General features: G+C 62.4%; 58 protein-coding genes (1 of these 58 running past the window's edge). 34 read left to right on the top strand and 24 right to left on the bottom strand.

Annotated elements, in window-relative coordinates; genetic code table 11:
• From VH599_09420 to VH599_09410, 3 genes are all read left to right on the top strand, one after another.
• On the top strand, nt 1-249 hold the 3' portion of the coding sequence (locus VH599_09420; protein HEY7348519.1) for a hypothetical protein. It extends 162 nt beyond the left edge of the window; only the last 249 of its 411 coding nucleotides appear in the window; its start codon lies beyond the left edge, outside the window; the stop codon is at nt 247-249.
• 379 nt (nt 250-628) lie between these two features.
• Entirely contained in the window at nt 629-2005 is a 1377-nt protein-coding gene (locus VH599_09415; protein HEY7348518.1) for a protein kinase, read from the top strand.
• A gap of 21 nt (nt 2006-2026) precedes the next feature.
• Nucleotides 2027-3730, top strand: coding sequence for a serine/threonine-protein kinase (locus VH599_09410; protein ID HEY7348517.1), 1704 nt, complete (start codon nt 2027-2029; stop codon nt 3728-3730).
• Between the two features lie 14 nt (nt 3731-3744).
• On the opposite strand, the gene VH599_09405 is transcribed toward VH599_09410, so the two are convergent.
• Both VH599_09405 and VH599_09400 read right to left on the bottom strand, forming a co-directional pair.
• Complete coding sequence (locus VH599_09405; GenBank protein HEY7348516.1) at nt 3745-3978, bottom strand: hypothetical protein; 234 nt, start codon at nt 3976-3978, stop codon at nt 3745-3747.
• A 496-nt stretch (nt 3979-4474) separates the two neighbouring features.
• Nucleotides 4475-4864, bottom strand: a complete 390-nt coding sequence (locus tag VH599_09400) for a MerR family transcriptional regulator (GenBank protein HEY7348515.1) — start codon at nt 4862-4864, stop codon at nt 4475-4477.
• Nucleotides 4865-5167: 303 nt separating this feature from the next.
• Between VH599_09400 and VH599_09395 the strand changes: the two genes are divergently transcribed.
• Complete coding sequence (locus VH599_09395; protein ID HEY7348514.1) at nt 5168-5509, top strand: hypothetical protein; 342 nt, start codon at nt 5168-5170, stop codon at nt 5507-5509.
• An 85-nt stretch (nt 5510-5594) separates the two neighbouring features.
• On the opposite strand, the gene VH599_09390 is transcribed toward VH599_09395, so the two are convergent.
• Complete coding sequence (locus VH599_09390; GenBank protein HEY7348513.1) at nt 5595-5990, bottom strand: hypothetical protein; 396 nt, start codon at nt 5988-5990, stop codon at nt 5595-5597.
• Between the two features lie 442 nt (nt 5991-6432).
• Here VH599_09390 and VH599_09385 point away from each other — a divergent pair, with 442 nt between their 5' ends.
• The 4 genes from VH599_09385 to VH599_09370 all read left to right on the top strand — a co-directional run bounded on the left by VH599_09385 (nt 6433) and on the right by VH599_09370 (nt 10635).
• Complete coding sequence (locus tag VH599_09385; GenBank protein HEY7348512.1) at nt 6433-7746, top strand: hypothetical protein; 1314 nt, start codon at nt 6433-6435, stop codon at nt 7744-7746.
• Nucleotides 7743-9095, top strand: a complete 1353-nt coding sequence (locus tag VH599_09380) for a hypothetical protein (GenBank protein ID HEY7348511.1) — start codon at nt 7743-7745, stop codon at nt 9093-9095. Before VH599_09385 ends, VH599_09380 begins: the two co-directional genes overlap by 4 nt.
• A 308-nt stretch (nt 9096-9403) precedes the next feature.
• Nucleotides 9404-10084, top strand: a complete 681-nt coding sequence (locus VH599_09375; protein ID HEY7348510.1) for a hypothetical protein — start codon at nt 9404-9406, stop codon at nt 10082-10084.
• A gap of 2 nt (nt 10085-10086) precedes the next feature.
• On the top strand, nt 10087-10635 hold the full coding sequence (locus tag VH599_09370) for a hypothetical protein (GenBank protein ID HEY7348509.1): 549 nt from the start codon (nt 10087-10089) through the stop codon (nt 10633-10635).
• On the opposite strand, the gene VH599_09365 is transcribed toward VH599_09370, so the two are convergent.
• Nucleotides 10592-11233: a histidine phosphatase family protein gene (locus tag VH599_09365; protein ID HEY7348508.1), complete on the bottom strand. Its 642-nt coding sequence runs from the start codon at nt 11231-11233 to the stop codon at nt 10592-10594. The genes VH599_09370 and VH599_09365 overlap by 44 nt on opposite strands.
• A 369-nt stretch (nt 11234-11602) precedes the next feature.
• Here VH599_09365 and VH599_09360 point away from each other — a divergent pair, with 369 nt between their 5' ends.
• The 6 genes from VH599_09360 to VH599_09335 all read left to right on the top strand — a co-directional run bounded on the left by VH599_09360 (nt 11603) and on the right by VH599_09335 (nt 18004).
• Nucleotides 11603-12559, top strand: a complete 957-nt coding sequence (locus tag VH599_09360) for a hypothetical protein (protein ID HEY7348507.1) — start codon at nt 11603-11605, stop codon at nt 12557-12559.
• A gap of 274 nt (nt 12560-12833) precedes the next feature.
• On the top strand, nt 12834-14732 hold the full coding sequence (locus tag VH599_09355; protein ID HEY7348506.1) for a S8 family serine peptidase: 1899 nt from the start codon (nt 12834-12836) through the stop codon (nt 14730-14732).
• A 32-nt stretch (nt 14733-14764) separates the two neighbouring features.
• Nucleotides 14765-15346, top strand: a complete 582-nt coding sequence (locus VH599_09350; protein ID HEY7348505.1) for a YdeI/OmpD-associated family protein — start codon at nt 14765-14767, stop codon at nt 15344-15346.
• Nucleotides 15347-15736: 390 nt separating this feature from the next.
• Complete coding sequence (locus VH599_09345; protein HEY7348504.1) at nt 15737-17308, top strand: acyl--CoA ligase family protein; 1572 nt, start codon at nt 15737-15739, stop codon at nt 17306-17308.
• A 64-nt stretch (nt 17309-17372) separates the two neighbouring features.
• Nucleotides 17373-17648: a YgiT-type zinc finger protein gene (locus VH599_09340; GenBank protein HEY7348503.1), complete on the top strand. Its 276-nt coding sequence runs from the start codon at nt 17373-17375 to the stop codon at nt 17646-17648.
• A 14-nt stretch (nt 17649-17662) separates the two neighbouring features.
• The gene (locus VH599_09335) at nt 17663-18004 is read left to right on the top strand and encodes a helix-turn-helix transcriptional regulator (GenBank protein HEY7348502.1); all 342 of its coding nucleotides are present in this window, start codon (nt 17663-17665) and stop codon (nt 18002-18004) included.
• 79 nt (nt 18005-18083) lie between these two features.
• On the opposite strand, the gene VH599_09330 is transcribed toward VH599_09335, so the two are convergent.
• Both VH599_09330 and VH599_09325 read right to left on the bottom strand, forming a co-directional pair.
• Nucleotides 18084-18506 (bottom strand): GNAT family N-acetyltransferase, encoded by a 423-nt coding sequence (locus tag VH599_09330; protein HEY7348501.1) that lies wholly within the window; start codon nt 18504-18506, stop codon nt 18084-18086.
• A gap of 270 nt (nt 18507-18776) precedes the next feature.
• On the bottom strand, nt 18777-20099 hold the full coding sequence (locus VH599_09325; protein HEY7348500.1) for a glycosyltransferase family 87 protein: 1323 nt from the start codon (nt 20097-20099) through the stop codon (nt 18777-18779).
• Between the two features lie 142 nt (nt 20100-20241).
• On the opposite strand from VH599_09325, the gene VH599_09320 reads away from it, so the two are divergent.
• Nucleotides 20242-21156 (top strand): hypothetical protein, encoded by a 915-nt coding sequence (locus VH599_09320; protein ID HEY7348499.1) that lies wholly within the window; start codon nt 20242-20244, stop codon nt 21154-21156.
• A 106-nt stretch (nt 21157-21262) separates the two neighbouring features.
• On the opposite strand, the gene VH599_09315 is transcribed toward VH599_09320, so the two are convergent.
• Both VH599_09315 and VH599_09310 read right to left on the bottom strand, forming a co-directional pair.
• Nucleotides 21263-21547, bottom strand: a complete 285-nt coding sequence (locus VH599_09315; protein HEY7348498.1) for a hypothetical protein — start codon at nt 21545-21547, stop codon at nt 21263-21265.
• Between the two features lie 19 nt (nt 21548-21566).
• The gene (locus VH599_09310; protein HEY7348497.1) at nt 21567-22871 is read right to left on the bottom strand and encodes a hypothetical protein; all 1305 of its coding nucleotides are present in this window, start codon (nt 22869-22871) and stop codon (nt 21567-21569) included.
• Between the two features lie 543 nt (nt 22872-23414).
• Here VH599_09310 and VH599_09305 point away from each other — a divergent pair.
• Nucleotides 23415-23705 (top strand): antibiotic biosynthesis monooxygenase, encoded by a 291-nt coding sequence (locus VH599_09305; protein HEY7348496.1) that lies wholly within the window; start codon nt 23415-23417, stop codon nt 23703-23705.
• Nucleotides 23706-23853: 148 nt separating this feature from the next.
• Here the strand turns inward: VH599_09305 and VH599_09300 are convergent, their stop codons facing one another.
• A complete protein-coding gene (locus VH599_09300; GenBank protein ID HEY7348495.1) occupies nt 23854-24234 on the bottom strand; it encodes a hypothetical protein in 381 nt (126 codons plus the stop codon).
• Between the two features lie 140 nt (nt 24235-24374).
• Entirely contained in the window at nt 24375-25616 is a 1242-nt protein-coding gene (locus VH599_09295) for a serine/threonine-protein kinase (protein ID HEY7348494.1), read from the bottom strand.
• 248 nt (nt 25617-25864) lie between these two features.
• On the opposite strand from VH599_09295, the gene VH599_09290 reads away from it, so the two are divergent.
• Both VH599_09290 and VH599_09285 read left to right on the top strand, forming a co-directional pair.
• Nucleotides 25865-26317 carry a hypothetical protein gene (locus VH599_09290; GenBank protein HEY7348493.1) on the top strand — a complete coding sequence of 151 codons (453 nt, stop codon included), beginning with the start codon at nt 25865-25867 and terminating at the stop codon, nt 26315-26317.
• Entirely contained in the window at nt 26317-27306 is a 990-nt protein-coding gene (locus VH599_09285) for an EamA family transporter (GenBank protein ID HEY7348492.1), read from the top strand. The genes VH599_09290 and VH599_09285 overlap by 1 nt, the downstream gene beginning before the upstream one ends.
• Before the next feature lie 126 nt (nt 27307-27432).
• Here VH599_09285 and VH599_09280 read toward each other — a convergent pair whose 3' ends face one another.
• The 3 genes from VH599_09280 to VH599_09270 form a co-directional block, all read right to left on the bottom strand.
• Nucleotides 27433-28308: a hypothetical protein gene (locus VH599_09280; GenBank protein ID HEY7348491.1), complete on the bottom strand. Its 876-nt coding sequence runs from the start codon at nt 28306-28308 to the stop codon at nt 27433-27435.
• A 48-nt stretch (nt 28309-28356) separates the two neighbouring features.
• Nucleotides 28357-28677, bottom strand: coding sequence for a hypothetical protein (locus tag VH599_09275; protein ID HEY7348490.1), 321 nt, complete (start codon nt 28675-28677; stop codon nt 28357-28359).
• A gap of 225 nt (nt 28678-28902) precedes the next feature.
• Nucleotides 28903-29052 carry a hypothetical protein gene (locus VH599_09270; GenBank protein HEY7348489.1) on the bottom strand — a complete coding sequence of 50 codons (150 nt, stop codon included), beginning with the start codon at nt 29050-29052 and terminating at the stop codon, nt 28903-28905.
• 266 nt (nt 29053-29318) lie between these two features.
• On the opposite strand from VH599_09270, the gene VH599_09265 reads away from it, so the two are divergent.
• Genes VH599_09265 through VH599_09250 form a run of 4 tightly spaced genes read left to right on the top strand, consistent with a single transcriptional unit; the run spans nt 29319 to nt 32286 of the window.
• The gene (locus tag VH599_09265; GenBank protein ID HEY7348488.1) at nt 29319-30098 is read left to right on the top strand and encodes a hypothetical protein; all 780 of its coding nucleotides are present in this window, start codon (nt 29319-29321) and stop codon (nt 30096-30098) included.
• A 26-nt stretch (nt 30099-30124) separates the two neighbouring features.
• Nucleotides 30125-31654, top strand: coding sequence for a hypothetical protein (locus VH599_09260; GenBank protein HEY7348487.1), 1530 nt, complete (start codon nt 30125-30127; stop codon nt 31652-31654).
• Nucleotides 31655-31697: 43 nt separating this feature from the next.
• Nucleotides 31698-32060, top strand: a complete 363-nt coding sequence (locus VH599_09255) for a hypothetical protein (protein HEY7348486.1) — start codon at nt 31698-31700, stop codon at nt 32058-32060.
• 40 nt (nt 32061-32100) lie between these two features.
• On the top strand, nt 32101-32286 hold the full coding sequence (locus tag VH599_09250) for a hypothetical protein (GenBank protein HEY7348485.1): 186 nt from the start codon (nt 32101-32103) through the stop codon (nt 32284-32286).
• Here VH599_09250 and VH599_09245 read toward each other — a convergent pair.
• The 3 genes from VH599_09245 to VH599_09235 form a co-directional block, all read right to left on the bottom strand.
• Entirely contained in the window at nt 32249-33430 is a 1182-nt protein-coding gene (locus VH599_09245) for a zinc ribbon domain-containing protein (GenBank protein HEY7348484.1), read from the bottom strand. The genes VH599_09250 and VH599_09245 overlap by 38 nt on opposite strands.
• Before the next feature lie 66 nt (nt 33431-33496).
• Nucleotides 33497-34924, bottom strand: a complete 1428-nt coding sequence (locus tag VH599_09240) for a tetratricopeptide repeat protein (GenBank protein ID HEY7348483.1) — start codon at nt 34922-34924, stop codon at nt 33497-33499.
• Nucleotides 34925-35295: 371 nt separating this feature from the next.
• Complete coding sequence (locus VH599_09235) at nt 35296-35565, bottom strand: hypothetical protein (GenBank protein ID HEY7348482.1); 270 nt, start codon at nt 35563-35565, stop codon at nt 35296-35298.
• Nucleotides 35566-35760: 195 nt separating this feature from the next.
• Here VH599_09235 and VH599_09230 point away from each other — a divergent pair, with 195 nt between their 5' ends.
• Both VH599_09230 and VH599_09225 read left to right on the top strand, forming a co-directional pair.
• On the top strand, nt 35761-36246 hold the full coding sequence (locus VH599_09230) for a RidA family protein (protein HEY7348481.1): 486 nt from the start codon (nt 35761-35763) through the stop codon (nt 36244-36246).
• Between the two features lie 12 nt (nt 36247-36258).
• Nucleotides 36259-37218, top strand: a complete 960-nt coding sequence (locus VH599_09225; protein HEY7348480.1) for a PhzF family phenazine biosynthesis protein — start codon at nt 36259-36261, stop codon at nt 37216-37218.
• A gap of 202 nt (nt 37219-37420) precedes the next feature.
• Here VH599_09225 and VH599_09220 read toward each other — a convergent pair whose 3' ends face one another.
• Nucleotides 37421-38809: a hypothetical protein gene (locus VH599_09220; protein ID HEY7348479.1), complete on the bottom strand. Its 1389-nt coding sequence runs from the start codon at nt 38807-38809 to the stop codon at nt 37421-37423.
• Between the two features lie 310 nt (nt 38810-39119).
• On the opposite strand from VH599_09220, the gene VH599_09215 reads away from it, so the two are divergent.
• The 6 genes from VH599_09215 to VH599_09190 all read left to right on the top strand — a co-directional run bounded on the left by VH599_09215 (nt 39120) and on the right by VH599_09190 (nt 44237).
• Nucleotides 39120-40073 carry a GNAT family N-acetyltransferase gene (locus tag VH599_09215; protein HEY7348478.1) on the top strand — a complete coding sequence of 318 codons (954 nt, stop codon included), beginning with the start codon at nt 39120-39122 and terminating at the stop codon, nt 40071-40073.
• Between the two features lie 90 nt (nt 40074-40163).
• The gene (locus VH599_09210; GenBank protein ID HEY7348477.1) at nt 40164-41204 is read left to right on the top strand and encodes a patatin-like phospholipase family protein; all 1041 of its coding nucleotides are present in this window, start codon (nt 40164-40166) and stop codon (nt 41202-41204) included.
• A 508-nt stretch (nt 41205-41712) separates the two neighbouring features.
• Nucleotides 41713-41946: a helix-turn-helix transcriptional regulator gene (locus tag VH599_09205; GenBank protein ID HEY7348476.1), complete on the top strand. Its 234-nt coding sequence runs from the start codon at nt 41713-41715 to the stop codon at nt 41944-41946.
• A gap of 127 nt (nt 41947-42073) precedes the next feature.
• Nucleotides 42074-42442 carry a hypothetical protein gene (locus VH599_09200; GenBank protein ID HEY7348475.1) on the top strand — a complete coding sequence of 123 codons (369 nt, stop codon included), beginning with the start codon at nt 42074-42076 and terminating at the stop codon, nt 42440-42442.
• 136 nt (nt 42443-42578) lie between these two features.
• Nucleotides 42579-43736 (top strand): LacI family DNA-binding transcriptional regulator, encoded by a 1158-nt coding sequence (locus VH599_09195; GenBank protein HEY7348474.1) that lies wholly within the window; start codon nt 42579-42581, stop codon nt 43734-43736.
• A 174-nt stretch (nt 43737-43910) separates the two neighbouring features.
• Complete coding sequence (locus VH599_09190; GenBank protein ID HEY7348473.1) at nt 43911-44237, top strand: hypothetical protein; 327 nt, start codon at nt 43911-43913, stop codon at nt 44235-44237.
• Here VH599_09190 and VH599_09185 read toward each other — a convergent pair.
• From VH599_09185 to VH599_09165, 5 genes are all read right to left on the bottom strand, one after another.
• Complete coding sequence (locus VH599_09185) at nt 44234-44416, bottom strand: hypothetical protein (GenBank protein ID HEY7348472.1); 183 nt, start codon at nt 44414-44416, stop codon at nt 44234-44236. The two genes, VH599_09190 and VH599_09185, sit on opposite strands and share 4 nt — an antisense overlap.
• Entirely contained in the window at nt 44385-45173 is a 789-nt protein-coding gene (locus VH599_09180; GenBank protein HEY7348471.1) for a phage antirepressor N-terminal domain-containing protein, read from the bottom strand. The genes VH599_09185 and VH599_09180 overlap by 32 nt, the downstream gene beginning before the upstream one ends.
• A 343-nt stretch (nt 45174-45516) precedes the next feature.
• The gene (locus VH599_09175) at nt 45517-46932 is read right to left on the bottom strand and encodes a hypothetical protein (GenBank protein HEY7348470.1); all 1416 of its coding nucleotides are present in this window, start codon (nt 46930-46932) and stop codon (nt 45517-45519) included.
• A gap of 44 nt (nt 46933-46976) precedes the next feature.
• Nucleotides 46977-47189 (bottom strand): hypothetical protein, encoded by a 213-nt coding sequence (locus tag VH599_09170; protein ID HEY7348469.1) that lies wholly within the window; start codon nt 47187-47189, stop codon nt 46977-46979.
• A 54-nt stretch (nt 47190-47243) separates the two neighbouring features.
• Complete coding sequence (locus VH599_09165) at nt 47244-49148, bottom strand: DUF3352 domain-containing protein (GenBank protein HEY7348468.1); 1905 nt, start codon at nt 49146-49148, stop codon at nt 47244-47246.
• A gap of 189 nt (nt 49149-49337) precedes the next feature.
• Between VH599_09165 and VH599_09160 the strand changes: the two genes are divergently transcribed.
• Nucleotides 49338-52091: an amylo-alpha-1,6-glucosidase gene (locus VH599_09160; protein ID HEY7348467.1), complete on the top strand. Its 2754-nt coding sequence runs from the start codon at nt 49338-49340 to the stop codon at nt 52089-52091.
• A 13-nt stretch (nt 52092-52104) separates the two neighbouring features.
• Here VH599_09160 and VH599_09155 read toward each other — a convergent pair whose 3' ends face one another.
• On the bottom strand, nt 52105-52233 hold the full coding sequence (locus tag VH599_09155) for a hypothetical protein (protein ID HEY7348466.1): 129 nt from the start codon (nt 52231-52233) through the stop codon (nt 52105-52107).
• A gap of 537 nt (nt 52234-52770) precedes the next feature.
• On the opposite strand from VH599_09155, the gene VH599_09150 reads away from it, so the two are divergent.
• From VH599_09150 to VH599_09140, 3 genes are all read left to right on the top strand, one after another.
• Nucleotides 52771-53526, top strand: a complete 756-nt coding sequence (locus VH599_09150) for a hypothetical protein (GenBank protein ID HEY7348465.1) — start codon at nt 52771-52773, stop codon at nt 53524-53526.
• 178 nt (nt 53527-53704) lie between these two features.
• Nucleotides 53705-54100, top strand: a complete 396-nt coding sequence (locus VH599_09145) for a hypothetical protein (protein HEY7348464.1) — start codon at nt 53705-53707, stop codon at nt 54098-54100.
• Between the two features lie 100 nt (nt 54101-54200).
• Entirely contained in the window at nt 54201-54596 is a 396-nt protein-coding gene (locus VH599_09140) for a hypothetical protein (GenBank protein HEY7348463.1), read from the top strand.
• A 102-nt stretch (nt 54597-54698) separates the two neighbouring features.
• Here VH599_09140 and VH599_09135 read toward each other — a convergent pair whose 3' ends face one another.
• Nucleotides 54699-55385 carry a hypothetical protein gene (locus VH599_09135; GenBank protein HEY7348462.1) on the bottom strand — a complete coding sequence of 229 codons (687 nt, stop codon included), beginning with the start codon at nt 55383-55385 and terminating at the stop codon, nt 54699-54701.
• Nucleotides 55386-55511: the final 126 nt, after the last annotated feature.

The following is a 55511-nucleotide window of genomic DNA, read 5'->3' as shown; positions in this document are numbered from 1 at the left end:
GGCCGCTATTATGGCAACCCCAACGAATGCGCCGGAGATACCTGGTGTCAGCCCTCCGACAAAAGCTGCGCCACAAAGCAGCAGCTCGTGGAACTGCGCCTCTGGCCCCTCAAACAAGTAGGCGTCATCCCAACACTCTTTGGCCCACCCCACCCCATCTTCGCCCCACCCGATAGCGGCCAGACCTTCCTCCTCGTCCTCGATGACGCCAACTGCTATCTCATCTACGGCCTCATGGACGGCCCATAACAGCCACCCATCTGTACCGCCCCTGCCGCCTTTGAGCCACCTGTACCGCCGCCATCCTGGCGGCCACCGCTGCGCCAGCGCGCACGCTGCCCTTGCGCGCCTATTGGGCGGGAAGCCCACCTGTACCGCCGCCTTCCAGGCGGCCAGCGATCCGCCAGCGCGAGCGTTTGCCCTCCAGGCCAGCGTATCAGCAGGCCAACGTTGAGCCGCCTTCACCTCGCCTGCCAACATCTCATGTTTGGTGAACCCCAATCGTCCACCACACTTGACGTATCCTTGCTAAACAGGTACACTGGGAAGGATGTGTGCGCACTTGACGGAGGGATAGGAAAACGGTACAGTTAACTGGAAAAGCGCAGCGATCCCAAAGGAGGGCCGGATGGAACGGCAGTACATTGGCCGCTACCGCATCACCGAAGAGTTGGGCGTCGGCGGTATGGGAACCGTCGTTCGGGCAGTTGATGAGGTTCGCCATCGGGATGTAGCCATCAAGCTCCCCAATGAACCCGACCCTCAGGTTATCAGCCGCTTGCAGCGCGAATGTGATGTCCTCGCCCAACTGGAGCATCACCACATCGTCCAGGTCTATGGTTCCGGCAGCGACCCCGACCTGCCCTTTTATATCGTCATGGAATACGTGGATGGGTCCACCGTCGAAGAACTCCTGCGCCAGCAAGGCGGGCGACTACAGCCGCGCCAGGCCCTCAAAATCGCCCTCGGCGTCGCTGAAGCCCTGGCCTACGCCCACAAGCCCCCCTTGCGCGTCGTTCACCGCGACATCAAACCCGGCAACGTCCTCATCCGCAAAAGTGATGGCGTCGTCAAAGTCACCGACTTCGGCATCGCCGCCGTCCTCTCCGAACGCGCCGGGTCCACCGCCGTCGGCACAATGGCCTACGTCGCCCCCGAGCAGGCGATGGGTCAGGGCGCTGACGAACGCAGCGACCTCTACTCCCTGGGCGCCCTCCTCTACGAAATGCTCACCGGCCAGCGCCCGCCTCGGCTTGCCGTCAACCGCGCCAGCCCGCCCAGCGCCTGGCCGGGCAGAGAACCGCTGCCGCCCGATCTGGCCGCCAGCGTAGACCGGCTCACCCTCGGCCTGCTGGAAGGCAACCCCAACCTGCGCCGACCACAGCGCGCCGCCGATGTCATCGGAGAACTGCGCAGCATGCTGGAGGGGCCATCCGCGCACCCCGCCAGCGCCTCGCTTTCCAACGTCTCGCCATTTGCCCCCACCGAGCGCGCCAGCAGACCGCCATCCTCTGCCTATCCTCCCGCGCCCGATGGCCCGCGCCGCAGCATACCGCCGGTCTCCAGCTATGGGGCGTATCCACCACCACCCATGCCCGCCCCCCGCGTACCGCCGCCTATGCCAGCCAGGCCACCCATGCCCATATCTATGCCGCCGCAGCCACAGGTCATTCCCGTGGTCCCCGTCGTTCCGGTAGGGCCGGTCATTCCCGTCGTCCCGGTGGTGCAAGTTGTGCCAGTCGTTCCGGTAATCGTCAAGCCGCCTTCCAGCGGCAAAGCCACCGCCTCGCTGGTGCTGGGCATTTTTGCCTTCGCCCTCGCGCTCATCGAGTTGGGCGGCCTCCTGGGCATCCTGGCCGTCATCTTCGGCCACCTCGCCCTTGGCGACATTCGGCGCAGCGGCGGGCGGCTCGGCGGACATAGTTCGGCCATCGCCGGTCTGATCATGGGCTATTTTGGCATCGGACTGGCGCTGCTCGTCTTTTTCTCACTCTACCAGCGTTAGCGTGGTCAGTTGGAAGGTGTCATGATACCATCATTCGCGCAGCCATCCTTGATTGGTCAGCGTTATAAAGTCATCCAACGCCTGGGCGGCGGCGCAATGGGCGCCGTCTTCCTCGCCACAGATAACCAGCGCAGCGACGAGCGCGTAGCCATCAAAGTACCAGCCGCCAGCCGCCACTGGCGCGCTGAATACGAGCGGCGCGTCCTCAAAGAGATTGGCATCCTCAGCGCCCTGCAACACCCGAATATCATCGCCATCCAGGACTGGGGGCAAGACCCACAGCTTGGCCCCTACATCGTCATGGAATATATCGAAGGCGGCTCCATCCTCCAACTCATGGCAAAATATCCCGGCCAGCGCCTTGGCCCCCTTGAGAGCCTGCGCATGGCCGCCACCGTCGCCGACGCCCTCGCCTACGCCCACTCGCGCCAGCCGCCCATCATCCACCGCGACATCAAACCCGACAACGTCTTGATACGCTCCTCCGATGGGCAGATCAAAGTCACCGACTTTGGCCTCGCCGCCGTCCTCACCGGCAGGCGCGCCATGACCCAATGGGGCACTCCCGACTATATCGCCCCCGAACAGGCCCTTGGCAAAGGAGCCGACGGGCGCAGCGACATGTACGGCCTGGCCGCCACGCTCTATCACATGCTCACCGGCCTGCGGCCCCCCTCCCTCGGCCTGCCCCTCCCCGCGCGGCCCAGCGCCGCCCTCACGCCCGGCATCCTCGATGCCGTCCAGGCGCGGCGCATTGACTTTCTCATCATCACCCTCATGGCCTACGACCCCAATGACCGGCGGCCATCACCTGATCGCAAACCCTGGCGCGCCACCGAAGTAGCCGAAGAACTCCGCGCCATCGCTGAACACCGCCCCGCGCAGGTCTACCCTGGCCTCGAAGACTCGGCCATCTTCCCCAGCCTCATGACCAGCATGATCCCGCCAGTGGGAGCCGCGCCCGCCCAGCGCGCCCAGCAGCAGCGTGTACCACCGCCGCCACCGCCGCCACAACAGATCGCCCAGCCCCCGCTGGCCCAGGCGCAGCGCGCGCCTGGGCCAGAGCTTATCCAGCCCATACCGCAGATGCCAGCGCCCCTTCCCGCGCCTGCCCAGCCGCCGCTTCAGGCGGAGCAGTTCTTCCCACCGCCCCCACCGCAAGCGCCCCCACCGCCAGAACAGGCGCGCCATCCATCGGCCATCATCCCCCCGCTGCCCAGGCCAACGGCTGGATTCCAGAATCCGCCGGCGCCCGCAGTTCAGGTACAGCCTCCTCAAATCCCACCCCAACCGCCAAACCGCGTCGCGCCGACAGCAACGAGCAGGCGCTCGCTGGGCATCTCAGCGCCAGAAATAGAATTGATCGCTGGCCTGCTCGTGGGCATAGCAAGCGCCGCCGTGCTTTTCTTCACCTACGCGCAGCTTCCCCAGGTAAACATCCAGGACGTAATCTTCAAGGCGCTCGTCTTTGGCCTCATCCTGTGGGGGGCTGGCCTGCTCGTCGGCGCTGCCTCGCCGCGCGGGCGCAGCGGGCGGCTGCCCTGGCTCGCCCTGCTCGTCGCCACCTTGACCGTCGCCATCGGCTTCCCCTTGGCCCAGGCCGTGCGCGCGGGAGAAGGATTATTCCACAACCTCAGCATCTTCGTCCTCGTGCTGACCGCCTCCCCCTTCTTATTCCTGGGGGCTGTCGGTACATGGTTGATAATGAAACTGATGGGGCGCTGAGGGTACCAATGCCCCTAGTGGATCAGTGGGGGATGTGAAGGGGTCGGCGGCGGCGCATCCGGCTCGCTCGCCATCAGCAAACGTATAGCCATCTCTGCGGCTTGATCGCGCGAACACCCCTGCTCGCGCAGCCAGGCTCGATAACGCTCCGCCTGCCATGCCAGCCGGGCGCGAGCGCACCATGTTTCTTCCCAAACGCCTGAAAACCCAATCGGCTCTTCACTGCCTCTATGATACAGACCTCTCACGGCTCTTTGCCTTTCCAGCCATCGCTCATATTACGCCCTGATCAGGCGCGCATGCAAGTAAGGAAGGGCTGCACTACTCCTTCCTCCATTTTCCGCAGGTTCTGTGCCAGATGGTCCTGGTTCACAGAACGGCTGTGGTCTGCTTCACTGACAAACATACCACCGGCGTATTACCATCACTCTATCAACCCGAAGAGAAATGGCCTCAACTTTAACAGAAGGTTCACCAGACCGTAACAAAGGGGCCATATAGTCTGCGTAGAAGAAGTTTTCCCTCTTCCCTCTTTTCCCTCCTCGGTCGGCAGGTGGCTGGCATCCCACCCGCCGACCGCTCCCCCCCTGACCGTTTTTTGCGCCAGAACCTTCGCGGCGTCCTCTTGTGTAAAGAGCCGCCTTCACCCGTACCGCCGCCGTCCCTGGCGGCGAGCGGGGCTGAGCGGGGCGCGTGTACCGCCGCCGTCCCTGGCGGCAAGCGGGGTGGGGCTGAGCGGGGCGGCTACCGGCTTCCAATCAGCCGCCCACATTCCTCCAGGCTCAGACACCGGCACTGGAGCAAGCACTCTTCCAGCAACCGCCTCATGTTCTGCGCCCTGGCAATGAGCGCCTCCACCTCGGCAAGCTTCTCGGTTGCCAGCGCCTGCCAGCGCGCCGAAGCAGGAACCTCTGGCGCAAAATCAGAGAACAGACCCTTGATCTCCGCCACCGTAAAGCCCGCCTCCTGAGCCAACTGAATGACCGCCAGCCGCTCCAGCACGCTGACATCATACCGTCGGCGTCCGCTCGCGCGCGCGGGCGCGGGCAAGACTCCGACGCTCTCATAGTAGCGGATCGCTGAAGGCCGCACGCCCGCGCGCCGCGCCACCTCACTAATCGTCAGTTCTTCCATCAGATCGCCTATTCCCCCTTGACTTAAAGCACACTTTAACAATTACACTAGACTATAGCGAACGCATGGAGCGTTTGCAAACGCCTGAAAAAGTTCCACTACACAGGAAGTGTTGGCAGACGAGGCGTGGTACTTGTAGCGCCGCCATCTTGGCGGCCAACGCTGCGCCAGGGCGCGCGTTCGCCCTCCAGGCCACCGGACCAGCAGGCCAACGTTGAGCCGCCGAGACGGCGGCGCTACAAGTGGCCCCCGATAGGTGGTGGAACCGTCTGAAAGAGCGATGATCAAGAAAGGGTTCTCAGGATGATTGAACAAACACCCGCCGTAGAAGACACCCCGATTGCCTGCAACTTAACCGGGGATGAACATGTCAAGCGAGGAGAAGAGGTCCGCGCCCTCTTCCACGAGGTCGAGCAGGTGCGCGAATTGGACGACGGCTATGCCTTTCGTTTCCCCGGCGGCGACACCTGGGCCAGCAGGCTGCTGGAGTTTACCCTCACCGAGCGCCGCTGCTGCCCGTTCTTCACCTTCGAGTTAGTCTTCGAGCCGAACGAAGGCCCCATCTGGGTCCACCTGCGCGGCTCAGCCGCCATCAAAGAATCCCTCGTAGGCGGGTTTGTCGCGGCAGCGACAGCGCGCGCCTGAATAGCAGATAGGCGCGCGAGCATAAAAACATGACCGGGTGAAATACCCGGTCATGTGTATCGCTCAGTTGCAGCCTTTGCCCGGCTTAAAACTCGTCGGCCAGAAAGCGCGTCCAGATCAACACCACCCCCAGCCCACCGGCCAGCGTAAAGAACGCCACCGCGCCCGCCTGGCTCTCGATATTCGGATCCTTGAACGGGAAAAAGAACGCCAGCGCCAGCCAGACCAGCGTATACGACACACCCAGCGAAAGCTTGGTAGTCTCCGACGACGCGCGCCAGAACAGTTGGAACATCAGCCAGATCACCGCAAAAGCGATAATCCAGATCCACCTCAGATTAAACGAAAGCGCGTAATTGACCGGATCAGGGGGAATATGCCAGGAGATCGAAGGGATCGCCACAAACCCAAGAATCCAGGCCAGCGTCACCGCCACACTCACCACCGGCTTGCCCGCCGTAATATGATGGCTTTTCATCATAGAAATAACTCCTGAATAGCAGCAGTGCCAAGAGACAGAATATATCCTGCGTTGCTATTGTAGCGAAACACTCCACCAAAATCAAGTCCCCCTCTTCGCCCACCGCTCGTACCGTCGTCTCAGCGGCCACTTGTAGCGCCGCCATCCTGGCGGCCAGCCGCCGCGCCAGCGCGCACCCTCCCCTTCCAGGCAAACCTCACTTGTAGCGCCGCCATCTTGGCGGCCAACGCCGCGCCAGCGCGAGCGTTCGCCCTCCAGGTCAACGTACCAGCACGCCAGCGTTGAGCCGCCTGGAGGGACGCGCTACAAGTCACACGCCTCGCTTGCCAACACCTCATGTGTGGTGGAACCCCGTAACGCCCTTCGTAACGCTTTCGTCACGGAGGCATGGTATTCTGGAATCTGAAGATACCCTGTGCCTGGTCCAGAAAGGAGCCAAACGATGCGCCAATCGGCTGCCTCGCCAGCGTCTGCCGAGACGCGCTTGCAGGGGCATTGGCTCCTCCTCGCTCGGATAACGTTCGGTGCTGCTGCGCTGTTGTCCATCTGGCTGTTCACGCTCGGCCTCGTGCTGAGCTTTGACCACCTGAACAGTCTCTCAGACGCCCCCAACGGCTGGAGCGCAGCCGCCTTTCAGACGGCCCTGGCTCAGCTTGGCCTCTCGGTCAGCTTCTATCATCTCTACCTGATTGTGGTAAATCTCATCTTTGCCCTCTGCTTCTTTCTCGTTGCTGCCCTGCTGCTCTGGCGCAAATCCAACGAATGGATGGCCCTCTTTGTCGCGCTGGTGCTGATCATCTTCGGCGCAATCTGGCCGACCAATCTCGACGGCCTGGCCGCCCTCTACCCTGCCTGGTCCTGGCTCTTCACCATTGCCAACCAACTCTCCCTCACCTTCCTGGCCGCCTTTTTCTTTCTCTTTCCCGATGGCCGCTTTGTCCCCCGCTGGATGCGCTGGCTGGTGATCGGGTGGATCGGGTCAGGCTTGCTTCAGTTGTTCGTACCCGGCTTGCCTGATGCGCTGGGGGTGCTGTTGTTTTTCGGTTCTCTGGCCTTAGTGCTGCTTGCCCAGATTTACCGCTATCGCCGTCACGCCAGCCCCGTCCAGCGGCAGCAGATCAAATGGGTCGTCTTCGGTTTCGGCGTCACGCTCAGCGCCACGTTGGGATATTTGGCGCTTGAGGCGCTCTTCCCAGTGCTTGATCAGCCTGGACCCATAGGCGTACTCTATAACATGGCGGGTTTTGCGCTGGGAAATTCCCTGTTTTTACAGATACCCCTGTGTGTCGGCATCGCGCTCTTGCGCCACCGACTCTGGGATATTGACAGCATCATCAACAAAACGCTGGTCTATGGCCTGCTGACCGCCCTGCTGGCCGCCCTCTACGCGGGCCTCATCATCGGCCTGACCAGTCTGGTAGGGGCGATCAGCGAGCAAACTTCTCAGCCAATAGTGCTGGTCATCTCCACGCTGGCAATCGCCGCGCTCGTCTTGCCCCTGCGGCGGCGCATCCAAAGCCTGATTGACCGCCGCTTCTATCGCAAGAAGTACGACGCCGAAAAGACCCTGGCCGCCTTCAGCGCCAGCCTGCGCAGCGAGGTCAATCTGGAGCAGGTGCAGCAGCAATTGCTCGCGGTGGTACAGGAAACCATGCAGCCAGCCCATATCTCGCTCTGGCTGCGCCCGCCCGACCACGCGCCCAGGCGACGCATGGATGAGACCGTTCTGAACCGAAGTGAGGGCAAGCGATCATGAGCATACCATCCGTTCCTTCTACCATCACCAATCAGGCGAGCCTGCCTCCCTCCGGCGCCGCCGAGACCCGCCTGGCTGGCCGCTGGCTCCTCCTCGCGCGGATAGCCTGCGGGGCAGGCGCGCTGCTGGCGTTCGTCCCTTTCACGCTCGGCCTCCTGCTGCGCTTGGCCCACCTGAACAACCTCACCACGTTCGACGTGTCTGAAGGCAGAACCCCAGCCGCCTTCCAGGCCGCCCTGGCTCAGCTTGGCCTCTCAGTCGCCTTCTATCAAATGTACCGTACCATCCTTGATCTCCTCTTTGTCCTCTGCTGCTTTCTCGTCGCGGCCCTGCTGCTCTGGCGCAAATCCAACGACTGGATGGCCCTCCTGGTGGCCCTGTTTCTCATGGCCTTCGGAGCCGTCTGGCCGACCAATCTCGACGGCCTGGCCCTCCTCTACCCCTCCTGGTCCTGGCTCTTCGCGCTTACGAACCAGTTTGCCTGGTGCTTGCTGCCGGCTTTTTTCTTCCTCTTCCCTGATGGGCGCTTCGCTCCCCGCTGGATGCGCTGGTGGTGGATCGTGTTGGTCGCGCCATCCGTGTTCTCGGCGTTCGTTCCGCCCTTGCGTCATAATACACCGGCTCTGCTGCTGGGGTTCGTCAGCTTTCTGGTCTCCGCGCTGTTTGCCCAGACCTACCGCTACCGACGCCGCGCCAGCCCCCTCCAGCGCCAGCAAATCAAATGGATCGTCTTCGGCTACGGCGTCACGCTCAGCGCCAATCTGGCATTTTTGCCGCTTCCGGCGCTTGGACAGTCTGGAACCGCCGGTGTACTCTATGACCTGGCGGGTTATGCGCTGGGGAACATCCTGTTTCTGCCCATCCCCGTCTGTGTGGGCATCGCCCTGCTGCGCTACCGCCTCTGGGACATTGACAGCATCATCAACAAAACGCTGGTCTATGGCCTCCTGACCGCCCTGCTGGCGGCCCTCTACGCCGGTCTCATCATCGGCCTGGAGCATCTGTTGGGCCTCTTCGGCGGGACCGCCGCGCAAAACCCGGTGGCGCTGGTCCTCTCCACCCTGGCGATTGCTGCCCTCTCCCTGCCCCTGCGCCGACGCATTCAGGCCATCATTGACCGCCGCTTCTATCGCAAGAAGTACGACGCCGAAAAGACCCTGGCCGCCTTCAGCGCCAGCCTGCGCAACGAAGTCAATCTGGAGCAGGTGCAGCAGCAGTTGCTCGCCGTCGTCACCGAAACCATGCAGCCCGCGCACGTCTCCCTCTGGCTGCGCCCGCCTGAGAGGCGAGCGGGTGGGCCGCCAGAGGCACTCTATCACGAGGCAGGGAAGGAGCGGTTCTATCAGTAACACATCGGTTGCAGCGACCCGCCCATTGGGCAGGCTCGTCAGTTTTGACGGTACTCTCGGCTGGAAATTGCGATGAATAGTCCCCAGAGGAACAACGAAATGCACGTTCCCGTTTCGTTGTTCCTCTAAAGATCGCCTCACACGACCTCCGCACGAGCAGGGGCGGGGTTGGAGCGCCGTCCTTCCAGGCGGCAGGGGTGGGGCTGTAGCGCCGTCCTTCCAGGCGGCAGGGGTGGGGCCAACCGTCCGTTGTGTGAGGCATTCTAAAGATCGAGCACGTGAGCAGTGAAAGAATGAGGTCTTATGCTATGCAGCAACTATGCGCCAATTGCGGCGCTCCGATTCAACCAGGGAGCGTCTCCTGCTTCCGCTGTGGAGCGCCTGTCGCTAGCGGCGGATCAGGCGCGTCTGATCCTACGCTCCGGGCAGGCACGCCACCAGGCGCCAACTACGGTCAACAACCGTATGGCCCACCACCGACCAACCCCTATGGCATGGCGCCAACGCAGCCAGGCTACGGCCCACCCCCACCGCTGGCCCCGGTCGGGGTTGCCCGGAAGAAACGCAGGCTACCACCGGGCGTAATCATCGTGGTGGTGGTGCTCGTCCTCACTGCCATTGGCGGCGTCCTGTCTGTTCGGTCGCTCTTTTTCCATCAACAAGTCAGGACCGGCGCACACATCACCACGGTCCAAACCGGAACCGGCTTTGACGATCAGTCCGGCAAAGTCACCGGAGAAACCGAGACGTTCAACCGTGGCGCTACCGTCTGGGTCGTCTATACCGTGACCAATGCAGACCCCGACGCGCTGGTAACGCTCAAGCTGTATAACAATGGCCGCTACGAACTCCAAACCCACTCGGCGCTCATCCACCAGCGAACCAACTTTTACGGCAACAGCTTTGAGATCAATAACACCGGCGAGCATCAGGTCGAACTCTATTACAACGACGACCTGGAAGCCAGCATCACCTTTAACGTCACCTAGACATGACGCATGATGGCCCCTTACGCCTGGGAGACGCTCGCGGCCTGCTGCCTCTGCTCACGAGTATCAGCCCGCGCACGTCTCCCGCTGGCTGCGCCCGCCAGAACAACACCCCTGGACTCACGGATACGCCAGCGGCCCACCCATCCGTACCGCCGCCACTTGTACCGCCGCCATCCCTGGCGGCCACTTGTAGCGCCGCCTTCCAGGCGGCCACTTGTACCGCCGCCTTCCAGGCGGCTCAACGCTGCGCCACCGCGCACGCGCCCCTTCCAGGCGAACGCCACTTGTACCGCCGCCTTCCAGGCGGCCCACCGCCGCGCCGCCCCCGCGCGCCCGCCCCTCGTCGCAACCGCCTCGCCTTCCTGGGGCGGGGAGCCTGTGTAGACAGGCTTGGCGGCGTAGCCTCCAGGCGCGGTTTTAACCGCCAGCCGCCTCCAGGCGCGGCCTTCAGCCGCCTGCCTCCTGGCAGCCCCCAGGACAACTCAAAAATCATGAACCGCCCGCTCAATCGCCTCCCACCGGCTCCACCAGATGAACCCGATCATTAAAGCGTTCCAGCAGCCACTCGCTCAGAAAACCAGGAAAAGGTACCTCCTTCTGCCAGTGGCTAATAGAAGTATGCCCCGCCAGCACATTGAACCGCAGCAGCGGCGCGCCACTCGCCCCCAGAAAAAACGAAAAGGCCGCCTCGATCACATTGCCGTGGCACACCACCACAATCGTCTTCCCTGCATGTTCCCGCACAATCCGATTCAGCGCAGCATCCGCCCGAATCGAAAACTCCAGCCAGTTCTCACACCCAGGAACCCAGCGAAAAAAAGGCATCTGACCCTCCGGGATCGCCTGCGCCCGCTCCTCAAGCTCCCCAGGACTCAGGCTCCCATCCTCGTTACGCCACTCCTCAACCTCCTCATCCAACACCACCGGCAGACCCAGCGCGGGCGCGAGAATCTCCGCCGTCTGCCGGGCGCGTGGCAGCGTACTCGCAATCAACACATCCGCCTGAATCTCACCGGTCCTTGCCAGACGGTCCCGCAGCCGTTCTGCCTGCGTCACACCCAGCGGCGTCAGCCCCAGGTCAAGATACCGGCCATCCTTCAGCCCAAACATAAAATCCCCATGTCGAATCAAATACAGATGCGTCACAACAGACGCTCCTCTCACTCCCTGCACAGAAAACACCCTGGCATATCCCATCGCCAAACAACCTTCCCAAAATCACCCCGCTGAGTGTATCACATGCCCCACTTGTAGCGCCGCCATCTTGGCGGCCACCGCTGCCCCCGCGCGCCCGCCCCTCGTCGCAATCGCCTCGCCTTCCTGGGGCGGGGGAGCCTGCGTCGGCAGGCTTGGTGGCGTCCGCAGACGCCTCTAGCCGCGATTTCAATCGCCAGGGCGGCAAGCGCCCGCCGCAGGCCCGGTTTTAACCGCCAGCCTGCTTGACGCCAGAGACTATACTGAGCTATAGAGCTTCATCTCCACCTGAAATGGCCCTTAGATGAGAGGACGCGGGCTATGCAACCGAGAACCTGTCCCAACTGCGGGCGTCTGCTACCAGCGCAGGCCACATCCTGCATGAACTGTGGCTTCAGGTTCCAACCTACCGGCCAGCGACCACCCGCCCGCCCCTCCTCATCCTTCCCGCCCGCTGGCCCCACCAACCCATTTACCGCGCGCACCAGACCGCCCGCCTCATCCACACCGCGCGCCCGTCCTCCCCTTCAGCCGCCAGATGGGCCAGCGCCCCGCCCGCGCCAGCATACCCCGGCGCAGCCAGGCAAACCCGCGCCCCGTCAGCGCCCAGGCGCGTCGTCCCAATCGGGCAGACCACGCGTGGCGCCCACGCCCGCGCCCACACCAAAAAAACTCAACCCGCGCCTGATCCTGATCCTGGCGGCGCTGGTGGGCGTCATCCTGGGTGGCGTCATTGGCATCTTCGCCTTCGTCCACAAAGGACCAACCACCGCCGCCAACAGCCCGAACCTCAGCCCCGCAGGCAAAATCATTGGCCGCGTCAGCTTCAACTCATCAGGCGGCCTGCAAGGCACAACCACCATCACCCTGCCCGAGAACACCGCAGCGCCCGCAAGCTCCATCCAAAAGGGCGCGAGCGCCAACGTCCTTCAGGTCGTCGTCAACAACGGCACCCTGAACTTCGGGCTAACCCTCTCGCCCTATCCTGGCCCTGGCTCCTACACCCTCCAGCCGTTCCAGACCAATCCAGCCCCTGGCAGCTTCAACGGAACCATAAGAATCAGCAACCAGCAAAACTCCTGGTCCCTACATCCACCAGCGCAGTGCGCCGTCACCATCGCCAGCGACACCCCCCTCAACCTCCAGGCGCAGAAAAAGCCGCTCCACGAAGTCAAAGGCAGCTTCGACTGTCCAAAACTGGTCGGCTCCGGGACCATCGCGCCCATCAAAGTCACGCAAGGCCAGTTCGACGTATACGTCGAGATGCTCGGCTCCTGACCCTCAGAGCGCCTCACACACCCTCCGCACGAGCAGGGGTGGGGCTGTAGCGCCGCCTTCCAGGCGGCAGGGGCGGGGTTGTAGCGCCGCCTTCCAGGCGGCAGGGGTGGGGTTGTAGCGCCGTCCTTCCAGGCGGCAGGGGTTGGGGCCACCCGTCGGTTGTGTGAGGCATTCTTAAAACACCTGCCGCTGAAACGATACGCCCGGGCTTCCCATGCGTTTAATAAATAGCAGGCAATAATTCAAGGGTCGTGTAAGGAGGCATGGTTGGTCTATGAACGATCAGCAGCCGCCAGCGGGAAGCCGGAACAGTCGCTCGGCGCAGGACAGCGAAGCCATCACCAGAGAACTCACCTCCCTCAAACAGGCATCGGATCACCTCTCAGCCATCGAGCGCGACCTCGAAAACCGGCGCGTTCAACTCCAAACCCAGATCACTCGGTATACCGAGCAAGCGCCGCTCGCCCGCCAGGCCAATCGCCATGACCTGGCGAACGAAGCCCTGGCAAGAGTCGCGCAATTGCAACCAGAGCTAACCAGGGTTCAGGAGCAATTGGCGCGCATCGTCGCGCGCCAAAAAGAGATCACCAGCCGACAGCTTGACCTCTTGAGGCAGACGAGCGCCCCCGGCAGCGTTCGCCCGGCCTCCAGCAGTTCGTCTCCTTACCCCGCGCGCCGGAAGCCCAGGAAGCGCCGCCGTATCCTGACCCTCAGCGCCGCTGCGACCCTGCTCCTGCTCACCGCGCTGGCGCTGGGGCAGACCCTGCGTTCCACCCCGGCGCAGCAGCCGACAACCACAGCCCTTGCGCAGGCCAGCCCAACGCCAACGGCAACCCCCTTCATCTCTCCTACACCCACCCCACAGACCTACCCCTTCCGACCAGACGGCACCGGGCCAACCACCCAGCAATGCCTGATCGCGCTCGGCCACCCCTGTTATAGCCCGGAGCAAATCCAACGGGCATTCAACCTGCCCGCCCTCTATAAGCAGGGCTACAATGGCGCGGGCCAGACCATCGTCATCCTTGGCGTCGGGAAAACAAGCTCCCTGCAAGCCGATCTGCATCACTTCGATAAAGTCTGGGGCTTGCCCGACCCGCCCAGCTTCAAGATTATCCAGCAGGCCGGTCCCCCGGCTCCCTATACCTGCCCTGATAAAGAAGATGACTTGCAGCTTGAGAACACCCTCGACGTCGAATGGGCGCATGCCATCGCCCCAGGCGCCAACATCGTGCTGCTTCTTGGCTCCAACAAGTCGCCGAGCGGCTCGCGGGAAGATAATTGCCTTTTTTGGAGAATGGCAGATACGCTCAACTACGCGCTGTACAACCAGTTAGGGCAGATCATCACTATCAGCTATGGCGGCAGCGAACTCGGCGCAGTCGGCGCCTCCGCCTCAGAGAAATCCTCAGATCGGCAGTTCTACCTGTTCCAGGACGCGATTCTGAAAGACGCCGTGACGGCTGGCATCACCGTCCTGGCATCCAGCGGCGACAACGGCGTCACCAACCCTGATGGCTCCAACAATCCCAACGCCGTCTGGCGAAAGCCGAACGTCTCCTGGCCCGCCTCCGATCCCTACGTACTGGCCGTCGGCGGCACCACCCTCCAGGTGCGCGATGCAAGCGGAACCTACAGCAGCGAGCGCGTCTGGAATGACTCGAACGGCGGAGCTACCGGCGGCGGCCTGAGCGCCGTCTTCCCTGAGCCAGACTATCAACTCGGCTTGCTCAATCAACGCACGCTCAAAGGCAAACGTGGCCTTCCTGATGTCGCTTTCCCCGCAGAACCAAGCTTCGACCTCTACGCCTCATTTGAGACTGGCGTCCTGGGCCAGGTCAACTCCAGAAAGTGGAAACACTGGGATGTCATCGGCGGGACCAGCGCCAGCGCCCCTTGCTGGGCCGGGCTGATCGCCATCGCCAACCAGATGCGCGGCAAACCATTAGGCTTTATCCACCCCGCGCTTTATAGTCTGCGCGGCAAAAGCATGCACGACATCACCAGCGGCAATAACACCTATCACGGCATCACCGGCTATAAAGCGCAGTCTGGCTACGACCTCGCTTCCGGTTGGGGAACCCCCATTGCTGACCGGTTCCTGGCCGACCTGATCGCCGCCGTTGATTACCCTACCATTCCTTGCCCCGTCGTCATACACAAATGTAGCTGACAACTCTCAAGCAGGTTAGGTATAATCAACACATGAGTAATGCGGATCATCTCCCAACCATACCTTTCGACACCCCGCAAAGCTGGGAAGCCTGGCTTCAAGAAAACCATACCAGCGCCAGGGGTATCTGGCTCAAAATCGCCAAAAAAGAAACCGGCATCCCCTCCGTAGACTACGCGCAAGCCCTCGATGCTGCCCTCTGCTACGGCTGGATCGACGGACAAAAAGCCCCCTTTGACGACCAGTACTGGCTCCAAAAGTTCACCCCGCGTGGCCCAAAGAGCGGCTGGTCAAAAATCAACTGCGCCAAAGCCACCGCCCTCATCGCCCAGGGCCGCATGCAGCCAGCGGGCCTCCATCAAATAGAACTCGCGCAGGCCGATGGCCGCTGGCAAGCCGCCTACGACTCGCAGAGCAGCATCAGCATCCCTGACGACTTTCAACGCCAACTGGACACCAACCCCCAGGCGCACACGTTCTTCAATACACTCAACAGCGTCAACCGCTACGCCATCCTCTACAGAATCCAAACCGCCAGAAGACCCGAAACCCGCGCCGCCCGCATCAGCAAGTTCATCGCCATGCTCTCCAACGAACAGAAAATATACCCCTGAACGCCCGTACCGCCGCCATCCCTGGCGGCCACTTGTAGCGCCGCCTTCCAGGCGGCCCACCGCCGCGTGTACCGCCGCCATCCCTGGCGGCCACTTGTAGCGCCGCCTTCCAGGCGGCTCACCGCCGCGCCAGCGCGCACGCCCCCCTTCCACGCCAGCGCCACTTGTAGCGCCGCCTTCCAGGCGGCTCACCGCCGCGCCAGCGCGCACGCCCCTCCAGAGCGCAATCACCCCGCTCATAGGGGCGGGGAGCCTGCGTCGGCAGGCTTGGCGGCGCAGCCTCCAGGCGCGGCTTTAGCCGCCAGCCGCACTGGTCAAGCGCCCACTTCTCTGCTAGACTATCCCTACAGTACGATAGAAGGTCATCCCCAGGTCAGGAGGAAACGCCACATGACAGAGAAAGTCTATCGCAGCGAACTCACCCCCGTCAGCTTCCTTCGCCGAAGCGCCTCCGTCTTCCCCGACAAAATCGCCATCGTCCACGGAGAACGCCGCTACACCTATCGCCAGTTCGAGGAGCGCGTCAACCGCCTGGCCTCGGCCCTGCGCGCCGCTGGCATGCAGAAGCATGATCGCGTCGCCTTCCTCGCCTTCAACACCCCGCCCATGCTCGAAGCCCACTTTGGCGTACCCGCCGCTGGCGGCATCCTCGTCGCCATCAACACCCGCCTCTCCGCCTCCGAAATCAGCTACATCTTGCAACTCTCCGGCGCGCGCTTCCTCTTCGTTGACGCCGAGCTTCAGCATCTCGTCGAAGACCCCGCAGGCATCCAGCTTGTACGTATTGACGATAGTGGCGCGCCCGACGACCCCTACGAAGCCTTTCTGGCGGGCGGCTCGCCAGAGTTGGTCACAAGCTGGCTCGAAGACGAAGAAGAAACCATCTCCATCAACTACACCTCCGGCACCACTGGCAAACCCAAGGGCGTCATGTACACCCATCGCGGTGGCTATCTGAACGGGCTGGGCGAAGTCATCGAAACCGGCATGACCTTCGAGAGCGTCTACCTCTGGACCCTGCCCATGTTCCACTGCAACGGCTGGTGCTTCACCTGGGGCGTCACCGCCGTCGCGGGCACACACATCTGCCTGCGCAAGCTCGACCCCGCCCGCATCTGGGAACTGATCGAAAGCGAAGGCGTCACCCACTTCAACGGCGCGCCCACCGTCCATATCTCGCTCGTCAACGCCCCCCAGGCGCACCATCTGGACCGCCAGGTCACCGTCACCGTCGCGGGCGCGCCGCCTTCGCCCACCCTGCTGGGCCAGATGAAATCGCTCAACTTCCGCCCCATCCATGTCTACGGCCTCACCGAAACCTACGGCCCGCACACCGTATGCGAATGGCACCCCGAATGGGCCGAGCGCTCCCCCGACGACCAGGCCCGCCTGCTCGCCCGCCAGGGCCAGTGCTACGTCATCGCCGATGGCCTGCGCGTCGTCGCTCCCGACATGAACGACGTACCCCGCGACGGCCAGACGATGGGCGAAGTCCTCATGCGCGGCAACAACGCTGCCAAAGGCTACTTCAACGACGAAGCCACCACCGCGCGCGCCTTCGAGGGCGGCTGGTTCCATTCCGGCGACGTAGCCGTCTGGCACCCCGACGGCTATATCGAACTGCGCGACCGCAAAAAAGACATCATCATCTCCGGCGGCGAAAACATCTCCACCATCGAAGTCGAGCAAATGGTCGCCCGCCATCCCTCCGTCCTCGAATGCGCCGTCGTCGCCATCCCCGACGAACAGTGGGGCGAGCGCCCCAAAGCCTTCGTCACCCTCAAGCCAGGCCAGACAGCCACCGAAGCCGACATCATCGCCTTCTGCCGCGAACACATGGCCCACTTCAAGTGTCCCGCCGCCGTCGAATTTGGCGACCTGCCCAAAACCTCCACCGGCAAAGTCCAAAAGTACGTCCTGCGCGAAAAAGAATGGGCCGGGCACGAAAAGCGCATCAACTAGCGTTGAGGGCTAACGGTGGATTTTGAGGCTCTTACTATATAATGAGGGCAGAGAGGAGGAGCAGATGGCAAGTCTTGCAGAACTTCTTGAAGGAATTACCTGCCCACGCTGCGGGCGAGAAGATACCTACGTGATTCGTAAAGTAGATCAGGTGGTTCCTGTTGACGGAGATGTTGTCACTGTCACCCTGACAGTAGGTGAATGCACCTACTGCGGCGAGCGGCTGCTTGATGACACTGCAACACAACAGCTACAAGAAGCCACCCGCAAGGTGCGCCAGGGCATCCTTGCCGGATTGACTCGTACTGGCTCTGTCTACCACTACACACCGCAGAGCTAACCTCCAGAGGCTTTATGCATAACAGGAAAGCCGAAGAGGCAGAGGAAGAAGAGGATTTCCTGGAAGAGATGATGCGTGAGTTTACCAAGGAAGACCCTCTTTTTCCAGAGGCGGTTGAAGCTCACCTGCGCAAACATGAACTTTTGGAGGCGCTCGCAGAGAAGCGTATCGCGCTCGGCCTCTCACGAGCCAAAGTCGCTAAACGCCTCGGCATGAGCGCATCCGCGCTGGAAAGCCTGGAGCGTGGCGAGTCCGATCCCAGGCTTTCTCTCATCATGCACCTGGCGTTCATCCTGGGCCAAACGCTCGAACTGCGCCCGGCCCCCATCTCCCAGGAAACGCCACCCTCCGCCTAGCCTGCACCGCCCTCCCTGGCTTAAAAGCGCAGGGCTTTCTGTAAGGATTCCGCCGGTATTCGTGGCGCACATGCGCCTGCTATAGCCGCTTTCTCAGGTGATAGGTCTTGTACCCTATCGGATCGTCATCCAGCGTCCCATAGACCTCGTAGCCCAACTTCTGATAAAACAGTGGCGCTTGAAAGCTGTGCGTATCAAGCGCCACCTGGCGGCAGCCGCGCGCCCGCCCCTCGGCCTCGGCAGCCTGAAGCATGCGCGTCCCATAGTCTTTGCCCCGCTCCTCCTCGCGCACCCACAGGTACTGCACCTTCATCATACCGCCCCACGTCCAGCCCCAAAGGCCCGCGACGATGGTCCCCTGCTCATCACGAACCAGCAGCGCAATATCGCGCCCATCATAATAGCCAGTAGCCGCCATATTGTAGGCATGAATTTGCTCTTGCAGAAACGTGTAATCCTGATCGTCTATCCTATCTTCCACCTGGAACGTCTCATCTGGCATGCGAACGCTCTCCTGATCACATTCTTTCCGATCCTCACAGCGAAACGTAGCACCCATACCGCCGCCGTCCCTGGTCGCCAACCCGCCTGTACCGCCGCCGTCCCTGGCGGCGCATCGCTGCGCCCGCGCGCACGCCGCCCCTCTGAACACAACGCCGCGCCCGCCTGGGGCGAGGAGTCTCTGGAGAGGGTCGTGTCGCCTGGCTTGCCGCCCATAGGCGCGGTTTTAACCGCCTGCGGGCTGCGCGGCCTTGCGCCTTTAGCGGCGAATTCATTCGCCGATAGGATGAGTTGCTTCGACGACCGCGCTGCTCTCTGGCGAGCAATGCTCCACTGGTATCCTGGCCCACCAGAGAAGCTGCGCCTGCAATCCTGCAAACAGCAGCAGCGCCCACGTTGGCAGCCAGGTCAGCGCATTTGCCACCCCGGCCAGTCCCGCGCCCCCGTATTCAAGCAGCCGCCCAGGCAGCGCAGCCACAATACCACTGGGGATCAGCAGCGGGACCAGGCTCAGCGCCAGCAGCCCCCACCACCAGCGCGGCGGCCTGGCAAGCTGCCGCAGCGCCAGCCACACCGTAGCTGCGGGCAAGATCAGCGTCACCAGCCCCCAGTACCACGTAAGCGGGAACACGACGAGCAGCACCGTCACCAGCAAACCCAGCGACAGCAGTTCGCCCACCTCCGGCTTGACCCGCCCACTGAGCCGCCAGAGAAAGAGCAGGGTTGCCGCCAGCAGCAGCCCGCCAATGCCCTCTCCAAGCAGCACCGCCTGCGGCACACTCAACCCCTGCATCAGCGGCGGCATCGGCGGATCCGCCGGATAGCCGATAAAGAGCCGGGCCACATCGCCCACCAACGACGTATTGGAGTACGCTGGCACCCCAAAACGTTCGGCTGCCTGTACCGGCCCCAGATAGACAGCATAAGCCGCTGGACCCAGCGCCAGCAGCCCCAGCGCCAGCCCTCCCAGCAGCGTCACTGTCCCGCCCAGCGCAACCCGCCACTTGCGCCAGATCAGCGCGTTCGCCAGCAGCGCCAGCGGCCACAGTTTGATCAGCCCCGCCGCGCCGATCAGCGCCCCCGCCCACCCCGGTCGCTGCCTGCGCTCCAGCGCCCAGGCACCCACCAGCAGCGCCGTCACCGCTTGCCCAAGGTTATGCGAGCCTATCGCCAGAAGCGAGGGCGTCCACAGGAGGCTGCCCAGCGTGAAAAGCGCCATGCCGCGCAGCAAGCGCCAGCCCAACTCCCGCAGAAGCAGCAGGCCGCTGACGAGATAGGCGGTCAGAGAAACCAGCCCCCAAACAGTTGCGGCCAGCGCCTGGGAAACCAGGCCAGACGGCAAAAACAAGAGTACCACGAAGGGCGGATGCGAATCGTAGAATCCAAGCCCCGGACAAAGCGCCTCGCCATTCCCCGTCAGCAGCGCCAGATAGGGCGACGCTCCGCGCAGCACATACCGCGCCGCAAAATAATCCTGGCAGAAATCAGTCACTCCCTGGCTCGCCCCGATCACTTGCAGCGTCAGCGCGCCCACGCCGACACACAGCAGCGTCGCCCAACCGACTACGCGCAAAAAAGAGGGCAAACCTTTCACTCAGCCTCCAAACCTTGTGATGCCTGCCTATTCTATATCACCACATGCCCGCGCGCAATCGCTGGGGAAAAAGCCCTTTGACTTTTTCATTTCCAGCTCGTATGCTGGTTGAGAAGGGCTGCTTTTGCCAGGGGAGGTCTTTATGCACGCCGATGCAACAGACCGGACCATCGCGCTCTATCCCAACAAATGGGGACTGCTCAAGGGGCTATATCTCTTTCGATTGCTGGTTCCCATTCCTCTGGTGCTGGTGAATGACCGGGGAATTATTTCCCACCCCCCAGGATTCCTTTTTTTCAAGTGGCGGATGGAGATCACCTGGCCGGAGATAGCGGCCATGTATGTGCTTGAAATGACCTTCCCGCCAGCACCCAGGAAGCATCGGTTTCTAAAAACCAGCCCTACCCATCGGCTTCTGGCAATTATCCCCAAAGACCCTGAAGCGTTCTTGATGCGCCACAAGATGACGCGCGTGCGCACGTTAGTGCGTACCTTTCCTCTCTGGATCATCATGGGGGTGACGAGAGCGCCTATGTTGATTGCTGAGCCACATATCGCGCCTCTCTCGCTGGATGACCTCCTGGTCCAGATTCGCACGCGCTTTCAGGCGGAACTGGAGGCCAACAGCATTGAGGTCCGCGAAACGCAGAAAACCGACCTCTCTCAGCTACCTCAGCTACCTCGGAGGAACCCCAGCCGATCTGTTGAAGATCTCTCGATTGATCGGGAAGCCTTTCGCCAGTGGCTGGATCAGCAAGAGGGGCCGCTGGTTGGGACCGGACGCGCAGATGTCTTTGAGGGGTTTTGGGGAGCGAGTGGGACAGGCTTGCTGAAGGCCCTACAGGAGCATGATGATACGCCGCTGGCCCGCTATCTGGCTGGTATCCTGGGCCATCCAGTCTTCATTGCAGTTCCGTGCGTTTTTCTTCCTCATTCTGCGGACCAGTCGATGATGAGGTTGCCCGCGTGGGCCAGGGCATTTGATGAGCAGGTCCAACCCATGCCACACAAAACAGTCACCAAAGAGGAGGCGCTGGCGGCGCTGGATCGCATCTAATACCCTGTCCTATTGAAGCGTGATTGCCTGTACCGCCGTCCCTGGCAGCGCACCGCCGCGCCCACTTATAGCGCCGCCTTCCAGGCGGCTAGCCGTTGAGCCGTCCTCAAAGCTTCGCCTGCCTCCTGGCCCGCGCGCGCGAGCGCAGCCGATCTACCAGCCAGGCCAGAAAGACCGCCAGAACAGCAACCCACAGCGCGGTTGGCGTCCCAAACAGCTTACTGAGCAGCAGCGTACCCACCCAGCCGCCCAGCAGCCCCGCCAGCGCGCCCAGCGCCAACACCAGCAGCCAGCCCCAACGCCCCCACAGGGCCGGGCGCATCCGCGCAGCCAGCGCCAGCGCCCCCACGATCACGCCCAGCGCCAGCCAGACCAACGAAAGCAGAAACATCGCAGCGCCCCCTTCCCCTTTATGCGCTGGCGCTCAAAACGCCGTCCAGAATGCGATAGAGCTTACTTCCATCACCCAGCAGCGGCCCAAGACCAAAGCCAGAGCTAATCTCCGTATGGTGGAAAATGCCGAACTCAGCGTACTCGTGCGGATGCCCCAGGCGGGTCAGCGCCGCGTCGAAGTTCCGCGATTCAGTGAAGGGAACGTAGGGATCGGCGTGATCGTGCAGCAGATAAATCGGGCAGCGAATCTGCGCAATCACCTCGCTGGGCGAAAGCTCATCGAATAACTGCTTCACCGCTGGCGAAAGCGCCGCCATATTCCGCTCCACCTGCGCCGGATCAGGCTCATCGCCCGCGATCAAGTGATAGGCTGCCGCCGCCCCTGGCGTAGTAAGCTGCGTATCCGGGTCGGCCAGCGGCGTACCCCCTGGTGTCAGGCCATTGATGAAAAGCTGCCCCTCGTCCGGCGGCAGCGTGCCGCCCACCATATTTGCCAGCGCCTGGATGGGCAGCGCCCCCGGATGAAACGGCGTGACCACTCCATCCGCCGTCACCGAGCGCCGCCCAAAGTCGCGCAGCAGATCAGCCGCGTTATAAAACGCCCCAAACGTAGCGATAAAAGCCAACCGATCTTGAAGGCGCGGATCGGCGGCGGCCAGGCACGCCAGCGCAGCCCCGCCGCTGAAGCCCACAATGCCGATGTCTCGCGGATTCACCCCCGGCAGATGCGCCGCATAATTGAACACCTGAATCACCGACTCTTTATCCGCAGGATCGATCACCACATTGAGCAGCTGCGTCGTCGTCATATTCACCACCACCACGCCCAGCCGCGCCAGCGACTCCGAAAGATTGAGAAGCTGCGGATCGGTGCGGTTATCCCCCACGCCCGTAATCAGGATGACCGCCTCGCGGCTGCCGGGGATAGGCGGTGGCTTGCCAACCGGCACGTAAACATCCAGAAAAATCTGCCCCGTCTGCGCAGGCAGAACAGGCTGCGTATGCGAAATCGGCTCGCCCGCCTCCACCAGCGGCCCTGGCTGCGTAGCCGTCAGCGCGCTCGAAAGCAGCAGAGCGCCGCGCACCAGCACACGCCCATCCGGCGTCATCGAAACGAAAAAACCGATCAGAAACAGCAGCGCCAGCGCCACACGCGACGGCCACATGCCCCACGACCGTTTGCGCCGGGGCTTCTTCGGCGCAGCCTGCGCAGAAGCCAACGCAGCATCAGCCGTCGCTGGCGCACCTTCTGGCACAGCGCCTTCTTCCCATACTCGCGCAGCGTCTACAGGCGCCGCGAAATCTTGTTCGCCTTCTGCCATCCTCAGCCTCCTCGCCTGCCAGCGCATGCTCGTTCGCATGCTCCAGAGGAAAAAGGGCGCACAGCCCTGTATGCGCCCACATCAGGTGGTATCTGTACAAATTATACCAAATCCCACTGAATTAGCGCCTGCGTGCTGCCGCCCTCCCTGGCGGCCACCTGTACCGCCCCCTTCCACGCCACCCCACTTGTAGCGCCGCCATCCTGGCGGCCCACCGCCGCGCCAGCGCGCCCGCTCCCCCTTCCACGCCAGCGCCGTGCTTACTGGGCGGGGAGGCCACTTGTAGCGCCGCCATCCTGGCGGCCAACGTTGGCCGCCTGGAAGGCGGCGCTACAGGTACAGACGCCGCGCCGACGCGGGTGGGGGGAGCCTGCGTCGGCAGGCTTGGCGGCGCAGCCTCAAGGCGCGGTTTTAACCGCCTGCCCGCCTGGGCGGGGGCTTCTCCCGCGCCAGCCAGTAGACAGGGCAAGCTATACTGGAATGAGGAAACTTGTAAGGCCGGAACCTGTACACAAGAGTCGCAGCCAGGAAAGGAGCGCAGCCTTGTACGCGCGAATCGTCACCGTCGAGGCAAACGTTGACAAGCTCGAAGAGTTGATCGCCATCTATCGTGACTCTATTGTGCCAGCCGCCAGGCAGCAAAAGGGGTTCATGGGGGCCAGGCTGTTCACCAACCCCGTCACCGGCAAAGGCGTTTCAGTAACACGCTGGCAAAGCAAGGAAGACCTGGAAGCGGGCGAGGCCAGCGGCTATTACCAGGAACAGATTGCCAAGATCGCCCCCATGCTCACCGCCCCCCCAGCCCGCGAAATCTTCGACATCAGCGTAGACTAACCGCCGATCCCAACAAAGAAGGCCAGCTCTGCGCCCAGTGCTGGCCTTCAGCTATACCATGCCTGGCCCGGTTATAGCGCCTGGTACTCGACACAGCCCAGGGGCTGGCAATTATGATCGCCAGCCCCTGGGCTGTGTCGGTAACGTTTCACGCCACCCCAGGTACCCTTACTCTGCGGTTGCTGAACGTCAGAATAGCAGCAACGAAGAGGAACACCGAGGCAATGATAGCCCACCAGCCAACAATAAAGAAAAACGCAATGCCCGACGCCAGCAGCATCACCGCCGCCAGAATAGGCAGAACCGGAGCCAACAACGAGCCGCACAACGCCACCAGCACCACCAGCAACCCCCAGAAGAAGTGCGACTGATCGGGGTTAAATCCCGCCACCGTCCCCAGGACATGAAACAACGAATACAAGATGTTGATAATCAAAGCGAGGACTGTCCCAACAATTCCAATGATCAGAGCAATCGTGCGAAGCGTAAATCGCGCCAGACCGCCTCCAGTTTCGTTCGCCTGTGCCATCAGTCTGCTCCTCTCGTGTGAGTCTACCTCTGCCTACCTCGTGGCAGTGTTCTGAGCCTGCACGAATCGCGCCAGCAGCGAGAGAAGCGTCTCAGCCCTTTCAGGCCCGACACACAACGGCCAGCTTCAGCATACCCTTTTCAGAAAACCTTTTTGTAGAGCAGCGTCCCATCCTGCACACAAAACCGCGACCCCGGACGGTTCACATGCCCACACGTCGGACACGCCAGGATATATTCCTCTTTCATCTCCCTCTGCTTCATCTCCCCCGGCCCCTCCTGGCGCCCCCCGTTCGCAGCAACTCTTTTCCCATCCACTATATCCAGCAGCGACAGCTTCGTGCCATCCTTCATACAAAACTTCGCAGTGGGGCGGTTGATAGTACCGCAGACCGGACAAATGCGCCTGGGTTCAATCGTCGGGCTATCATCAATAGCCCGCTCTGGAGCGGGCAATTGAGGAACGCCAGCCGACTTCGCAGGCAGCGCCAGGATGCGCGCCCGGCTAATAGATCGGCGAAAGGCCACCGCAAACTCCCCCGCGCTGCGATAGCGTTCCTTCGGCTCCTTTGCCAGCGCCTTCATCACCACCGCCTCAATCTCCCTCGTCAGATCAACCCGCTGGCCCACCAGCGGCGGTGGCAGTTCCAACATATGCTTCAAGATCACCGACCACGACCCACCGCCAGAATCCTGAAACGGCACTTCACCCGTCAGCATCTCGTACAGCGTCACCCCCAGCGAATAAATATCGGCGCGCCAGTCCACCATATTGCTGTTCCCTTGCTCCGGCGCGAGATAACATGGGGTACCGCGCACCGTCGCCCCATTGAAAGAAACCGTTGGCGCAGAGGTCGGGCCTCGCTTGTCCAGATTACCCGTCATCCTCGCCAGCCCAAAATCGCTCAGCAGCAGCCGCCCCCCCTCCAATAACAGATTTTGCGGCTTCACATCCCGATGAATAATACCCTTGCTGTGCGCGTAATCCAGCGCCGTAGCCGCCTGCCCCAGATAATTCGCCGCCTTCTGAAGAGGCAGCCCACCCCCACCTCTGGCCGGATCAAGCCGCGCATCCAGCGAACCACCAGCCGCGTACCGCATCACCAGATACGCGATCCCTTTCTCAATCCCAAAATCGTAGACGGGTAAAATATTCGGATGATTCAGCATCGCCACCAGCCGCGCCTCGTCTCGAAAGCGATCCAGAAACGAAAGGCGCGGCGGGCCATCCAGCAGCGAAGGCCGCAGCACTTTAACCGCCACCGTCCGATTCAATTGTTCGTGCGCTGAAAGATAGACCGCGCCCATGCCACCATACCCCAGCAGCTTCTCCAGGCGGTACCCCCCCACCTTTTTCCCGATAAGCGCCTCAAAGCCCTCCATGAGCTTTCACCCTCCCTGGCAGGGTTGACAAGATTTGCCCAAGCAAGAAGTCAAGTTCTATTGATGCGCTCGATTATAGCACAACCTGCGTCAAAAGTTGACAGCCAAATTGAATAAAAAAAAGGGCGATTGGCAGGGTCTTTTTTGTATAGTATGATAGAGAGGGTCAGATAAATCAGGCGCACTGCCCCACTTTTTCGAGCCGCCACCCGACATCTACCCCTTCCTGAGAGGAGGCCAGCACTCAGATGATGCCAGCAGACAAGCCAGAGCACCCCCTCTGGATCAAGCGTTTATCTCTCATCCTGGCAAGTCTATTCATGGGGCTTCAACTGCTCCTGCTCCTGACCTTCAGCATCTACCTGCTCACCAGAGCCATCCCCTATAGCTCCATCATCTGGTTGGGAGTCTTGCAGGGAGGGCTATTGATCGTCCTCGGATTACTCTATCTGCGCTGGCCGCAGATCATCTGGCCCTTCTTTGGCAGATGGCAGTTTAGTCGCGGCTCCGTCTCAAAACTAGGAGCCTTGGGATTGATCTGCCTGGGCATTGCCGTCTCCCTCTGGTTCTTCCTGCGCCTCAAAGGGCTGGCGCCCTCCAATATGTACTATGGCCTTGCCCTGGGGCTGGTCATCCTTGGCCTGATTCTCTTCTCTTTCGGCATTCGGCAAGGGCTGAACTCCTCGCCAAAGACAAGCTGATGGAAACTGCCCGCGAACACCCCGCACAGACACCCATCCCGGCCAGCCCCACAAAACCAGCGCGCCGCGTCGGCCTGGTGGGGCTGGCCCCCCTGCTGGCCGCGTGCTTATGGGGCGGCATGTACGTCGTCAGCCGAGCCAGCTTCGACGCCATCCCACCCATCACCCTCGGCCTGCTGCGCGTCATCATCGGCGGGCTGACCCTCTGGCTCGCCCTCCGCCTGACCGTCCCGCGCGCCCCACAGACCGCTGGCGTCGTCCGGCGCGCCAGCGCGCCCGCAGACCAGTGGCGCTTTCTGCTCCTGGGGGCCACGCTCGCAGCCACCATCATCACCCAGTTCTGGGGGACAGCCCTCGCCAGCGCCCACGACGGCGCGCTCCTCACAACGATCACCCCCGTCTTCGTCGTCCCCATCGCCTGGGCGCTGCTGGGCGAACGCCCCGGCTGGCGCGTCGTGGCAGGCACTGGCCTGGCCCTGATCGGCGTCGTCATCGTCGTCGCCTCCAACGTCGGCGCGCGCGGCAGCGCCTCATCCAGCGCCTCGCTGCTGGGCGATGCCCTGCTGCTCATCTCCGCGCTCTGCTGGGCGCTGTTCACCGTCCTGGGCGCGCCAATAGTGCGGCGGCGCTCGGCCCTCGTCGCCAGCGCCTACGCCACCCTCTGGAGCATCCTCCTGCTCGCGCCCTTCGTCCCCTTCGAGCTGGCGCAGCGCCCCTTCGGCCTCATCACCCCCTCGCTCGTGCTGGCCGTCCTCTACCTCGGTTGGGGCGCAACGGCCCTGGCCTGGTTCCTCTGGTACAAAGGCGTAGAACGCCTCGACGCCGCCGTAGCCGCCGTCTTCTTCTTCGCCCAGCCCCTCGTGGGTGGGCTGCTCAGCGCCCTCTTCCTCCACGAAACCCTCTCGCCCGCCTTCTGGCTGGGCGGCGCCGTCCTCGCCGGAGGCATCGTCCTGGCAAGCGCGCAGAAACAGACCAGCGGCTCACCATAAACGCCACCACCCCTACCGCCATCCCTCCCAGGCGCAGCCACCTGTAGCGCCGCCTTCCAGGCGGCTCACCGTTGCGCGCGAGCGCGCCTCCCCCTCAGATCACACACCCGCCAGCCAACGTCTTCATCAACTGCCAGCCCTTTTCGCCTGCATAAACACCCACTGCATCCCCGGCGGGCGTTCTTCGCTCAGCGCAAAACGCTGATCATCCGCCCCCAGCGAAAGCAGCGCCGGATAATCCGCCGGATGCATCTCCGCGCTCTGAATCAGCGTCAGATCGTGGCTTGGCGCAAACCGCGCTAGAATCGTCTCTGAAATGATCGGATTGGCCGAATCGTGCAGTTCCACCAGCAGATCGCATCCCCTCAGACCGGGGATCACATCCGGCTGGAGCAGGTCCAGTTCATACCCCTCGCAATCGCAGACCACCAGCGGGTGGCCGCTTGCCAGCGCCGCCAGCGCCGCCCCATCGCACGCCCCCGCCATCACCACCCGCTCAGCCACCCCATTCGCCCGCGCCATCTCCGCGCAGAGCCTGCGCCTCAGCCCATCAACCTCAAAGGCATGCACGCGAGCGCCAGGAAGTCGCAGCGCCAGCCCAACCGCGTAATAGCCTTCAGCCGAACCTATATCAATAACCTCGGCGTAGCCTCTTTCAAGCGCGCCCTCCAGCACACCCTGCAACTCCGCTTCATAACATCCCAGCAGCTTCGGGATCAGCGCGCTTCCCAGCGCGCGCGGCGTCCCCAGCGCGCTATCAATCACACCCGGCGTATAGCGCATGCCCGCAAAAGGGCCGCTCTGCACCACCAGACCATGCTTCGCCAGCACCACCCGCAGCACACGCCTCAGCCGCCGCGCCCTGATCTTATGGCGCGTCATCCGCAAAACGTGGTACGGTCCGGGGAGCGCGCGGCGCACCGGCGCTGCCAGCCAACCTACCATCCCCCCCGAAGCCTGCTGCCCCCTCTGCTCAGCGCCCTGTGCATTGCCTCTCTTCATAATCCCTTCTCCAAATCAACCGCCAGCCATCCGAAAGGCCGCGCCCACCTATCGCGCGGTAATCGGCCTCCAGCGTTCACTGATAGCAGCCCGGCGCGATGCGCGCTCCGCCCGCGCCCTCCCCGGCCACCGCCAGGGCGGCACCGGCTGCGCTGGCGCACTCAGAGGTCGCCAGCGCCCCAACAGCGCCTGCTGATCCACTGCCCGCACCACCCCATTGATGCGCAAATCGGCGCGCCCTCGCTGCGCGCGTTCTGGCCGAGTCATCAGCCGCCAGCGCAGCCGCATCACCAGAGAGTCTGAAGCAGGCGCGCCTGGCGCTGTTGGGAACAAGCTCCGGTCCGGGGTCCAGTTCGCTGCGTCACCCATAGAATGCTGAAGCCTCCTCTTAACGTGTGTGCTTGCTGCGTCCGATGCTGATCGTATTGTACGTCCTGACCCAATACCTGTCGAGAGCAATCGCCTGGTAGATCGCCTGGTACACCTGAACACTTTGAGCGACACACCCTTACTCGCTCCCTCGCTGATAGTACGCGGAAGCGCGAACCCTTGTCAACTCTGCTGCTGGAGTTAAAACCGCCCCTCCCCTGCTGCTCAGACCAGGGACACAAACACCCAGCGCGCAGCCACTTGTAGCGCCGCCATCTTGGCGGCCACCGCCGCCCCCGCGCGCACGCCGCCCCTCCACGCCACCCCACTTGTAGCGCCGCCATCCTGGCGGCCCACCGCCGCCCCCGCGCGCACGCCGCCCTTCCACGCCACCGTACCGGCAGGCCAACGTCGAGCCGCCAGAGACGGCGGCGCTACAGGTACAGACGCCGCGCCGACACGGGCGGTGAGTCCGTGTAGACGGACTTGGCGGCGCAGCCTCCAGGCGCGGTTTTAACCGCCAGCCTGAGCTTTGTGACCCCTCACACAGATTGCCCGTTCTAAACCATTGACAAAGTGGAACTTTTGTTCTATATTAGAACAGGCTTGTTCTTGTTGTTGCCGAAAAGGAGGTGGAGCTTATGGCTGGGGATGGTTTGGTAGATGAAGGCAAGGGGTCTCAACACAGCCTCAACTCCGCAGATAGCGGCCCGCGAGCCAGCAAAGCTGGCGAGAATGCGGGAACCGGGTTCCCGCAAGGGCCGCTCCCCGCAGGGGGCCGCCCGCGACGGATCGTGATACAGAACGGGCGGGCCACCCTTGCAGTTCCCTACGCGCCCGACGCCGCCCTGCCACCCGGCGCCGATGTCGCCGATGTCGCCCAGGAAGACCTTGAGGATGAGGCCGCTTCGTGTCAACCCCAGGAGATCGCCGCGCCCCTGCGCGTGCGCGCCAGGCCACGCGAAGTAGAAGTGCGCGATCTCCAGGCCGAGCGCGCCGGGCGCGTCTTTCCCTGCATGCGCAGCGGCGCTCACTATACCGGCTGCATTGGCTACGACCAATGCAGCGTCTTGTGCTGGTCGCCGCGCCCACGCGAGCGCGAAGCCCTGGTGCGCGTCGAAAAGCCAACCGGCGGGCCATGCCGCGATTGCGTCTATGCCCGCGAAGTGCGCGGCGAAGTCGCCGTTCTCAATGGCCGCCAGGTACGGCTCATGGAATGCCGCCTGGGCTATTGGCATGGGCGCACCACCGTGCGCGATTTTGCCCGCAACAAAATCGCACTCAACGTCGTCCTGCCCTGCCCAGGCTATACCGAAACCGACGCGCCCCATCCAGCGGTAGAACACCTGCGCGCAACCGCCCGCCGCCGCAAGATGGGTATCCTGACCCCCAGGGAGGAACAAACGGACGATTACCAGTAGGGTCTGGGGGAGAGAGAGGGTGTGGAGTGGATAAGCCAGTAATCTCCCTGCAAGTGGAACGCTTCGAGCGGTTCAGCCGCGAACTGATCGGACGCTCGCTGCGAGCATATCAAATGGAAGTGGCGCGCGCCATTTTCGCCTCGATTGAGCGGCGCGATGGCGCGATTTTTACGGTAATGATGGCCCGCCAGATGGGCAAAAACGAACTCTCGGCGCAGCTCGAAGCCTGGCTGCTGCGCCTGCTGCAATACAAGGGCGTCAGTCTCATCAAAGCCAGCCCAACGCTGCGCCCACAGGGGATGCTCAGCAAACGCCGCCTGCGCGAAGTACTCACCGCCGCCCGCGACACCAGCCCATCCGGCCTGGAATGGCGCGAGCGCGAAGGGCATATTATTGAGATCGGCCACGCCTTGATCGCCTTCTACTCGGCGAACAAGGCGGCAAATGTCATCGGGGCAACCGCTCATCCCCTGCTGGAAATTGACGAAGCCCAGGAAGTCGTAGAAGAAAAATACCTGCGCGATTTTCGCCCCATGTGCGCCAGTTCCAACGCCACCACCGTCCTCTACGGAACTCCCTGGACCGGCGAAACCCTGCTGGAACACCAGAAGCAGCAGAACCTGGAACTGGAAGCGCGATCCGCGCGCCAGGCCGGGACACGCAGCGCCCCCGTAGGGCCAACCAGACGGCACTTCGAGTTCCCCTGGACCACCCTGGCCGCGCTCAATCCCGACTACCGCGCGTATGTCGAAGCAGAGATCGAGCGACTCGGCCTTATGCATCCCATCATCCGCACCCAGTACCTGCTGGAGCCGGTGGCCGAGAAAGATCGGCTCTTTACAGCAGCCCAGCTAGAGCAGCTTCGCGGCGCGCATGCCCGGCTGCATAGCCCTCGCGTGATTGGCGCGCGCCCCGCGCTCTACGTCGCCGGGATCGACATAGCCGGAGCCGACGAGGGCCAGGAAGGTCTTGATGGATACCAGAAGCTGGCGAATCCCCAGCGAGACGCCACCGTCATCACCATTGCCGAGGTCGAGCGCGACCAGCAGATGCCGGGCTTCGTTTTCATGCAGATCGTCGAACAGCACGAGTGGGTTGGCCTGGGGTATCAAGAGCAGTATATGCGCCTGCGCGATTTGCTGCGCGACCTCTGGCAGTGCGCCCGCATCGTAATTGACGCCAGCGGCATTGGCGCTGGCGTAGCGGCCTGGTTGCAAGGAGAACTGGGCGACAAACTCATCGAGGGCTTTCAGTTCACCCGCTCCAGCAAATCAAAACTCGGCTGGGACATGCTCGCCGCAGTAAATACCGGACGGCTCAAGATGTACGCCGACGATGGCTCGCCGGAAAGCCGCCACTTTTGGGATGAAGCGCGCCAGGCGCGCAGCGTCCATCTGCCCGGCCAGAAGCTCAACTTCTTTGTCCCTTTTGATAAAGGCCATGATGACTATCTCATGTCGGCGGCCCTGTGCGTGCGGGCTGCGGCGGCTATCGCGGCTCCCGCTGCCAGCGAACTCATCATCCCCCAGCGCCGCTATCGAGACGGGAGTTATTGAGTGTCTCTACTATCTATGCTTGCTGAAGAGAGGAAAAACGACAATGGGCCAGCATCTACCACGTATCAGCCGTCCACCCACCGCGCCAGCCGATGCGCGGCGGGCAGAAAACCGCCGTCGGCTGCGCGAGTTCCTGCGCGCCACGCCGCGCGACGAGCCTGAAAGCCGGTTGGAACTGCTGGGCCTCACAGAAACCGCGCCCCCCATCATCGTCACGCGCCGCTGGATCACGGCAGCCATCGAAGACTTGCGCCCACAGGTGCGCCAGATCATCCGGCTCTCCCTGGAGGAGCGGCGCACCCGCCGCGCCACCCAGGACTACCTGCATGGCATCAGCGAGCGCACCCTGGAGCGCGAACAGAACGCCGGACTCGACGAACTCATAGACCAGGCCGCAGCGCACTAGCAGAACACTCCGCACTGGCGGAGCCTGGCGGGAAAGGCGCATGCCACTTGTACCGCCGCCTTCCAGGCGGCCTGGCGGGGTGGGGTGGCTGCCTGTACCGCCGCCGTCCCTGGCGGCGACACCGCCCGCCTGCGCGAGCGCCCGCTCCAGACATCCAGTTTCCTATCCTGCTATCCCTGCCCCCTCGCCTAACTGGCGTCGTCGGGCGCTGCGGCTGGCTGTGTAGCTGGCGGCGTGGTCCGACGCCCCGCCTGGACGCCGGTCAGATTGCCCAGCATACCGGGCAGCGGAACCAGACGAAGACGCCCCGCCAGCAGCAGCGGCAGTTCGCGGAGCAGCTTGACATAGCCCGCGCTGGCAAGTACCAGCGACGCCAGCGCAAACAACACATAGCCAATGTCCACGCCCAGGAAAGCGATACCCACACTGTTCGCCGCAATCGCGCTGCTGATCAGAAAGATAATCAGCGCGCTGCCCAGCGAAAAACAGCCGAGCGCGAACGGCAGCGCGGGGACAAAGCGCGTATAGCGCGTGCGCTCCGGCAGCGCCAGCGTCAGGCCGACGGCAATCAAAACGGCCAGCGGCACAAGCACCGGCCAGCCAAGGCTCAGCGGCGTCGCCCGCTCGCCGCCGATAATAACCCAGGGCAGCGCAAAACTCAGCAACATACATAAGAGCGCGCTCAGCGCCACGCGGCCAGGAACATCACCCGGCAGAAGCAAACCGCTCGCCGAAACGCTGGCCGTGTCCGGCTGCTCAGCAGAATCGCCGACTGAATCGCTGGCCGAACCAGGATCAGCGTGGCCGTTCGCGCCAGGACCGCCAGGCGCAGCCGCGTTCACCGCATGATAGCCGTTCAGAATCGCCCGGATGTCGCCCTGCGCAGTTGGCGCGTGGCCGTTGGTGGCAGCGGGCGCGCTGGGAGCAGCCAGCGGCGCTGACGCCTCTGCCTCAACCAGATCATCTTGCCCCCGCGCAAACGCCGTCGGCAGCGGCGGCGTCACCTCTTCCTGAGCCGCGTCCCGTCGGGGCGCAGATGCCGGAACCGCCAGCGACGCAACAGGGGGCAGGCTGCGCATACTGCCACGCTGACTGGATGCCTGGCGAATGGCCTGGAACGAGCGTATCTGCCGGGGGTCGGGCTGAGCAGCATGGCTGGTCGGAGTGGGATCAAGCAGCGAAGACCCCTGATGGGAATACTGCGCGCTGTTGTACGTCTTCTTCTCCTCGGTCTCTGCTTTCAGGCGCTGCCCCTTGTTACGCCGGGTTTCTGGCTCCTGGTGCAGCGCAGGTTTAGGGATACCCGCGCCGCAGACAGCACAGAAACCCTCTTCCAGACGAAGCTCGGCCCCGCAGTTCTGGCAGAACATAATGTGTATGCCTCCGTAAATGGCTCCAGCAGGCGGCCCTGCTCAAGATATACCCGTACTCGCTACTCAATCCTCAAGCTCTCTGGCGCGTTGTTCAGCCCTGGTCGCCTCATCCAGACGGCCAGCAGACCGCAGAGCCTCTGCCAGCGTTTCCCAGGCTGCGCCAAGCCTGGGGTCAACGGCTACGGCATTGTGAGCTATGTCAATAGCCTCCTCCACACGGCCAGCATCAAGATACGTGTCGGCCAGATCGTTCATAACATCCGCATTCAATGGATCGCCCGCCAGAGCGCCCTCATACGCCGCAATCGCCTCATCGCGCTGCCCCAACTCATCCAGGGCCGCGCCTAGCTGATACAGGCCCACCGGATCATCTGGCGATTGCTCCAAAAGCAGCCGGGCCGTTTTGGCTGCCTCTTCATACTGCCCCGCAGCGTTATACGTCTCGGCCAGCCCCACGTAAGCGTCGGCCAACGTATCATCGCCCATCTCCAGCGAACCCGGCGCGTTGCTCACCTCATCAATCACAGCCTGATAAATGAGCGCAGCCTCATCGAAACGATCCGCATCCGTATAGACTTCGGCCAGGCTGAAGCGCGCGGCAACATTAGATGGATCGAGCGCGACCGCCCGCGCGTAGGCATTGGCGGCCTCCTCCACCTGCCCCTGCGCCGTGTGCCACGTACCAAGATGCTCCCAGGCTTCCACGTTCTCCGGCTCCCGCTCGACAACCTTGCCCCAGTTCTCAATGGCCTGCGGAGCATCATCCATCGCTTCGTAGACTTCGGCCAGCGCCGCAAAACAGCGCGGATTCTCCGGCTCCAGGGCCAGCATCTGATTACACACAGAAAGAGCGTCTTGATAGCGCCGCGCGGCGACATAGGCAGCGACAGCCGTTGGATAGCGCGTAATATCAGCGGGCGCAGCATCAACCTGACGCTCAGCGTCAAGGATACGCTTCCACTCCTGCGCGACCCGCTCGCGCCCCACCGCCACCATATCGGCGGCCAGCGTATGCGCCGGATCGATGATCAGCGCCTGGCGATACGCCTGGATCGCGTCATCGGTCAGGCCCAGGTTGCGATAAGCGTCGCCAACACTCACATAGAGATCAGCATCATCGCTGCGCAGTTCAATGGCCCGCTGGAAGGTTTCCAGCGCGCTTTCGTGCTGCCCCAGTTCGCCGTAGAGATGGCCCAGATTAATATGCGCCTCCACCAGATGCGGATCGTGCTGAATAGCCCGCAGATACCCTGCCGCTGCCGCCTCCGTCTCACCCTGATATTGCAGGGACAGGGCCAGATTATAATGGGCGTGAGCATCGTCGGGGGCAAGCTGCACAGCCTGGCTGAACGCTTCAGCGGCAACCTCATAATCATCGTCTTCAATGGCCTGATTGCCTTGATCGATATAGCGCTGCGCCATAGCGGTGGGATCTTCAGGGACAGCGCCGTTGCCTTCTGCGGCATGGTGATCTGAATGATAGGCTGCCATATATCTATGCTCCCCTCAGCAATAGCCGGGTACTGAATCGTCAATCACCCGTTCCCTTTGGGCGCGTCCCATTTCCCCATAGGCTACATAGACATTCTCTAGAGGGATACAACGCGCAATTTTCAGTCCACCCCTTTTTATTATAGACGCATCACAAGCATACATGTTCCTCCAAAACACTGCAAGGAATGGGAGAAACATCCTACCTGGCGGCCATCCGCCTGTATCGCTGCCGTCCCTGCCCACCACCCACCCCGCCGCCACCTGTAGCGCCGCGCCAGTACGGGTGGGGAGGCCACCTGTAGCGCCGCCATCCTGGCGGCTCAACGCTGCGCCCGCGCGCACGCCGCCCCTCCACGCCACCGCCGCGCCTACCCAGGCGGGGAGGCCGCTTGTAGCGCCGCCATCTTGGCGGCCCAACGCCGCGCCCGCGCGCACGCCGCCCTCCACGCCACCGCCGCGCCAGTACGGGCGGGGAGGCCACCTGTAGCGCCGCCATCCTGGCGGCCCAACGCCGCGCCCGCGCGCACGCCGCCCCTCCACGCCACCGCCGCGCCTACCCAGGCGGGGAGGCCACCTGTAGCGCCGCCATCCTGGCGGCTCAACGCCGCGCCCGCGCGCACGCCGCCCTCCCATGCCACCGCCGCGCCTACCCAGCCGGGGGGAGCCTGTGCAGACAGGCTTGGTGGCGTCCGCAGACGCCTCCAGGCGCGATTTCAATCGCCAGCCCCTCTACGAATCAAAAATCATCAACCTCGGCAGACTTGAGCAGCCAGCGGAAAGGTGCTAGACTCTTTCTATACTCAGGGAACAAGCCATTTAGTAAGGAGTAAGTAATGCACATCGAAGCAAAGTTGCAGGAGCGAGGTCTGATCCTTCCAGAGCCAATGAAGGCTCCGCCAAACATGCGGCTGCCGTTTGCCCCTGTGCGCGTGCGTGGAACGCGCGCCTATATCTCTGGCGTCGGACCACTCAACCCTGATGGCTCCCTGGCCGAGCCGCTGGGCAAAGTCGGGGCCGATCTCACGCTGGAGCAAGGGTATCAAGCCGCCCGGCTCACCGGGCTGGCGATTCTGGCCGCCCTCAAACGCGAACTGGGCGACCTGGACCGCGTAGTCGCCTGGATACACGCCCTCGGCATGGTCAACGCTGCCCCCGGCTTCGTCCAGATGCCATCGGTCATCAACGGCTTTTCCGATCTCATCATCGAACTCTATGGGCCAGAGGTCGGCGCGCACGCCCGTTCGGCAGTTGGCCTGGCCGAGCTACCTGTGCGGATTCCCGTAGAGATCGAGGCCGAAGTAGAGATCGCCAGCGAGTGAGACCCAGGCCGCATGCTGCGTACCGCCGCCGTCCCTGGCGGCCAGCCGCGTGTACCGCCGCCGTCCCTGGCGGCAGAAGGGGGGCTGAAGGGGCGTGTACCGCCGCCGTCCCTGGCGGCGCAACGCTCGCTCCAGAGAGCCACGTCCGTCCCTACCAGCCCTAGAAAAAGTGAGCAGAGCATGGCACAGAAGATCACGCAGGTGGATGCCTTTACCGACACCGCTTTTACGGGCAATCCGGCAGGAGTCTGTATCCTGCCCAAACCAGGCGAGGACCGCTGGATGCAGCTCGTCGCCCGCGAAATGAACCTGGCCGAAACCGCCTTTCTGCATCGCCAGGAGGACGGCTTCAGCCTGCGCTGGTTCACCCCAACCCTAGAAGTGGACCTCTGCGGCCATGCCACACTGGCAAGCGCCCACGTCCTGTGGGAAGAGGGCCATCTGCGGCCAGGGGAACAGGCCCGCTTTTATACGCGCAGCGGTCTGCTCACGGCTGAGCAGAAAGACCCCTGGATCGAGCTTGACTTCCCCGCCACCCCCGCCCATCCAGTCGAAGCGCCCGCCGATCTCGCTCAGGCGCTGGGCGTCGCTCTCGTCTCCGTCGCCCAGAATCAATTCGATTATCTCGTCGAAGTAGACTCAGAAGACACCCTGCGCGCCCTTGCGCCAGACATCACCCTGCTGGAGCGCGTACCCATGCGCGGCGTCATCGTCACCTGCCGCAGCGCCTCGCCAGAGTACGACTTTGTTTCGCGCTTCTTCGCGCCAGGGGCCGGAGTGCCAGAAGACCCCGTAACCGGCTCGGCCCATTGCACGCTCGCCCCCTTCTGGGGCCAGCGGCTGGGCAAAACAGCCATGCGCGCCTATCAGGCTTCGGCGCGTGGAGGCATACTGCTCGTGCGCCTCAAGGGCGAGCGTATCGCCATCAGCGGCCAGGCCGTCACCGTCCTGCGCGGCGAACTCCTCGCCTGACCTGTCCCGCCGCCTTCCAGGCGCCACTTGTACCGCCGCCTTCCAGGCGGCCACCTGTACCGCCGCCATCCTGGCGGCCACCGCTACGCCCGCGCGCACGCCGCCCCTCCAGGCCACCGCGCCAACAGGCCAGCGTTGAGCCGCCTGGAAGGCGGCGCTACAGGTACAGACGCCGCGCCTGCTCTTCAAGTTGAGCTTCTCCTCAGCCATCGCCTGGCTCAGCGGACACTGGCCCGGGTGGCTTCAGGTGGTGGGGCATGGCTGCCCTTGGTCGTTCCGGCGGGCGCAGCCACAGCGAGACGTGCGCTGGTTGCATGGTCTCCTGCACCACAGCGATGAGCTGCTCACGCAACTGATCTAAATCTGTCTCCTGGCGCAGCGTGGCGCTGAAGGCGGCCAGCGTCTTTTCAGCGTCGTACTTCTTGCGATAGAAGCGGCGGTCAATGATATTCTGGATGCGCCTGCGCACGGGCTGGAACAGCGCGGCGATTGCCAGCGTGGAAATGACCAGCGCCACTGGCTGATTTGTTGCCTGACCGCCAGTAATCGCCCCGGCCAGGCTCGTCAACCCGATGATGAGACCCGCGTAGAGCGCGCCCAGCAGCACTGTCAGCAGGCCATAGACCAGCACCTTACTGATGAGGGTGTCAATGTCCCAGAGGCGATAGCGCATGATGGCGATACCGACCCCAACCGGGATGCTGCTAAAGAGCAGCGCCCCACTCACCGAATCCAGCAGTTGCAAGGGCGAATCGGGCGCGTTGAGTCCTGGAACGATGGGCAGCCCAAAGCTGAAGAACAGAAAGAGCAGCGCGCCGCCCGTAAAGCCAGAGGCCAGCCATTTGGTCTGCTGGCGCGCCGTGGGCGTATAGACGCGACGATAGCGATAGATCTGGATGGCAATCGCACTGCCAAGCAGCAGCAGCAGGTCAACTGCTTCAAGCACAGGCGGCCAGTAGTTGAAGTTATACGGCGCTGGGAGGTTGAAGGACAGGATGTGCGCGGTCCACCACACACTCACGACCCAGGTCCAGCGCGGAGTAAAACGCCCGGTGGGGAAGATCAGCAGAAATATCCCCAGCGCCGGGAGTTCCGCGCCGTGAACCAGCAAGGCCAGCAGCCGCAGCGCCAGCGGTGAGTCCGCTGTGGCAAAAGCGCCTGCCAGGCTCTCCAAGGTACCAGAGCAGCCCAGCAGGACCAGAAAGAAGGAGGCCGAGAGGCCCAGCCAGGTATTCGACTTGCGCCAGAAGAGCAGCGCGCCCATCATCAGGAAGACCAGCGCAACGGCGATCTGTAAACCAACGGTGGAGAAGGCAAAATCATCCAGTGAGAGGCCCAGCCGCTGAAGCGCCAGCAGCTTGCCTGGGGTCGCTTGATCGGCTTCGAGGCAGTGGACTGGAGCGTCACAGATGACATGCTGCTGGGCATAATAGGCAGGAATGCTGGCAATGAAATTGGCAAGCAGCCCTGCGGCCAGCAAGAGCCAGACGCCGCGCGCCAGGAACAGCATGACCCCATGCAGGCGCGGCTCGTCGCCCCTGGATGGGCTGGCGCCTGTGATGGCTCCTGCTGAACCAGGGGAAAGACTCATAGGCAGGCCCCTTTGCACCAGATATGGCAGACGCTTTCCATGCGCCTATCGTACCATACCCCCGTCTCGAAAACGTTACGAAGGGTGTTACGAAGCCCCCACGTAATCAGGATAAATAGCGATTCAGCCCCAATCCTAACTACCTGTACGGAGGTGGTGTACCCTTCTAGCAATCACCATCCCCCCAAATAGGTCAGATGTATCCAGAAATCCTAACAGGACTTGACACCGAGTCTCCATTGGGTCTATTATCACTCTGAGTTACACAACCCCGCGCCAGCAGCAACCAACCCCAGGGAGCGAAACGCGCATGGCATTCGTATTGCGCCCATTTATTGAAGAGTATAGCGAAGCCGTTCTGGCTATTGCACACGCCGCCATCCCCTACGACCCCGAAGGCAACCAGCGTTGGCTGCGCGAACGCAAACAGATTGACGAGCAACTGTTCCGCCGACGGCACTACGTCGTCGTTGACACCGACACCCACGACATCGTCGGCTACGGCGCCATCGAACAACAGGGATCAGACCCACCCCAGCGCCTCAGACTCTATCTCATCGTCCTGCCCGGCTACCTGCGCAGCGGCGTCGGGCGCGCCCTCTATGGCCGCCTCATGAGCGACGTAGAAACCCTCAAAGTCTCCAGCCTCTGGATGCAAGAATATCAACAAGACACCGAACTGCTCGGCTTCGTTCAGGAGCGCGGCTTCGTCCAAACCAGCCTCATCAGAGAACTGCGCCTCACCCTGGCAAAAGCCAACATCACCCAGATGGTCTCCATCGTAGATAGAGTCGCCGCGCGCGGCATCATCATCAGCAGCCTCGAAGAAGAACGCCTGCGCAGCCGCAACATCGCCCGGCGGCTCCACGACCTGTATAACGCCGTCCTTGATGATGTCTACACCCCCCTCACCTTTCAGGACTTCGTACAGCGTCTGGACCGCCCCCGCATCATGCCCCAGGGCTTTTTTATCGCCAGGAAAGATGATCGCCTCATCGGCCTCAGCGCCCTTGCCTACATCGAAGGCGACCCCGAACAAGCCTTGCAACACTGGACCGGCGTTCTGCCCGACTTCCGCCGACAAGGCATCGCCACCGCCCTGCGCCTCTGCACCATAGACGCCGCCCTGCGCCTCGGCTACAAAACCCTCACCACCTTCACCAACCACAGCGAACCCATCACGCTCGCCCTCAACGAAAAACTTGGCTTCCACCGCCTCTTCGCCTATGTCATCCTCGAAAAAACCGTTCAGAACCAATCCTGAACCTGGCACGCTCCCACGCTCGCTTGACACCGGCAGTATACTGAAAGAGGGGAAACCAAAAGAGCGCATCTGTACATCAGGAGGCGCGCCATGTCCAGCCCAACCAATCAGAAAAGAGTAGATTTAGTCCTTGAAGGAGGAGGCGTCAAAGGCATCGCCCTCGTCGGCGGCCTCGCCGTCCTCGAAGAACATGGCTACCAACCCCAAAACCTCGCCGGAACCTCCGCCGGGGCCATCGTCGCCACCCTCTATGCCGCTGGCTACCCCCACCAGGAACTCTACACCATCTTGAAGCAGCATGACTTTTCTCAGTTCCTCGATGGCACCTGGCTTTCCCACATCCCCCTCGCGGGCAACTTTTTAAGCATCGTCTTCCAGCGCGGCATCTACAAAGGCGACGCCTTTCTCAACTGGATGCGTCAGATGCTCGAAAAAAAAGGCGTGCGCACCTTCCGCGACCTCATCCACCCAGACTTCGCCGATCAACCGCGCTACCGCTACAAAGTCCAGATGATCGCCTCAGACCTCATGGGGCGGCGCATGCTCGTCCTTCCACAAGACGCGCCAAAGCTGGGCATAGCCAACCCCGATGACCTCGAAGTCGCCTGGGCCGTGCGCATGAGCATGAGCCTCGCCCTCTACTTCAAGCCCGTCATCTGGCGCAACCCGCAGACCAGATCATCCGCCTTCATCACCGACGGCGGCATGCTCTCCGACTTCCCCGTCTGGCTCTTCGACTCCGGCCCCACTCCCGAATGGCCCACCTTCGGCATGCGCCTCGTCGAAGACGAACCGCGCCGCTCGCCCGACGGCTGGCTCCCCGCCAGACAGGTCTCCCGCCTCAGCATCGTTGACTACCTCAAAAGCCTCCTGGCAACCTTGATGGAAGCCCACGACCGCTACTACCTGGAGAACGACAGCTTCGTGCGCACCATCATGCTCCCCACCTTGGGCATCCAGACCACCGACTTCACCCTCTCTCCAGAAAAAGCCCTCGCCTTATATAACGCCGGGCGCAAGGCAGCAGAAAAGTTCCTGCAAACCTGGAACTTCGAGCGATATATCGCCGAATACCGCCAGAAAGAACCGCCGTCCCGCCGCGACCTCATAAGCGAGACCATATCCACCTGACCATCACTTGTAGCGCCGCCTTCCTGGCGGCCAACGCCACTGGTAGCGCCGCCATCCTGGCGGCCAACGCTGCGCCTGGGCGAACCCCGGCGGTACACGCGAACGCCGTCTGCGTGTACCGCCACCCCCTGGCAGCAAGGGGCTGAGGGGGCCTGTACCGCCGCCGTCCCTGGCGGCGCACCGCTGCGCACGCGCGCACGCCGCCCTCCAGGCCAACGCCACTTGTAGCGCCGCCATCCTGGCGGCTCAACGCTTCGCCCGGGCGAGCGTTCGCCCTCCAGACCAACGCCACTTGTAGCGCCGCCATCCTGGCGGCCAACGATTCGCCAGGGCGAGCGTTCGCCCTCCAGGCCAACGCATCAGCAGGCCAGCGTTGAGCCGCCTGGAAGGCGGCGCTACAAGTGACAACCCCAATAACCCCAAAAGTACCAGAACTGGCACACTTCTCTTGGCTGTGCTATACTTCATTTAACAAGAGTTGACTATCTGGCTGTAAGGAGTCGTCACCATGTCTACGTTTAAGGACTTGCGTGAGCGTTTGTATCTCTCACAAAGCGACTTAGCCAAACAATGCGGTGTCAAAAAGCAGGCTGTTTGGTACTGGGAGAATGGTCTGGCGCTTCCAAGTCTCGCTCACCAAAAGCAGCTTGTGGAAGTGCTGCAATGCACACGCGATGAACTTCTTGCTACCTTGAAAGAAGCAAGAGAAAGGAGAGAACAAAAAGAACAGCCCGCCGCCTAGAGCGAACTAGGACGGCAGGCAAAAGTACCAGCCCATAGGGAACCAAGCTATAGGAAACCCATACGCCGGTACGGCTATTGTACTCGCTGGCGTATGGGCATGGCAAGTGATGAAAGGAGCCATGTTCATGCGCCCCGACGTTAGCTTTGATTTCACCTTGCGCTACCAGCGCACCCCGTTTGCCAAATACCACGCCCGACCCCTCTCCCTCTTACAGCAGGATATTCTCTACCGCTGTGACGGGACCGTCACCATTGCCGACCTCGCAGACGCAACCCGCTGCACCCATCCTGAGATACGCGCTGTTCTCAGCTTTCTCTCGGTACACGGTCTGGTGAAAACCCTGATGCCTGAAGCCTGGCTGTTTCAGCCTCCTGCGCACTCCCAGACCACACAGAGGGCTATCAGTTCACTGTCCAGGCAGCAGAAACACGGACATATCCGGCGCATGCTGCATCACCTGAAAAACCCTCTGCATACAGTGAAGTATATCTAGGTTGAAATATATCTGTATTAAAGCACATCTAGATTGAAGTACCCCTGGATTGAAGTACATCTAGATGAAAATACCCCTGGATTGAAGTACCCCCAATCTGCTACACTTATTCCAAGTGAACAGAGAGGGGGGAGCCATGTCCGAAAAACATCTCACCATCGCCGACATCGCCCGCCAGGCTGGCGTCTCCAAAGCAACCGTCTCGCGCGTCCTGAACGCGAAACCCGACGTGGACCCCGCCACCCGCGAGCGCATCCTGCGCCTCATGAACGAACAGGGCTTCGTACCCAGCGCCAGCGCCACCAACCTCGCTGGCGGGCGCAGCCACCTCATCGGCATGTTAGTCCGCTCCTACACCTGGCTCTTCATCCCCGAAATCATGCGCGCCGTCGCTGACCGCATAGACCTGACCCCCTACGAACTCGTCCTCTATCGCATGAACGACCAGCTTCCCGACGAAGACGGCATCCCAGCCATCAGCCGTCTCCTCGGCGCCAACCTGACCGCCGGAGTCCTCGCCGTCTTTCCCGGGCAAGCCTCAGCCCACCTCGCCCACCTCACCCAAAAAGCCATCCCACTCGTCGTCATAGACGACCAGTATCACCCCACTGAGCTTCCCTGGGGCAAAATCCCCATCCCCTGGATCACCTCCGACAACACCACCGGCGCTTACGAAGCCGTTCGCCACCTCATCGGACACGGACACCAGCGCATCGCCCACCTCCAGGGGCCGATGAAATGGCTCTGTTCCCGCGAACGCCACGAAGGGTATTGTCAGGCTCTCGCTGAAGCGGGCCTGCCCCTCGATCCCGCCCTCATTCTGGAAGGAGACTTCACCGCCGTCACCGGGCAAAGCACCGCAGAACAGCTCTTCTCTCTTCCACCCGAACAGCGCCCCACCGCCATCTTCGCCAGCAGCGACCTCATGGCCTATGGCGTCCTCGCCGCTGCGCAGCAGCGCCACATCTCCATCCCCGACCAGGTCGCCCTCGTCGGCTTCGACGACCTCGCCGACATGGCCGAATCCGTCGTCGTCGTCGCCCCCGGCCAGCTTCCGCTCACCACCATCAAGCAAGACTTCTACGAAATGGGCCGCTACGCTATGGAGCAGCTTTTCACCTTGCTCGAAACCTCCTACAGCGTCTATCGCCCCAGAGGATGGACCTTCCCGCACGAATCAACCGCGCCTGCCAGCGCCACCACCGCACCAGGAGCCATCAACCGTATCCGCTTGCCCGTCAAACTCATCATCCGCGACTCCTGCGGCTGTGGCCTTTCCGCCGCCCGCGCCTGATCGCCCAAAAGCTAGCCGCCCGCCACAAACTTGCTACACTTTTGGCATACTTCTGCCACAGCTTCCCCCTATACTTATAACAAATCCTGTTGCATACGAGCGGCTGCCACTGCCAGCGCCGCCCCATAAAAACAGAGCAGCCGTTCCCCTGGATACCAGAAGGAGCCAGCCATCATGGAAAAGCTTGTGGACACGCGCGAACTTGAACGCGACCTCCGCGCCACCCTCTCCGCCCAGCGCGAAATCGGCCCGGACTATGACCGCCAGTTGATCGAAGCCTTCATGCAGAAGGTCAACCAGCAGCCCTTCTCTCCCGCCGCCCACCAGGAGCCGCCCCTGCCGAATACGGCCTTTGGGCTGCGTCTGCTCCTGGCGATCCTCTCGCTCGTCTTTCTCATCCCCCTATCCGCCATCACCACCGCCAACAGTGGCCTGGCGGCGCTCATCGTCGTTGGATTCGTCGTGCTGGGGATCAACCTCGCCTTCAACCTGCGCGGCTAATTCCCATCCAAACCAGCGCCGCAGCGAACGCCGCCGCCTGTACCGCCGCCGTCTCGGCGGCTCACCGCTGCGGCCTTCACCCCGCTGCCTTCCTGTGGCCCGCTCGCCAGCCCCTTACCCCACGCCAGCACATCCGACCACTGCTCATCAGGAAGAGCGTTGATAGGTTGGCACGCCAAAGGGGTCACTCACCCCTTGCTCAAGCTGAGCCAGAGTGCGTCCTGTCACCCTCTCCAGCAAGCGGAAGAATTCTCTCACATTTGCCACATGCGTTTCACTAAACGCCGACAGCCGACTCAATTCGGCAGCGTCATCCTGCGCTGGCGCTTCGACCAAGCCACCAAGCGACGTAAGCCGCTCCTCAACGAGCGCGTATCGCTCAGCCTGCGCGCGTTGATAGCGCGCCAGTTGCTCATCCTTTATCTGCTCTTCCTGCCGAATATCATGCAGCACCTCAAACAGTCGCTCCCAGGGCGAATCCTGCGCCGCCCCCGCCCCGCTGTGTGGCGGCGGGGGCAGAGGCGCTGCTTGTGGTTCCGACGGCTTGGTGGTTTGCTCGGCTTCTGGCTTGAGGAGGGCGCGCAAAAGCGTCTCATAGGCTTCCTCTTGCAACACGCGAATCAGTGGGAGCTTTTCTGGTGCGATCCGGTTAATCTGTATTCCCATCACCCAGGAGCGAATAGCTTCCTCTCCTACGAGGGCTTCTATCCGCTGTGGCCCATCGGGCGTTTTCACGAGGATAAGGAGTAAATGCTCAGCTAAGCCTTTATTTCTGCGAATGCGTTCCATTTGCCCGTGTTTCGCCAGCTTGAGCATACTACAGAGTGAGCCAAGGCTGGCGGCGATCTGTCCATCAGGCAAACGGGCTGCTAAAATTTCGCTCCCGTAAAATGGAACTAATGCTTGTTCTACTGGCACCAAAACGTTATTGTCCATCTGGCGCTCCTTTACGCACGCACACGCACGTACACGCACGTGTACGTGCGTCCGTCCTGTTTTCTCCTATCGAAGATGGGAGTCACGCTGCGAATCAGCGGGGGTACCTCACATACCGCCTGGTGGCCTGCGGGCAAAGCGTCGGGGGAGTCCATCGTGATCGCCTCCTGTTTGCATTGAGGCGCTGGACAGAGGAGCGAGGCGGGGCATAGAATGCAGAATAGCCTCGCGCGTCGGTCTCTCCGGCGCCTGGGTCATAATAGCCGTAGCTGTTATTCGCGGCTGCGGCTATTGCAGTATTGTATGCAAGCAAGTGTACCAGAACCAGGCAGAAAAGTCAACCCTACGGCGCAGACACCGGAGGCGCGGGATTGCTCAGATCATACAGTGTCACGCGCCCCAGCCCATCCGTCGTCACCGCCAGCGTTTGCGCATCCGGCGACCACGCCACACTCGTAGCCGTATACACGCCCTGGCTGCGCTGCTGCTCCTCCCACACCCAGATTGACTCGCGCGTATCCATCCTCCACAGATTCACCCAGCCATCCGCGCTCTCCACCAGCCAGCGCCCATCCGGCGACCACCCTGCCGCCTCTGGAAACACCGCGTAGCTCTGATGCAGATACTCATTCGGGTCAAGCGTCCACGCCACCGTCCAGCTTCCCGCGCGCACCGCGCTCAGCTTCGTCTCATCGCCGCTGCGCACCACCACCAGCGAACTATCCGGCGACCACGCCAGCGGAGCCGCAGCCTTCAGCAGCGGTTCCTCGCTCCACGTCTGCGCATCCCACACCCCCACCCCGCTCACCCCATCCTTCCCATGCCAGGGAGCCGCCAGCAGCCATTGCCCATCCGGCGACCACAGCAGCCTGCGCCCGCACACAACCGTCGCGCATGCCCCATCCCGAAAATACAGCGCCTGCTTCCAGTCCGACCCGACAGGCTGCCAGATACCCAGCCCCTCCTCATCGGCCACCGCCAGCGTCAGCCCATCCTTCGCCCAGGCCAGGCTCGTAATCGCCTCGTTCGGATCAGGCGCATCCAGCCGCGCAAACGGCGGCGCATTCCCCCCCGGCGCAACCACCTCCACCGTCGGCCACAGCAGCGCGTGTGTCCCATCCGACGTTGCCAGCCACAGCCCATCCGGCGACCACGCAGGCGCCAGACCGCCATCCGCCCCCGCCAGGCGGCGCACCTCCTGCCGCGTCTCCACATCCCACAGCGCCACCGCAGACCCCTTCGGATCGCCAGCCTTCGCCCCGGCCAGCGTCACCTGCTCCGCCAGATAGCGCCCATCCGGCGACCACTGCGCCTCGCTTGCCCCTTGCCCGCCGGGGTCCAGCCTCGCCACCACCGACGGCGGCTCATGGCTGTGGCTCGCCCACACCGACCAGAACGCGAACCCCCACACCGGCACAGCGCACACCACCAGCAGCGCCAGCGACGCCCCAAGAATCAGCAGCGTCCAGCGACGGCTCTCCAGCCAGGGATTCGCCGCGCTCGTTGGCTGCGGCGCAGCCGGGCCTGTCTGCGGAAATGAAGGCGTGGCGCTGGGGGCGGGCAGCAGAAGATACGGCGTATCGCCTGGGGGCAGCGCCGCAGGCCCGGACCCCGGCGGCAAAGCCAGTTCCCCAGGATGCCCCCCCGGCGGCAGCGCGGGCGGCTGGCCCGGCAGTTGACCCGGCGCTTGATTGTCGTTTCCACCGCCCTGCTGGCGGTCCGGGTTTCCCTCTGGCGGCTGAGCAGACATTCCCAACACACGTTACCCCCTTCACACACGATAACCATGAGACATCCCGAATTTTATCCTGCCAGAGCGTGTGCTGGCAGGGCGAGCGAACGCCTCGTGCGGAGCGCCGCCGTCCCGGCGGCCATCGCTGGCAAGCCGAGCCGCTCATGGTGAGCGTGATCGCTGGCGGAGCGTTCAGCCGCCGGGACGGCGGCGCTCCGCCGGGGACGCTCCCGCTGCTCGCCAGCGGCGCCACCAGCCAGCAGCGTTGCCGAGCCGCATCTCATAACATTCGGGATGTCTCATGAAACGACTCCTGAAGACGCGCCGGGTGAGGCTGCCTACTTCAGCGCGAGATCCTGGGTAATCGTAATCCCGCTGTCATCCGAGCTATAGGTCAGATAAGCCGCCGTCGCCTTCGCCAGCAGCCCACTCTGCTTCACCAGATTCCGATAGAAATCGCCCAGTGGCCCCGTCGCCTTCGACAGCGTATCCAGACCGATAAACACCGTCAGCGCATTATCCTTCGGCGCCTGCGCCACCAGTTCCTTGAACGTTGACAGCCCTGCCAGGCTGGAGAGCCGCCCCTGGAACGTATCAATAGCCTGACTTATCCCGTAGCTATCACCCGCGAACACCAGGTCTTGTCCCAGCAGCGTATAATACACCGTCTGCGACGGCGCGTGAATCGCCGTCACCGTCGTCCCACTGATCGTGCTGCTCGTCGTCGTATATCCCAGGTTCTGCACCGCCTGCTGCACCTTCGCGCTCGCCGTCGTCGCATCCACCGTCGCGTGCAGCAGCACCAGCGGCTCAACCACCTGATCCGAACCAGCCTTCGGTGGCAGCAGCGCCACACTCACCGGCGCATTGAAGAGCGGATCATCCGGCCCCAGGCCCACTGCCCGTGTAAAGCTCTCATCTGTCACCGCCCCATTGCTCGCATCCTTCACTTGATGATAGAACCCGTTCAGATTCCCCAGCCCCGCAAACAGCAGCGCGTTAGCAGGCACCACCCCGGCGCTCGCATTCGTATCGCCGTTCAGATGCTCCGTCACATGCGTGCCAGCCTTCGCCTCCAGCGTAAAGCTCAGGCGCATCCCCGCATTGGTAAATTGCAGCGAACCATACCCCACCGGATAATTATTCGCCGCCCCCACCCCGGCAACGCCAGTGGCGCCCGTATGAAGCAGATCATTCATTACCTGGCTGACATTGATATACAGCGTCCCAAACCGATCAGCGGGCAGCTTCCCCATCGCAGCCGTAAACGTCGAATCCTGCGCCAGCGTCCCGTTCTTCCCATTCGCGTAATCCACCACCTGCTCCGCCACCGCAACCGTATTGGCAATAATCACCTGATCTTTCACGATCCCCAGCACCAGCGGCACAGCCCTGTTCGCCGGATTCCCAAAACCATTGCCCTGCTGGCTCTCCACCGAATCCACATCGCTCTGGAGCGTTACGCTTTGATAGGTAATCGTCCTGAACTTCACCCCATACTGCCGCTGCTGATTCGTAATGATCTTCTGGATCGCCGCATTCGACGCATTCGTATCATGCGTCGAAATCAAAAACACCGTCTCAAAGATCGTGCGCGTCCCAAACCCCCCTGGCGCGGGCTGCTGCGTGATGTCCACCAGCGAGAAGCTGAAGCTCCGCTTAATCCAGGGCGCGACATCGGTATGGAAATCCAGCCCCGTCATCTGCTCAAAGCCACTCGTATTCGTCGCGCCGGAAAGATCCGCCTCGCTCACGTTATGCGTATTCTGCTCCACCTGCTGCAAGTCGAAGGACGAATAAAAGAGCGTCGTCGCGGGGAGATAGCGCGCCGAGTCCGTAGGACTATACGCAAAGAACGCCGTATACACAAAGTACGCGCTCGCCGACCCCACCACCAGCAGCGCCAGCAGCGCCGCCGTCAGCACACTCACCCGCCTTCTGCCCCTCCGCGCCTGCCTCGTCGCAGCCCCTGTCATGGTCTGCGCATTGATCAGCCCAGCCGCAGCGCCCACAGACCCGGACGGATATGAGCCAGCCTGAGTCGGCGCTTCCCCAAACGTCCCCGTCCCCCGGGGCATCAACCCCGAAGGCCGTGTCTGCTCATTCATCGTCATCTGCTCGCTCAACGTACCTGCGGGCCGTCCACAGCGCGGGCAGAACGTAAATGGCTGTCTATCGCCAAATCCACAGAAACCACAAAACGTCCGGGCTTCCGGCCCAACCGGGCCACTTGATGATGCCATAGAAACCATCCCTCCTTTCGGGAGCATAAGACCGGGCGAGCGGATATGTTACACTGTTCAAGAGTAACACCTTCAACCGCTCAAACATATTTTCAGTGCTTCTCAAGCTCTTCTAAAGAATCTCTTTTACTATACGAGCCAGGACGACTTTTGGTAGCAGGTTGCTCACCCCCATCTGGAGGAGTTTTCATGGAATCCCATGCCGTTCCCTCTCACGCCCACGACGCCGGACCCCTGCGTCACCACGTCATCCCCAGGCCGCGCCATCTGGAAGAATTGCCCGCCTACTTCGTCCCCGACACCGACCTTGAAATGGGCGCCAGCCTGGGCAACACCTGCTGCTGGGTCACAACCAAAGGCAGCGGAGACGTGGAATCCCTCTTCAGCAGACACCTGGGCAAAACTGTCGTTGGCTCCATCTGCCTGCGCTATAGCGGCGTCGGCCATCGCATCATTCGCCCTGGCCGCCACGAAGAAGCCGCCGACCCGCCTGTACCGCCGCCGTCCCTGGCGGCGAATCAATCCGCCAGCCCACAAGCCAGCGACGCCTCCACCACCAACGAAGAAGCAATTCCGCTGCCAGGTATCCCCCCGCAAGCCCAACAATACGCCCTCCACGACGAACCCACCACCGCCTTTATCCATCTGCGCCAGGAAATGGGCGGCCAGTTCGAGATTCACCCCGCCTACCAGCGCCATCTCTATGACCTGTCGGGCAGCCTCAAGGCAGAAGAAACCGTCTTCGTCCCTCACGTCGCCGCGCCAGCCCAGGCCAGGCATCATCCCGATCTGGAAGCCCCCCTGCTCTATCACATCGTCGCTCTCCACAACCACGCCACCCTCACCCGGCGGCTGCGCATCTACGGCTATGCCCGCCTGCGCGGCGCTACCCCTGCCGACATCACCAGCGCCTACGACCCTGATCTCTGCCAGGGCGCGCTCATCGCCAAAAACGCCAGCCAGCCAGATTGGGTGCGCGTCTTCGGCATCTCCGGGCGTACTGTCCACGTCTCCGGCTGGGAAACCACCTTCGACGCCAGCCAGATTTACGAAACCACCCACGTCTTCCCCCTCGACAACGACACCGCCGCCACTGGCGATGTCCTGGGCGCTCTGCAAGTGGATGTAGACCTGGAGCCTGGCGAGCGCGTCGAGTTCGCCTTCATCACCGCCTTTTCATCCCAGGGAGAAGCCGCCGCCCGCCAGACCTTTGACCACGCCTGGAACTACGAGCGCGCCCTGCGCGAAACCACCAGATACTACACCAGGGCCATCGGCGTCACCGAAGTCATGACCCCCGACCCTATCATCAACCAGGGCGTCACCTGGGCCAAAGTCAACATGCTGCGCGTCATGTCCGACTACCCCACCGGCCCCGCCTTCACCAACGACCCCAGCCGCTCCTCTGCCGTCGTGGGCCGCGATGCCGCCTGGTTTGTCTATGGCTGCGATCACCTGCTCCCGGAGTTCTCGCGGCGGCTGCTCGACGCCTTTGCCCAGCGCCAGCAGCCCAGCGGCAAAATCATCGAATACTACCATGCCGTCACCAACGAACAATTCGATGACGGCCTCAACATCAACGACGACACCCCGCTCTTCATCCTCGCCGTCAACCATCACTACCGCGAAACGGGCGACGACGCCTATCTGCGCCAGATGTATCCCGCTGTGCGCCGCGCCGCCCGCTACATCCTCAGCCAGCGCGACACCGAACTGCCCGCAATCCCCGCCGACCAGAAATACGGCCTCGTCGTCTGCACCGCGCGCGGCACAAGCGTCGAAGGCATCTGCGGCTGGCGCAACATCATCGAAGGCTACACCCTCAACGGCGCTGTCACCGAAGTCAACGCCGAATGCGCCGCCGCGCTCCGCGCCGCCGCTCACCTTGGCGCGGAAGTCGGCACGCGCCAGGGCCAGCAAGACGCCAGCGACTTCCGCCAGGCAGCCGAGGCGCTCACCGCCGCCATTAACGTCAACCTGCTCAACCCTGAAACCGGCCTCTACTACCTCACCATTGACCTTGATGGCAACCGCCGCACCGACGTCACCTCCGACGAACTCTTCCCCGTCATCTTTCGCGTCGCCCCCGACGACGTGTCCTATCGCATCATCAGCCGCCTCAACAGCCCCGACTTCTGGACCCCCGCCGGCATTCGCACCGTCAGCCGCGACAGCCCCGACTACGACCCCTACGGGCAATATGGCCTCATGGGCGGCGTCTGGCCCGGCGTGACCTGGTGGTACGCCTTCGCCGCCAAAGCCTACCACCCCGAATTCATGGTGCGCGCCCTGCGCGCCAGCTTCGAGCATTACCTCCGCGACCCCAAGAAAAATAACACCGTCCCCGGCCAGTTCAGCGAATGGATCGATGGTGAATCTCTCGTCAATCGCGGCATGCGCCTCTCCCCCTGGGAACCACCGCGTTTCCTCTGGGCCGCCGTCGAAGGCGTCTGCGGTGTCATGCTCGGCGTCGGCCCCATCCGCCTCAGCCCCCTCCTCCCCCGCGACTGGCACTGGGTCGGCATCCGCCGCCTCTTCTATCATGGCCGCGAACTCGCCTTCTTCGCCGCCCGCCAGCAAGACTTCTTCCACGTCTTTTGCACCGCCGACTGTGAAACCTCCGAAGGCGATACCAAACACGTCTATCACCAGGACATCTCCGAACAGATTTATGCCCTCCACGCCCTCGCCCATCACGTCGCCTTCAAGCGCCCTGGCGAAATCATGGTCTGCCTCGGCTCCGCCTCCCGCCAGACCATGCTCGTTCCGCTTCGCCTCGATTCAGCCCTAGAAGCGGGCAAAACCTATCACACCGAGGTCTACAACAGCGAGCGCAGCGCCTGGGTCGAAGGCGAAACCAGCCGCGCCGAAGACCTCAAAGAACTCGCCGTTGACATCGAAGAAGGCGGCTACCGCCTCCTTCGCTTCCTCGAACGCCCATAGCCGGTTCCACCAATTATCGGGGGTCACTTGTAGCGCCGCCTTCCTGGCGGCCAACGCTGCGCCCTGGCGAGCGTTTGCCCTCCAGGCCAGCGGACCAGCAGGCCAACGCTGGCCGCCAGGATGGCGGCGCTACAAGTACCATGCCTCGCTTGCCAACACCTCATGTTTGCTAGAACCCCATAGCCCACAAGCCTTGACAATCTAGGAAGCCATCGGTATACTCTATCTAGCGTTCGACGAAAACACCCATCGCACCTTAACACAACCCCATACCGTGTGACGCCGCCAGTCACATTCGCTGGCGGCGCCACTCACCCCACTCCTGGTGTCGCCAGGACATGTGGCTGTGGGCATTTTATCACCCGATAGACTCCCAACGGCCACCTCCTGACAGCCCGGAGCGAACAGCATCGCCCGGACCGCGCGCATCAGGAGGTGGCCGCTGCATTTCTCGCGCCGCCTGCGCGAGATCACATCAAGGAGGCAGAGAACATGTCTGGGGATACCCCTGCCCCAAGTTTTTTGGTTGCCCCAAGGGGGGACCATAATGGTCCCCCCTTTATCCAAGGGGGGACCATTATGGTCCCCCCTTTATCCAAGGGGGTGACATAACGTCCTCCCCTTTGGCAAAGGGGGTGACATAACATCACCCCCTTGATAGAAGAGAGGTGTACACACAATGCAAACAAATCTTCCTGGTATCATTTCCGTTCGGATTATGGAGAACGAGCCACCCATTGACGCGCTGCGGCTGCCTGACGGACGTACAGGCGCTACGCTGCGTTCCCTCTGTGCCTTGCTAGACATTGATAAAGGCAGGCAGGTGGCGCGCATTAAGCGTAACCCTGCATTGTCAGAGGCGCTGGTCCTTATCGTCGTGGATACACCAGGCGGACCACAACCGACAGACATCCTGCATACGTGGGCAATTTCTGTCTGGGCTACTGGGCTGCACATTTCCCGACTGCCGGAGGCAAAACGGCCAGTGGCTCTGGTGTTGCAGCGCGAAGCGTTTACTGAGATTGAACGAGCCTTTGCCGAGCGCGAGAACAATGCGAGCGCCCCGCCTCCTCCCGATCCGTCCCCTCTCCCTCAATCGGTGTGGCAGGACGCATATACCTTCATTGACCATCTAAAAGCCTTGTATGAGGAAACACAGAACCAGGTGGCGGTGGTGCAATACGACCAGCAGAGTCAGGCGCTGCGTATCACCGCGCTTGAAGCGGGAAATGCCAGCCCGGCAAAAGGCTTGTCAGGGCAACGACTGGCGTATATCTATCAGCGCGCCGACAAGTTACGCCAGGCCCAGGGCTATCCCATTGCCGACGTACTTGCTGGGCTGGCTGCCCACTTTCGAGTCGCCGACATTTACGATCTCCCTGAAAAGGACTGGCCCGCCGTCCTCGACTGGTTTGCCAGCCTGCTTGAAGAATGATGCTGCCTCCAGATGAAGCCTTCGACCTGCCCGATACCGCCTGGCCTGCCGTCCTCGCCTGGTTCGAGAGCGTCTTTGGCTCCTGAACGCGATCTCCCTGGCATCCTACGTGCAACACCTGTGGTAAGATAGGAATGGCGAGCCAGGGAAGGCCAGAGGCAAAGGAGACCGCTGTTTTATGATGAACACACCATCGGGCGCAAACCCGCCAACAGAGGAGATTCTCAAAGGGACATCTGTCTACGATGTCAACGGAGACAAAATAGGGCATGTCACCCTCTCCACGCTGCGCGACGGCTACTTCGTGGTGGAGCAAGGCCGACTCTTCACCCACGAACTCTTTCTCCCTGGTACGGCCATTCAAGCGCGCAACGCAATGGGAATCACTCTCAGACTCTCGAAAGAGGAATTGAAACAGGAGCAATGGAAACAGCCGCCACGCGAAAGCGCAAGCGGCCCATCGGCCCAGCCCACTGTTCCTCCCAGTACCCCCGCGCCCGGCCCCGTCGTGGCCGAGGGCGAAGTCATCCAGATGCCCCCGCCAGAGAACCCACCCCCTGTCGTAGATCGCTAGGGGCTGGCTGGCGGCGACCCGGATGTACCCCAGGAGGCGGTGAGGCTGTTTCGCCGCCTCCTCGCATCTGGCGGCAAGGCATGAACTGAGGAATGAACGCATGAGTGATCCCATATGGGGAGATGATCGCTACCGCGAGCCGTCAACCTCCACGCGGAGCGGCCCCGGCCCCCAGGAAGGTTTTGGCAACACGCTCAAAGTCTTCATTGGTCTGGCGCTGGCTCTGGCGCTGATCGTCGGCGGGGCCTATCTTCTCATCAAATATCTCCCAGGGTTCGCCCTGCCAACCACATCCCCCGCCGTAACGACCCCTTCCCCAACGCTGCCCACGCCCACCCTCGCGCCAACCTTCGCCCCAACAGCCCAGCCATCTCCCTCGCCAACAGCCCAGCCATCGCCTTCCCCCTCGCCCTCGCCAACAACCCAGCCATCGCCTTCCCCCACACCCTCGCCCACCCCGCAGCCCTCACCCTCTCCCACTCCTCCTGGCTCGTAGCGCCGCCACTGATAGCGCCGCCTTCCAGGCGGCCAACGCCGCGCAAACGGAGCATTTGAGAGCGAGCGCCCGCCTCTGCGTGAATACTCTCTATCCTGGAAATCACCCCGGCGTATACGAAAAATTGCTGAACACAGCAGAGCCGGTATTGCCCTGGAGCGGATCAACAGTAAAACCAATGTTATCAGTGTCGAGGTAGGTCGTGTCATTCACCATATAGGTGGCTCCTCCATTAATCCTGATCTCCAGCATCGTTCCGTTCACAGACACTTTCAAGTGATAAGAAGAAAGATTGAAAAGCTTCGCATCGCTGCCACTGGCGATTTCTTTAGCATTAAAATCCGGGGCGTCATATCGATCAATCTTCCAGGTACCTCCCTGACAAATAAACAACCCATAAGACCCGGAGGAGGTGTCGCGCACGTCAATACCTGCACACGTAAGAAGAGCAAAGCCGGAGGTTGTCAAATTACTGGCATCCGCCTCGATGCTGTAGTTCTGCGGAAATGCATGCCCAGGCCACCTAAAAAACACTTGCCCGTTCTTCCCTTCAACGCGGCTGCTTACCTTCAGCCCACTCGGAGTACAGCTTAGAGCACTATAGTCTTCTTTGAAGGACCAGTCTCCTGAACCGGAATCGCAATCAGGCCCAGGCGTAACGGCAAAGTAAGATTGCTGGTTTTCGGGCGTGGCTGTTGGCGTCTCTTTCGGGGCGCTGGCGCTGGTTGGCTGGAAGGCGCCAGCATTCCCCGGCTGAGGACGCCTGGAGAGAAATAAGATGGACCCCAAAGTCAAGACACTGGAGAAGGTGTCTTGAAGGTGTGTCCCCCCTGTTCTTCAACGGCTACTTCCTGTGAAATACACTTCAGCAGGAGTCTGATAGTCCAATGACTGATGTGGTCGGCGCTGGTTGTA

The organism is Ktedonobacterales bacterium, from assembly GCA_036557285.1.
Taxonomy (GTDB): Bacteria; Chloroflexota; Ktedonobacteria; order Ktedonobacterales; family DATBGS01; genus DATBHW01.
Note: the sequence above shows the minus strand (reverse complement) of the source record. Positions and strands in the feature narration are given on the sequence as shown.

What these genes read in the sequence shown, in the direction of transcription:
- VH599_09415 (HEY7348518.1), top strand. Translation starts at nt 629, where the DNA reads ATGGAACGGCAGTACATTGGCCGCTACCGCATCACCGAAGAGTTGGGC.
- VH599_09410 (HEY7348517.1), top strand. Translation starts at nt 2,027, where the DNA reads ATGATACCATCATTCGCGCAGCCATCCTTGATTGGTCAGCGTTATAAA.
- VH599_09400 (HEY7348515.1), bottom strand. Translation starts at nt 4,864, where the DNA reads ATGGAAGAACTGACGATTAGTGAGGTGGCGCGGCGCGCGGGCGTGCGG.
- VH599_09395 (HEY7348514.1), top strand. Translation starts at nt 5,168, where the DNA reads ATGATTGAACAAACACCCGCCGTAGAAGACACCCCGATTGCCTGCAAC.
- VH599_09390 (HEY7348513.1), bottom strand. Translation starts at nt 5,990, where the DNA reads ATGATGAAAAGCCATCATATTACGGCGGGCAAGCCGGTGGTGAGTGTG.
- VH599_09385 (HEY7348512.1), top strand. Translation starts at nt 6,433, where the DNA reads ATGCGCCAATCGGCTGCCTCGCCAGCGTCTGCCGAGACGCGCTTGCAG.
- VH599_09380 (HEY7348511.1), top strand. Translation starts at nt 7,743, where the DNA reads ATGAGCATACCATCCGTTCCTTCTACCATCACCAATCAGGCGAGCCTG.
- VH599_09375 (HEY7348510.1), top strand. Translation starts at nt 9,404, where the DNA reads ATGCAGCAACTATGCGCCAATTGCGGCGCTCCGATTCAACCAGGGAGC.
- VH599_09370 (HEY7348509.1), top strand. Translation starts at nt 10,087, where the DNA reads ATGACGCATGATGGCCCCTTACGCCTGGGAGACGCTCGCGGCCTGCTG.
- VH599_09360 (HEY7348507.1), top strand. Translation starts at nt 11,603, where the DNA reads ATGCAACCGAGAACCTGTCCCAACTGCGGGCGTCTGCTACCAGCGCAG.
- VH599_09355 (HEY7348506.1), top strand. Translation starts at nt 12,834, where the DNA reads ATGAACGATCAGCAGCCGCCAGCGGGAAGCCGGAACAGTCGCTCGGCG.
- VH599_09350 (HEY7348505.1), top strand. Translation starts at nt 14,765, where the DNA reads ATGAGTAATGCGGATCATCTCCCAACCATACCTTTCGACACCCCGCAA.
- VH599_09345 (HEY7348504.1), top strand. Translation starts at nt 15,737, where the DNA reads ATGACAGAGAAAGTCTATCGCAGCGAACTCACCCCCGTCAGCTTCCTT.
- VH599_09340 (HEY7348503.1), top strand. Translation starts at nt 17,373, where the DNA reads ATGGCAAGTCTTGCAGAACTTCTTGAAGGAATTACCTGCCCACGCTGC.
- VH599_09335 (HEY7348502.1), top strand. Translation starts at nt 17,663, where the DNA reads ATGCATAACAGGAAAGCCGAAGAGGCAGAGGAAGAAGAGGATTTCCTG.
- VH599_09330 (HEY7348501.1), bottom strand. Translation starts at nt 18,506, where the DNA reads ATGCCAGATGAGACGTTCCAGGTGGAAGATAGGATAGACGATCAGGAT.
- VH599_09320 (HEY7348499.1), top strand. Translation starts at nt 20,242, where the DNA reads ATGCACGCCGATGCAACAGACCGGACCATCGCGCTCTATCCCAACAAA.
- VH599_09315 (HEY7348498.1), bottom strand. Translation starts at nt 21,547, where the DNA reads ATGTTTCTGCTTTCGTTGGTCTGGCTGGCGCTGGGCGTGATCGTGGGG.
- VH599_09310 (HEY7348497.1), bottom strand. Translation starts at nt 22,871, where the DNA reads ATGGCAGAAGGCGAACAAGATTTCGCGGCGCCTGTAGACGCTGCGCGA.
- VH599_09300 (HEY7348495.1), bottom strand. Translation starts at nt 24,234, where the DNA reads ATGGCACAGGCGAACGAAACTGGAGGCGGTCTGGCGCGATTTACGCTT.
- VH599_09295 (HEY7348494.1), bottom strand. Translation starts at nt 25,616, where the DNA reads ATGGAGGGCTTTGAGGCGCTTATCGGGAAAAAGGTGGGGGGGTACCGC.
- VH599_09290 (HEY7348493.1), top strand. Translation starts at nt 25,865, where the DNA reads ATGATGCCAGCAGACAAGCCAGAGCACCCCCTCTGGATCAAGCGTTTA.
- VH599_09285 (HEY7348492.1), top strand. Translation starts at nt 26,317, where the DNA reads ATGGAAACTGCCCGCGAACACCCCGCACAGACACCCATCCCGGCCAGC.
- VH599_09280 (HEY7348491.1), bottom strand. Translation starts at nt 28,308, where the DNA reads ATGAAGAGAGGCAATGCACAGGGCGCTGAGCAGAGGGGGCAGCAGGCT.
- VH599_09275 (HEY7348490.1), bottom strand. Translation starts at nt 28,677, where the DNA reads ATGGGTGACGCAGCGAACTGGACCCCGGACCGGAGCTTGTTCCCAACA.
- VH599_09265 (HEY7348488.1), top strand. Translation starts at nt 29,319, where the DNA reads ATGGCTGGGGATGGTTTGGTAGATGAAGGCAAGGGGTCTCAACACAGC.
- VH599_09255 (HEY7348486.1), top strand. Translation starts at nt 31,698, where the DNA reads ATGGGCCAGCATCTACCACGTATCAGCCGTCCACCCACCGCGCCAGCC.
- VH599_09250 (HEY7348485.1), top strand. Translation starts at nt 32,101, where the DNA reads ATGCCACTTGTACCGCCGCCTTCCAGGCGGCCTGGCGGGGTGGGGTGG.
- VH599_09245 (HEY7348484.1), bottom strand. Translation starts at nt 33,430, where the DNA reads ATGTTCTGCCAGAACTGCGGGGCCGAGCTTCGTCTGGAAGAGGGTTTC.
- VH599_09240 (HEY7348483.1), bottom strand. Translation starts at nt 34,924, where the DNA reads ATGGCAGCCTATCATTCAGATCACCATGCCGCAGAAGGCAACGGCGCT.
- VH599_09230 (HEY7348481.1), top strand. Translation starts at nt 35,761, where the DNA reads ATGCACATCGAAGCAAAGTTGCAGGAGCGAGGTCTGATCCTTCCAGAG.
- VH599_09225 (HEY7348480.1), top strand. Translation starts at nt 36,259, where the DNA reads ATGCTGCGTACCGCCGCCGTCCCTGGCGGCCAGCCGCGTGTACCGCCG.
- VH599_09220 (HEY7348479.1), bottom strand. Translation starts at nt 38,809, where the DNA reads ATGAGTCTTTCCCCTGGTTCAGCAGGAGCCATCACAGGCGCCAGCCCA.
- VH599_09215 (HEY7348478.1), top strand. Translation starts at nt 39,120, where the DNA reads ATGGCATTCGTATTGCGCCCATTTATTGAAGAGTATAGCGAAGCCGTT.
- VH599_09210 (HEY7348477.1), top strand. Translation starts at nt 40,164, where the DNA reads ATGTCCAGCCCAACCAATCAGAAAAGAGTAGATTTAGTCCTTGAAGGA.
- VH599_09205 (HEY7348476.1), top strand. Translation starts at nt 41,713, where the DNA reads ATGTCTACGTTTAAGGACTTGCGTGAGCGTTTGTATCTCTCACAAAGC.
- VH599_09200 (HEY7348475.1), top strand. Translation starts at nt 42,074, where the DNA reads ATGCGCCCCGACGTTAGCTTTGATTTCACCTTGCGCTACCAGCGCACC.
- VH599_09195 (HEY7348474.1), top strand. Translation starts at nt 42,579, where the DNA reads ATGTCCGAAAAACATCTCACCATCGCCGACATCGCCCGCCAGGCTGGC.
- VH599_09190 (HEY7348473.1), top strand. Translation starts at nt 43,911, where the DNA reads ATGGAAAAGCTTGTGGACACGCGCGAACTTGAACGCGACCTCCGCGCC.
- VH599_09180 (HEY7348471.1), bottom strand. Translation starts at nt 45,173, where the DNA reads ATGGACAATAACGTTTTGGTGCCAGTAGAACAAGCATTAGTTCCATTT.
- VH599_09170 (HEY7348469.1), bottom strand. Translation starts at nt 47,189, where the DNA reads ATGAGATGCGGCTCGGCAACGCTGCTGGCTGGTGGCGCCGCTGGCGAG.
- VH599_09165 (HEY7348468.1), bottom strand. Translation starts at nt 49,148, where the DNA reads ATGGCATCATCAAGTGGCCCGGTTGGGCCGGAAGCCCGGACGTTTTGT.
- VH599_09160 (HEY7348467.1), top strand. Translation starts at nt 49,338, where the DNA reads ATGGAATCCCATGCCGTTCCCTCTCACGCCCACGACGCCGGACCCCTG.
- VH599_09155 (HEY7348466.1), bottom strand. Translation starts at nt 52,233, where the DNA reads ATGGTACTTGTAGCGCCGCCATCCTGGCGGCCAGCGTTGGCCTGCTGG.
- VH599_09150 (HEY7348465.1), top strand. Translation starts at nt 52,771, where the DNA reads ATGCAAACAAATCTTCCTGGTATCATTTCCGTTCGGATTATGGAGAAC.
- VH599_09145 (HEY7348464.1), top strand. Translation starts at nt 53,705, where the DNA reads ATGATGAACACACCATCGGGCGCAAACCCGCCAACAGAGGAGATTCTC.
- VH599_09140 (HEY7348463.1), top strand. Translation starts at nt 54,201, where the DNA reads ATGAGTGATCCCATATGGGGAGATGATCGCTACCGCGAGCCGTCAACC.